Consider the following 57,671-nt stretch of genomic DNA (forward strand, 5'->3'; position numbering starts at 1 on the left):
GTACGGAACCGTACGCCCGGTGGTGTGAGAGGACGGGGGAGGCAACTCCCCCTCCTACTCGATGTTGAACTTCGATCGGGCTCAACTCAAGCCTCGCTTGCCTCCTGGCTTGCCCCTCCTCGCATGCCCTCTCGCTCGCCATGGCCGTTACACAATGGTCGGCCATAAAAAAAGGCACCCGAAGGTGCCTTTAAAGGGGGTAGAGGGTACTGACAGTTACATTTTGTAGGTAAAGCCCAGCGAGAAGGTGCGACCAGACCACTGCAGGTCATTGGTACGGCCTACGCCGGAAGTCTCAAGCTTCACCTCTTTGCCCAGGTTGCGGGCGTCGACGTAAAACTTAAGGCTGTCGTTGAGGGTATAGCTGATCTTCCCGTCAATATAACCACTGGACTCAACAAACACCGGCAAGCCATCAAATACACGTGAGTAGAACTCGTCACGGTAGTTGTACGCAATCTTGGCGCTCCAGTTGTTGTCTTCATAGAAGGCTTCCAGGTTATAGGAGTTCTCCGACTGCCCACGGAGCGGCATCTGCTCGCCAGTCAGGGGGTTGAAGTCATCCACATCCTCTGCAGTAATGTAGGTGTAGTTAGCCTTGGCACCGGTGTTGGCGAACAGACCGGGCAGGAAGTCAAAGAAGGTGGAGGCCTGGAGTTCGATCCCCTTTGTCATGATGCCTTCTTTATTCACCTGCTGGCGTACATCCCAGAGGGTGCCATCGTTGAAGAAATCGACGTCCTGCTGAGTTTCGGCCCCGAAAATATAGCTGGTGATGTCCTTGACAAAGTAGGCACCCGAGACAATGGAACCGTCATTCGGGTACCAGGTCAGCGCCACTTCACCCTGTGTTGCACGGTAGGGTTCAAGATCCGGGTTGCCGGCGGTACAGGTATTGGGAATCTGCAGACTCTCGGCCAGCGGGAAGTCGCGCAGCACACAGTCGGCATTGATGTTCAGATCATTGATCTGAGGACGAGCCATGACTTTTGCGGCACCGAAGTAGGCCTCAAGCCCCTCTGTGATCTCCAGGGTCAGGTTCAAGCTTGGCAGTACGTCAACAAAATCTTCTTCAACTGTACGACGGCCTTCGAAGGCGCGCGGATCATCGGGATCTTCAACACCGCCAAGGTCTTCGCCATTGGGCCCGTAGATTGGATTGCCGTCTTCGTCGGTCTGCTCCACGATGACGCGGATCCTGGAGAAGCCCTCTGAAGCGGTTTCGGTGCGTGCGACACGAACACCCACATTACCCTTCAGTCGCATATCACCCAGGTCGGTCGCAAAGTCGGCCTGGACGTAGGCGGATTGAGTCTGGACGTTGATATCGTAGCGGCTATCAATGGGCGTCAGATTACCCCGCGCCGCTTCGGCCGAACTGAATCCGCTGCGTTCAAGCAGCGCGGCCAGGTAGGGCTCGGTATCGATCGCCATATAGCTTTCAATGATGTCAACACCGGGGTCGTAATCGCGGAAGAACTGATCGGTTGCAAACCGGTTCTCGACCAGTACCGCTTCGTGGTCGTCCTGGGTCCAGATGCGCGTTTCGCCATCGACCGTATAGGGGTTGCCCACGGTCTGCATCAGGTTGTAGCCCCAGGCGTTGTTGGCAAAATTCTGATCCGTGGCAATAATGCCGGTCCGGTACTTGGTAATGAAGCCGTCGTCAGTGCTATAGGTAAAGTCAAACTTGGCGGTGTCTTCTGACGCTTCGTTCTGCGAGGGAGCGTACTTGAACCGGTCCAGAGAGGTGTACTGAGTGCCATCGTTGTAGTTGAAGGTGTTGAACGTGTCGTTCTCGTCCTGCTGGTTGATGACATACGCATTGCTGAAATCGATTTCGGGAAGGTCGTTGACCTGCTGGACAACAATTCCCCCTACGTTATTCTGGGCCGATTGTGTGTCGCGTGAGTCGATGTCCTCAAACGTGGTCGAGCGTGCAATAAAGCCATCCATCACCACGTTATCTTTGACGAAATCGAAGCCGGCACGCATGACTTCACGCTCTTGATCCCAGTCAAAATTCAGCGTTCGGTTACGAACCGTGGCGCCCACCGGTGTTCCCGCCGCGTTCACGCCATTGGTGACAAGCCGGGTCACATTCTTGTGTTCGTCGATAACGTAGCCTTCGTCGGTATTGAAGGCGCCACCGACCTCAACCTGAAAGTTTCGGTCAGTCGCCACTTTGCGACGGCTGCTGTCGATGTAGGAAGCGTCAAACGACAACTCGTCGGTGAAGGCGTACTGAACTTCAAGGTTGGCCGACAAGCGGTCCTCTTCACGCCCCCAGATACTGTAGCGCGGCGTACTGGGGCTGTATTCATACCACTGCTCCCGGCATGCCGTCTCTTCGGCCGGGTCTGAAAAATCAGCACAGTCGCTCTGATTGTTGACGTCGGCGTACAGCTGGTCGACTGAGGTCTTGTTGGGATCTCCGTCCACATCGTGATATTTCTGCCAGTTGGTGTTACGTAGACCATGGAGCATGGTGTGCACATCGGAACCGGTGATATTCACCAGGAAACCGAGCCTGTCTGTTGGCTTGTAGACGCCGGTCAGGTTGTACTTGGGCATGATCTCATCGATCATGGTGTTGTACTGGCCTTCGCCGTTGATCGAGAGAAAGTTTTCCTCGAATTCGTTGGGCTTGCGCGTGTTGATCTGGATGGTGCCGCCAACACCGCCTTCGGTGAGCCGCGCTTCGGAACCCTTATAGACGTCAACAGACTTGACCAGCTCTGAGGCCATGTCCCGGAAGTCGACGCTACGGTTGCCGCCCATACCCATGGCGCTCACACCATTGACTTCTACACTGACCAGGCCCGACTCGACGCCACGGATGCTGACGGTCGTGCCTTCGCCCATGTCACGCTCAAGTTGAACGCCCGAAATCCGCTGCAGTGCTTCCGCGATGTTTTTATCGGGGAACTCACCAATGTCTTCCGCAACCAGGGAGTCCATCATGGTTCCGGCGTCTCTCTTACGATCCAGGGCGCTGGTATAACTGCTGCGGATACCGGTAACCAGTACCTCTTCGTAGTTTACGTCCCCGGGGGAGGCATTATCGTCTTGAGCCTGGCTTTGTTGCTCTTGCTCTTGCTCCTGCTCTCCCTCTTGCGCGTAAGCATTGGACGCGGAAAATGTGCTGATCGCGGCACCAGCCAGAGCAATGGCTGCGATGCGACTAGCGAGTGAATTCTTTCTGAAGAATGGAACAGCTGAATCGGTGCAATCAATCTTCTTAGACTGAATGTAGTTATTCATTATTGAATCCCGCCTTTATTGTTAGTAAGTGGAAGTTTTATGTAATGGTTACTTTTCTAACAGTCACCATAGTATAACCATAAAAAATCAAATTCAACAAAATACAGGCACAAAAATTAGCTAATACGGTCAGCTACAGTCATTGATATGATTAAAGTGAATTACGGTTGCAACGATTGGCCATTAAAAAGAATAAAAACTCTGGTTTTTGTCAAATGAAGGTCGTTCGGGCACCTCGTACCGGATCATTTGACCCATGTTTGCGCAGCGCAGGGGGCGAAAGTGTACAGGCCCCAGCCCAGGTTCCACGGTGTTAGAGGCCAATTGCGGCGTATTCAAGCGCTGATCAGTTGCCCCGAAACCTCCGGAATTTGCGGCTTACACCTACATATAGTCATTAAAGACATATGGTGCACCCGCTGAGCCGTTGTGATGCCCTGCCTCCTGTAACCAGGCTAGTCGGGGAGGGCGCTAACAGATTATACCGGGAAAAATCTTGCCAAATGATGAGGTGAGGCACTAGAATCGTGATTGAACCTGATGTAATATGATTATTGATGGCTCAATTATGTCACATCCATAACGATAAATGATTAGTCTCAATGGTGGTTAACCCTATAAAGATAACCAATTTTTCGCCATGTGGTTTTAGCTGTTAACTCTAAATATCACTCTCTTAGAATCACTTTCGGAGATAGCATAATGAGAAAAGACGGAAGGTATTTCAAAAGCAAAAGTCACGCATTCATGGTGCCGCTTGTGCCCTTTGCCGTATCGGCCATGCTGGTCGCGTGCGGAGGTGACGATTATACACCGGCCGAGCCCTATGATGCCCCTCCTTTGACTGACGCCGAACGCGACACCAGTGGTGGCTCAAATGTGCAGTGGCTCGATCGCGGTCTGGCCGTGGTTCCCGCTGAAGACGGGGGCAATGCGATCAGCTGGCGCTGGTCGGGCCTGGACGAACAGCGAATCGTGTTCGAAGTCTACAAGAATGATGAGTTTTTCAGAACGGTTCGCCCGGGTGAGCCCACCTTCCTGGAAGACATCAATGGCCAGCCCGAAGATACCTATCAGGTCAAGGCGCTGGTTGACGATACCGAAAAAGATGTGTCTGACGTGGTTCAGGTGCAGGAAAGTTCCTATCTGAGTATCCCGCTGAATACCCCGGACAACGGGTTCGTGGATGGTGTTGAGTACAGCTATAACGCGAACGATGCCACAGCGGCGGATCTGACCGGCGATGGCCAGTATGAGCTTATTGTCAAATGGGAGCCGGATAACGCCAAGGATAACGCCCAGGGCGGTAAAACCGGCGATGTCCTGATTGATGCCTATACCCTTGAGGGTGAATTTCTGTGGCGCATCAACATGGGGCAGAACATCCGCGCGGGTGCCCACTATACCCAGTTCATTGCCTACGACTTTGACCAGGATGGACGTGCCGAAGTTGCCATGAAGACCGCTGACGGTACCGTGGATGGCCGCGGCAACGTCATTGGCGATGCGGAAGCCGTTTATCGTAACGATGGCGGCTACATCCTGGATGGTCCGGAATACCTGACGGTGTTTGACGGCATCTCGGGTGAAGAGGTGACCTCTGTGGATTATATTCCACCGCGCGGGGAAGACATCAACGCGATCTGGGGTGACGACTACGGCAACCGGGTCGATCGATTCCTCGCCGGTGTTGCCTACCTGGACGGGCAGACCCCGAGTCTGGTGATGTCCCGCGGGTACTACACCCGCACCGTGGTAGCGACCTTCAACTTCGATGGTCAGACTCTGAGCGAGAATTGGACTTACGATTCTGACACCGCCGAGCAGAGTATTGCCGGGCAGGGCGCCCACAGCCTGAGCGTTGCCGATGTGGACGAAGATGGCCGTGATGAAATCATTTTCGGCGCCGCCACCCTGGATGACGACGGTACCGTTCTGTACAACACAGGGCTGGGCCACGGCGATGCGCTCCATGTCGCAGACATCATTCCCGACAATGAAGGCCTGGAAGTCTTCATGGTCCATGAAAGTTCTGCCTCTTATATCACCGAGGACGGCAATTTTGGTGTTGAGGTTCACGACGCGCAAACCGGTGAAATCCTCATCTCCCAGCCGAGCAACGGCGAGGGCGACGATGTGGGCCGGGGCGTTACCGGTGATATCGACCCAGAGTTTGCCGGTATGGAAAGTTGGGGTTCACGGGGTGGTCTGATGGCCGCAGACGGAACCATCATCTCCGAGAACAAGCCGGCCATGAACTTTATGGTCTGGTGGGACGGCGACCTGAACCGTGAAATGCTCGATGGTACCGAGGTAACCAAGTGGGACGTGGAAGCGAAGCTGGTCGCGGATGAGCCACTGCTCAATGCTGGTACCTTCAGCAACGGCCTGGCTGTGTCCAACAATGGCACCAAAGCGACGCCTTCACTGTCGGCGGACATTCTGGGTGACTGGCGCGAAGAGATCGTTTTCTCCAACGAAGCCAATACGGCGCTCCTGGTGTACACCAGCAACATTCCGACGGATGTCCGTCTGCCCACACTGATGCACGATCGTCAGTACCGCACCGCGATCGCCTGGCAGAACGTTGCCTACAACCAGCCGCCGCACCCGAGCTTCTACCTGGGATCGGATTTCAAGCCCTACGATCATGTGATCAAAGAGCTGCCCCAGTTCAAGACCCAGGCGGTATCCAGTGAGCCGGTGACTACAGCGTTGGCCCAGGGCAATAACGATAACGTCCTGGTCAAAGTATTCCCGGGCGATTCCGAGCTGGCCTCGTTTGAAGTGTTCCGTAGCGAATCGGACTCCCGTGACGCGGCGACCAGCGTGGGTATGACCGGTGCCGGAGGTACATCGTTTGTCGATGAATCGGCCGTTCCCGATACCACCTATTACTACTGGGTTGAAGCGACCGATGTGGATGGCAATGCGATCAGCGGTATTGATGGTCCTTATCGCGCCCGGATGACCTCCACTCAGATTCCACGTGTGGAAGCGGCAAGCTCCAATAACTACATTGATCTGACCTGGGTGACCGATCTGAATCTGAGCGCTATTTACATCTACCGTGCTCCGACTGACGATCCTGAAAACGTTCCGGACAAGCCGTCTTCTTCCTACGCTCAGGTCAATCCCAATGCGAAGACCTGGACCGATGCCAAAACCGACGAAGGCCAGGGATACTACTACTGGCTCGAGTTGACCACAGAAGAGGGCAATGTTATCGATGCAGAGCCTGTATTCGGTGAGAACATTGTGGTTGCCGCGACCAACCTGAATGCCACTTACAGTGACGGTGTGATGACCGTGTGCTGGGATCTTGAAAACGTCGAGCCGGGCGCTACCTATAATGAGCTCTATCGCAATGATCAGAATCAGGCCAGTGGCCGTTCTCGGATCTACCCAATCGGTGACCCAGCGGTGATCTACGACGGCTGCTTTGACGACGCCGGGCCTGATGGTGGCTTTGTTGAGGGTCAGGGTTACTGGTATATGTTCAAACAGGTCGCGGGTACCGAAATCGTGGGTCCCTTTGGTTTCGGTCTTGAAGAGAACGTCACTAACCTGTCGGCCGCACTGGATCCGGAACTCGGTACCATTAACCTGACGTGGAAGCTATGGAGCTTCGGGCAGGAGATCGTCAACGTTGATCTGTACCGGAACAACAGCAACTCCTTGAGCGGAAAAACCCTGGTTCTCGACGATGTGAGAGCGACGGATGGCCGCCTGCGTGATACCGGTGGTGATGACGGCTTTACCCAGAACGAAACCTACTGGTACTCCTTTGAGGTGACGTTGGCCGACGGCTCTGTGGTCAATACCGATCCGGAAGGTGAGGTGCTGTTTGAGCTGCCAGAGCCCGAAACCAACCTGATCACTCGCCTGGAAGACGGTGGTATCCGGATCGACTGGAACCTTGAGAACTTCCCGGGTGAGATCAGCCAGATCGAAATGCTGCGCAACACCGAGGCTTCTGCCGAAGGTGCCATAGTCGTCGTTTCCGAAGGCCTGGAGCTTCGCGGTGTCTATGCCGAGTATGACAATCTTGTGGAAGGCCAGACCTACTGGTACATGATGCGCGTCACCATGGCTGATGGCGAAGTGATTACCGGTGAGCCCCTGGGCGAGATCGTGTATGAAGAGAATCCGTCCTCGACCAGCGTCACCATCAATGAGAACGAAGATGGCTATTGCGGGATCTCCAATGGCGCCATTGAAAGCAACTGGGCCGGGTTTGAAGGCGATGGCTTCTCAAATACCGCCAACGCCGAAGGTGAGTATATTGACTATAAAGTCAGTATTGAGGAGCCGGGCACGTATCGGATGCTGGTCCGCTATGCCAACGGCGCCGGTGACAACCGCTTCGCTCGGGTTGATATCAACAGCCAGATCGGTGTTGCGACGATTGACATGGAAGGCACCGGAGCCTGGGACACCTGGATGGAGTCACATGCCGATGTAGAGCTTGAGACCGGAGAAGTGGACATCCGGCTGCATGCCGGTTCCGCCGGTGGTCTGGGCAACGTCGACTATCTGTTCATCAATGCACTGACAACAGAGAGCGCGCCCCAGGCGATTGCTTGTACTCCATAACAGTTCGGGCCGGCGCTTTTGAGCCAAGGCCCGCAACGTAAATGGGAAAAAGGCCAGGTTTTTGACCTGGCCTTTTTTTGTGCGCGTCGGAAAGGAATTAACCGCGTCACCATATTTCATTTGCGTATTTTCTGGGTTACAATCGCACGCGAATGATTGAAAATGACGTAAAATGAAGCAAATGTGGTGCGGGTTCAGGCTTGCGCGCTCATTCGCTTTAGGGTCATTTACCCTAAAAAGGCAGGAGAATAATAATGACGACTTGTCCCAGGTTGTCCCATGCAGTGAAGGTGCTGTGCTTGGTCGTCGCCATTTCAGCTGCGGTCGGTGTTGTGGCCGTTTCCGGCGTGCTGTCCGGCACCACCCGTGGAACCACCCTATTCATAGCTTATGCCCAGAACAGTCAGCCCGTCATCGATGCGTTGCACCTGTTGGGCGAGCGGATTGAAGATAAAACCGATGGCGCCGTGAAGGTCCAGTTTTTTCCGGACAGTCAGTTGGGGGGTGAGCGTGAGCTGGTGGAGCTGCTGCAAGTGGGCGCCGTCGATATCGCCAAGGTGTCGGCCGGTCTCATGGAGAGCTTTTCCCCGATATACGGCGTTTTCTCCATGCCCTTTCTCTTCGACGATACCCAACATTTCTACCGCGTCATGGATAACCCCGAAATCATGGGTCCGATCTATGCGTCCACCCAGGAGAATGGGTTCGTTGGGATAGGCTACTATGACTCCGGGTCGCGTAACTTTTATGTTCAGGATGAACCCATTCTTTCAATGCAGGACCTGGAGGGGAAAAAGATCCGGGTGATGCAAAGTGAGGCGGCCATTGAAATGATGCGCCTGCTGGGCGCCACGCCGGTGGCCATGGGGCAGGCCGAGGTCTATACCGCCATGCAGCAGGGCATACTCGACGGGGCCGAGAACAACGAGTTCGCACTCACCATTGCCAGACACGCCGAAATCGCCAAGCACTACACCTATACCATGCACACCCGAATCCCCGACGTGGTGCTGTTGAGCAACATGGCATTGCGAAAGCTGACGGACGAGCAGAAAGCGGCGGTGCACGAAGCCATGGCCGAATCTATCCAGTTTCAAAAGCAGGCTTGGCGTGATGCGATTGAAGCGACCCGCCAGAAGGCGATCGACGAGTTCGATGTGAAGTTTTACGACATCAACCGTGAGCCCTTTCGGGACGCGGTCAGACCCATCTACGACGAGCTGAAAGACGAGCCCGGTCAATACGAGCTTTATCGTGAAATCAGAGCCAAGGCCGATCGAGCTGACGCGAATAACGAAAATTCACAGTGACAACAGCGTCCATCATTCCGGACAGGCGTCATTCCGACACGCCTGTCCGGTTCTGGATTGGAGTAAGGTATGACCCATTTTATTCGAAAAGTCCTGGACCGTGTGGTCGAGACGGTGTGTAGCGTCTGGCTGTTGATCATGGTTGCCATGACCTGCTGGCAGATCGTCAGCCGCTATCTTCTGGGGGCGCCCAGTACCTATACCGAAGAGTTTCTGCGCTTCTCTCTGGTATGGGTTTCGATGCTGGCCCTGGCCTATGTGGCCGGTTTGCGCAAGCATGTGAGGTTCAGCCTGTTTTCGGACATGGTTTCTATCCACTGGCAGCGGTACTGGGACCTTCTGATTGAGTTGGCGTTTCTGGCTTTCGCCATCTTCATTCTGATCCAGGGCGGTTATAACGCCAGCAGCATTACCATGAACCAGGTTTCCCCCTCACTGGGCTTGCCGATGGGGTATATCTACTCGGCTCTACCGCTGGCAGGGATCATTCTGGCCCTTTACAGCCTGCTGAACTGTATTCAGTTGCTGATCGAGGATGTCACTCCCCAAAAGGAGGAGCCTCAGGATGTTTGATGCAGCTTATTTATTGATGGGAACTTTTGCCCTGCTGCTCGTGCTGGGTATTCCCATCGGCATCTGTATTGCCGTTTCCTCGGTTATCACCATTGCCTCGGTCCTGCCCATGGACGTTGCGCTGTTTACCACGGCGCAAAAGATATTTTCCAGCCTCGACAGTTTTTCCCTGTTGGCGGTTCCCTTCTTCATTCTGTCGGGGGTCATCATGAACTCGGGGGGCATCGCCGTCCGGTTGGTCAACTTTGCCAAGTTGTTCAGCGGTCATATTCCGGGCTCCCTGTCGCACACCAATATTGCCGGGAACATGATGTTTGGCGCTATCTCCGGTTCGGCGATCGCGGCATCGACCTCCATCGGTGGGGTCATGGTGCCGATGAGCGTAAAGGAAGGGTATAGCAATGCGTTCGCCGCAGCGGTCAATATTGCCTCGGCGCCTACCGGCATGTTGATTCCCCCCACAACCGCTTTCATTCTTTACGCTCTGGCCAGTGGCGGCACCTCCATCGCCGCCCTGTTTGCCGGTGGTCTGATTGCCGGTGTGCTCTGGGGGGCAGGGTGCATGATCGTGACCTATTTTATCGCTCGCCGCCGGGGGTACCGATCTGTCAGCTTGCTGAAGGAAGGAGTGGCCTGGCGGGTGACTCTACAGGCACTCCCCAGCCTGCTGCTGATCATCGTGGTGGTGGTCGGTATCATCGGCGGGGTGTTTACCGCGATTGAGGCTTCGGCCGTGGCAGTGGTCTACACGGCCTTTCTGACGATGGTGGTCTATCGCTCGGTAACATTCAGTGATCTGAGGGATATCCTGATTCAGTCCCTGGTCATGACCGGGATCATCATGTTCCTTCTGGGCACATCCTCAGCCATGTCGTTTGCCATGGCCATTACCGGTCTGCCGGATGTTATCAGTAGCGTCATTCTCGGCATTTCCGACAATCCGGTCATGGTATTGCTGATCATCACTCTGTTCCTGTTGATCATCGGGACCTTCATGGATATTGGTCCGGCCATTCTGATTTTTACTCCGATCCTCCTGCCGATTGCGCTGAAAATCGGGGTGGATCCGGTGCATTTCGGCATCCTGATGGTCTACAACCTGAGTATTGGTACCATTACCCCACCCGTTGGCAGTGGGCTTTACGTGGGCGCCAGTGTCGCCAACGAGAAGGTGGAGAGAATACTGCCCTCGCTCATGCCGTTCTATGGGGTCATCGTCCTGGTGCTGATTGTGATCGCCTTGGTGCCGGAAATCACTTTGTTCTTGCCGAGGATGCTGGATCTGTAATTGAACTCAGCCGACTCAATCCGAAAGAGGTCAGACGCAAGTCTGGCCTTTTTTGTGAGCACACATAAAAAAGCCGCCGATCAGATCGGCGGCGAAGCGTAGGAGAGTGCCTGGTGGTGGGCCGGGCGGCCCACCGGATTAGTACTTGGCGCTGATGCCAAGCGTGAATGTTCGACCGATCTCCGTCTCAAACAGTGGGTCGCGCCGTTCGCTGTCGATGTACAGTGTATTGCGCTCGTTGGTGAGATTCTGTGCTTCAAACGTGAGCTTCAGCGAGTCGGTCATGTGATAAGAAGCTGAGGCGTCCATAAAGAACGTGGACTCATTCCCCAGCACATCGCTGTCGTTGGCTCCAGAAGGTACCGCGCGCAGATAGCCTGAGCGGTAACTACCGGTGGTGCGCACGCTGAAGACATCGTTCTCATAATAGAGCGTGGCGCTGGCGGCGTTTTCCGACAAGCCGATCAGGTCATTGGTGGTTGTCAGGGTGGGAACCCCTTCCTCGCTCTGAAGGACGTAGTCGATTTCGGAAGTGACGTGCGTGTAGTTGGCCAGCAGCCCGAAGTCCTGCCAGAAACCGGACAGGAAGGTCATGGGCATCTGCAGGTTCAGCTCGACCCCCTTGAGCGGTCCGCCTTCGGTGTTGCTGGAACGGTTCACGGTAAAGAGATCGTCGGGGTTGGCGGCCGTACCCTCGAGCAGGGTGTTGGGCAGGCCCAGCTCCGAGTAGGGCACGAGACTGGAGATTGACTGAATATAGGTGCTGATGTCCTTCTCGAAATAGGCAATGGAGGCGAGTGCGCCTTCATCAAAGTACCATTCCAGAGCCGCGTCGTAGGTGTTGGCCCGAATCGGCTCCAGGAAGGGATTACCGACCGAGGCGGTACGCGTCACGGCGTTCATGCCGCCGCTGGGAATCAGCAGGCCGAGCTCGGGGCGCGACATGACTTCCGCCACTGAGAAACGGCCTTGCAGTGAAGGAGTGAACTCTACGACGACGTTGGCAGAGGGCAGCAGGTCGTCGTACTGACGGCTGGCATCGGCCCGTTGCGCGACGGTGGCGTAGGGTGAGTCTTCCGGCGCCGCGGTGGGTACAAAGCCGACGCTGTGTTGATCGGTATCAACGTAGCGGACGCCGACATCGCCGCGTACCGGGTAGCGCAGCTGATCAAAGGTGAATTCGGCCATCGCGTAGAGGCTGTTGATCTGTTCGGACTGTGCGCCACACTCGGCGCCACACCAGGTGAAGTCGTCAAAGCCGACCGTGTCCTTCCACTGCTCATGGTCGACGCCCAGGTAGTCGCCCAGGGTGTCGGAACCGAGAATGTCCTGCACGCCCTGGACTGTGCGGGTAAAGTCCGCAACACTGGTCCCCTCGGGTAACTCGGCCGTGCCCCGGAACTCGTCGGCAATCCAGAGGGAGTGGGTTTTGTAGTCACTCTCGCGACTCTGCAGGCCGAACTGGAAGGTAAATTCATCCGAGTAGTGCCAGGTCAGGTCCACTTCCGCGGTGGTGTTTTCCGTCACACGGGTCTGGTTGCGGGTGTTGTAGTTACCCTGCATTACCCCATCGTCCCGGCGCGGTCCGTAGTTGAAGTTCTCGGGGTCATTGACATCGATACCGTAGCTCATGGCAGGGATGTTGCCGCGGTCCCGGAAGTCGATGACAAAATTGTCGGTATTGGGTGAGTCCAGGTTGACGGTCAGGCGTTCCGGGTTGGCGAACTCCGATTCGGAGCGCCCCAGCAGAGCCTTGATTTCCCAGTCCTCGTTGAACAGGTGAGAGACGCTCAGGTTGGTCTGCTCGAAGGTTGAGGTGAACCGGTCCACCAGGCTTTCCGAGCGCAGGTTGACGCCATCAAACACGCCGTACACCAGCGAGCCGTCGTCCTCCACCTCCAGCTCCCGGACCGAGACCATCGGCTGGCCATTGACGTTGGCGTTGCGGGCAAACGACAGGGCATCAATATAGTTGTCGCGCCGAACTACATCGTAACGGGAGTAGAGATTGTCCAGTGCGATGTTGGTGTTCGCGTTGGGCTGCCACTCGAACGTCAGGGTGCCACCGGTGCGCTCCGCATCCTGCTCGGAATTGAGGTAGCGCGGAATACGGGGCAGAAACACGCCGCCACCCGGGTTGCCGGAGACTCCGGTCCGGGACTGGATCATTTCATAGACTTCGGTGCTGCCGGTGCGCGGGTTGTTGGTGGCGCAGTTCAGGGCATTCGTGCCTTTCTGCGTATTGGTCTCCGGGTTCTGGGGTGAATATCCCAGCGGTGAACAGAAGCCGCCGTTGACGTAAGTCGGCAGGATGTTCACGGCGGAGTAGCCCACCTCCCGGATATTTCGCTCGGAGTGGGCAAAAGAAGCCAGCACACCAAAGGTTCCGTCAGCGAACTTCTGGGAGATCAGCCCCGACACGCGCGGGTCGACCGATTCGCTGACGTCGTTGTAGACACCGCGCACGGTGCCGGTCATGGTCAGGTCATCTTCAGCGGACAGGGGCCTCGGTGCGCGCAGGTCCACGGTGGCCCCCAGGGAGCCCTCCTCGACATTGGCACTCGGGGTTTTGCGAACGCTCAATTCGGAAAATATTTCGGTGGGGAAGACGTTGAAATCAAAGCTACGCCCGGCGTTGCCGGCACCGTAGATGTCAGAGGAGCCGGTCTGCGAGGTCCCTTCCATACCGTTGATACGCACACGGGTGAACTCCGCGCCCAGGCCGCGTACTGAAATGTTTTTGCCCTCGCCGCCGTCGCCGCGGGCCAGTGCCACACCGGGGATGCGCTGCATGGACTCGGCCAGGTTGGAGTCGGGGAACTTGCCGATATCCTCGGCAATGATGCTGTCCACGGCGGCTGTGCTTTCGCGTTTCTGGTTGAGTGCGGTGTTCAGGGAGGCCCGAAACCCGGTTACCTGAATTTCTTCGATGCTCGTGCCCCCGGTGTCCGGTGACTGGGCCTGAGCGATACCGGCAATCGCCATGGAGGCAATAAGAGCTGACAGGGGGCTCTTCTGGAATGCCTTTTTGTGCATTGTGTTGCTCCTTGTTAGAGTTTTTACGGCTGTTGGGATCGATGGAGGAAGTTCCATCTTGAGCAAACTCTAAGCAACGAAAAAGGTCGCGTCAATCATAATAATTCATATGACGTCTAAATCATTCATAAATAGTCATTAACAATCTTTGGGTTCTTTTGTCAGCGGCGTCGATACTCGATGTCCCGCGCCTCCCGCTCGGTCAGGCCGACATAGGTGCCGATCGCCTCGGCGCAGCGCATGACTTCAATCGCGCTCTGGTAGGCCTCGGCTGTGACGCGCGAGTCAGATTCGCAGCGCCCCACCGAAATCAATCCGATGCCGGGAATCAGGTAGACCCAGGGCGCGGTTGATCGCCGGCGTGACGGGTCATCCTGTCCAGGGTGCTGGCGCTGAGCCTCGTCGTGCGCCCGTCGCTCACGCCGGTAAGTCTGCAGGCCCTGTTCGAGCCTTCGCTGAAGCGTTTCGAGGGTGTCACTTTGTGGGTCCCAGTCCACATACAGAGGCTTCAGTCTGGCGAGCCGGAGGTGGTGCATACAGGCAACCCCCTCGTTGGCCAGGCGAGGGGCATCCGCTGAATTCACAAAGCGCATCGTTTCGGGCCCGGACTCCACCGTGGTTGCCACCAGTCCGTCCCTGGAAACCAGGTCCGTCAGATGCCGGAGAATGCTCGCCAGCAGGGATTGTCGAGTGACCTCGTCCAGGTTCGCATATCTCTGGCCCCCAAAGGTCTCTTCGCCCCGATCGCGAGCCGCAATATAGCGGGAGGCGGCCTCGATGATGTCCAACGTCTGTTGATAGCAGAGTCTGTTGTCATCGGACCAGGTGGCAATACCATTGCCGGCGAGCAGGGCGCCGGTGGCGTCCGGTTGTTGGCTCCACGCCTCCTGCAGCGGTATGCCCTGTTCAAAACCAGGGCGTGCGCGGGGTACCCAGAGCATGTTCTCGCCCCAGATAGCTGTCGTCAGCGACCGGGAGTTTTTGCAGGCGCCCACCGCAATGGCCGAGTTGGGATGGATGTGGCTGACGTGGGCATAGGGCATGAGCGCGTGCAGTGGAGTGTCCACTGACGGCGTCGACGGAGCGGAGGGCTCTGAGGCCACGCGGTTGAAGGCGGCCGCCCGGATGCGCTCGGCCAGGGTTTTCTCTGCCTTCGCGCGGGGTTGCGGTTGATAACAGTCGCGCAGCGCCACCAGTTTGTCTTGATAAAGAGGCGAGAAGTGACTCCGCCGGGAGGTGCGCAGATCCTGTCCGGCGCTTTTGATCCAGATGATCTCGACGGATTCTCCGCTGACCGGGTCCTTTTCCATGACCTTCAGTGAGGTGCTGCCACCACCGGTATTGGTGATGCGTCGGTCTTCACCGAGCCGGTTGGAGCGGTACACCAGCGCCTCGAGGGGAGACAGTCCCCTGGCGTGCGCTTCGTTCCAGGCATCGCGGATATGGGTGTACCGGTTTTCTTGGTATGACATAGTTCGAACCCTGAAAGTTGGCCTCTTCAGCGGACGAAAAGCCTACCGCAAGAGTCACAAAAAGTCATTATAAATCATTTATTGTCAAATGTTGTCGGCTATGCTAACGTTTCGGCTATCAGAAATCCGGCTGTACGCTGCCCATAAAATGATAAAGATGAACGCTGATCAACGTTAGAGTGCTCCTGAATGAATCGACGAGAGTTTCTTAAAAGAGGGGGCGTTGCGGCCTCTCTTCCCTTGACCCTCCAGGCCATGTCGAGTGGTTGCACGACCATGGCAGGCTCCGTGGCGGCTCCGCCACGCCAGGCCGGTCGTCTGAGCTGGCTCGAGGGAACGGAACCGGCGGCAAAAGGCGGTACCACCTGGGGCCATCCCTGGCCCGAGGGCGAGCTCTCCGCCGGGGAGTCGCTTCATCTGGTAGCCCAGGATGGCCAGAAGGTCCCCCTGCAGAGCTGGCCCACGGCCTACTGGCCGGATGGCAGTATCAAGTGGACCGCGCACGCGGCTCCGGCAGGCGTCACGCTGGGCGAGCAGTTTCAGATAGAAAGGGGCCAGGGGCCGCAGCCAGAGCGGCCTGTCCGCGTGGCCTCATCGGGCGAATTCATTGAAGTAAGCACCGGCCCGGTCACCTTCTCAGTACCGACCTCAGGTGATTACCTGATCCGCTCGATGTCCCGGGGCAATGCGGTGGTGGCACAGAACGCCCGCCTGGTCGGGCTGGTCCAGGATCAGGTGGACCCCGAGGCGCCGGTATCCAGGGTGTCGAGTTTCCAGTCCCGGACCCGTCGGGTCACGGTGGAGCAGGAGGGCCGCGTCCGGGCCGTGGTCAAGATTGAAGGCATTCATAAAGTCGAGTCGGGCAAAGAGTGGCTGCCCTTCACGGTCCGTCTCTATTTTTATAGCGGCGCCGAGTCATTGCGCGTGAGCCACAGCTTCGTTTACGACGGCGACGACCAGAAAAATTTTATCCGCGGGCTGGGCCTGCGCTTTGATGTGGTGCAGCGTGATGAGCTGTACGACCGTCACGTGCGCTTTGTGGGCGAGAACGATGGTCTCTGGGCCGAGTCGCCCAAGGGCATCACAGGGCTTCGCCAGGATCCGGGCAAAGCCGTGCGGGACGCCCAGCTTGCGGGCCGCAAGACGCCCCCCTTGAGTGAATGGAGTCCGAGGGTGAGCGGGCTTTTGCACTATGTGCCGGTCTGGAATGACTTTACCCTCTCGCAGCTGAATGCCAACGGTTTTACGGTCAAGAAGCGCACTAAACCCGGTCACGCCTGGATCGATGCCGACCAGGGCAAGCGGGCCGCTGGTGTGGCCTATGTGGGTGGCGTTTCCGGTGGCGTGCTCTTTGGCATGCGGGATTTCTGGCAACTCCATCCGGTGCAGGTCGATATTCGCAACGCAGGTCGGGAAACCTCCGAAGCCACGCTCTGGTTCTGGTCTCCCGAAGCGCCACCCATGGATGTGCGCTTTTACCACGATGGCATGGAGCAGGAGACGCACGAACAACAGCTGGATGCGTTGAAAATTACCTACGAGGATTACGAACCCGGTTTTGACACCGCCTACGGCGTTGCCCGCACCACCGACTTTGTTCTCTGTGTGCTGGGCGCCACCCCTTCGCGCGTCGAGACAGTGAACTGGGGCAATGAAATCAGCCAGCCCGCCCAGGTGGTCGCCGCGCCTGAAGATTATCTGGCATCCGGCGTTTTTGGCGCGCTCTGGAGCCTGCCGGACCGGTCCACCACCCGAAAAAAGCAGATTGAAGACCGCTTAGACTGGCAGGTGGAACACTACCGCCGGCAGGTTGACCAGCATCACTGGTACGGTTTCTGGGACTACGGCGATGTCATGCACACCTACGATGTCGACCGCCACGTGTGGCGCTACGATATTGGCGGCTACGCCTGGGACAACTCCGAGCTGTCACCCGATCTGTGGCTGTGGTACTCCTTCCTGCGCAGTGGCGATCCAGGCACCTTCCGCCTCGCCGAGGCGATGACCCGTCACACCCGGGACGTGGACATCTACCACCTGGGGCGCTTCCGGGGTCTGGGCACCCGGCACAATGTCCAGCACTGGGGCTGCAGCGCCAAGCAGTTGCGGGTCAGCACCGCCGCCTATCGGCGTTTTCATTACTTCCTCACAGGCGACGATCGCACGGGAGATGTGCTCGATGAGGTCGTTGATGCCGGTGAGGCGCTGACCCGCGTTGATCCCACTCGCAAGCTGCCCAACCGGGACCCGGTACCGGGACCGGAGCGAATGCAGGTGGGAACCGACTGGGGCTCGGTCGCCGCCAACTGGCTTACCGCCTGGGAGCGAACCGGTGATGATCAGTACCGGGAGAGGCTGGTAGGCGCCATGCGCACCATCGGTGCCCATCCGGACGGCTTCTTTGCCGGCACCTATGGCTTTGACCCCGACACCAAGGAGCTGATCGCTCCCCCGGACGGAGACATATCGGTGTCGCACCTGAGTGCCGTGTTCGGACTGGTGGAAATCAATGCCGAGCTGATTCAGCTGCTTGACGTGCCCGAATACAGAGCCGCCTGGTTGCGTTACTGCCGGCTGTACAATGCCAGCGATGAACAGAAGCGGGCCGAAGTGGGCCGAGCCTTCGGCACCCACCTGGAAGCACCGCATTCGCGCCTGACCGCCTACGCGGCCGCGCAGGAAGGTGACTCAACCCTGGCGAAACGCGCCTGGGAGGAGTTCCGTCTTCCGCAGGAGTTTGCCCGTCAGTGGACGGGCGATCATCAGGCGATTCTTGAGGTGAAGCCGCCTCAGGTGCTCAACCCCGTTGTGGAGGCCCCCTGGCTATCCACCAATGACGCGTCCCAGTGGGGACTGGCCGCCATTCAGAATCTGGCCCTGATTGCCGACGCGCTATAATACTGACACAGTTTATTTTGACGATTGATACTTTAGAGGTTTTAAAACGCATGCCAACGGTTGCACATGACATCGAATACACCACTGTCCGGAACAACATCGATAAGCTGATCGATAATCTGGTCAATATCAAAGACGAAACCGGTGAGTTCCTGCTCAAGCTGGACGATGGCCGGGTCATTGATACCAAAGGCTGGGCCGGCTGGGAGTGGACCCACGGCATCGGCCTGTACGGGCTGATGAAGTACTGGGATATTACCGGCGACGAGAAGCCCAAAAAAATCATCGAAGACTGGTTCAGTGATCGGCTCAAGGAGGGGACACCCACCAAGAACGTGAACACCATGTCCCCGTTCCTGACCATGGCCTATATGCACGAGCGTACCGGCGAGCGCAGCCACCTGCCATACCTCGACGTCTGGGCCGAGTGGATCATGCGCGACATGCCGCGCACTACAGAAAATGGCCTGCAGCATATTGTTTTCAACTCCGAGAACTATCAGCAGCTGTGGGACGACACCCTGATGATGAGCGTCATGCCCCTGGCGAAAATCGGCCTGCTGCTTGATCGCCCCCACTATGTGGAGGAAGCCAAGCGTCAGTTCATGCTGCACGTGAAATATCTGGCGGACCGAAAAACCGGCCTCTGGTTCCACGGCTGGACCTTTGACGGCAACCACAACTTTGCCGATGCCCTCTGGGCGCGAGGCAACAGCTGGGTCACCATCTCCATCCCCGAGTTTATCGAGTTGCTGGATCTGCCCAAGACCGATGGTCTGCGCATGTTCCTGGAAGAGACCCTGGAAGCCCAGGTCAAAGCGCTGCAGGAAACCCAGCATGAAGACGGCCTGTGGCACACGATCCTCGATGATCCCGACTCCTACCTGGAGGCCTCGGCTGCGGCGGGCTTCGCCTACGGCATTCTGAAAGGCATCCGCAAAGGCTATCTCGACAAAAAATACGAAGAAGTCGGCATCAAGGCGGTGAAAGCCGTGCTGAAAAACATCAGCGCCGATGGCGAGCTCCAGCAGGTCTCCTTCGGTACGCCGGTCTTTGACGACCTGCAGGGTTACCGGGATATTCCGCTGACCTCCATGCCCTACGGTCAGTCCATGGCCATCCTGTTGCTGGTCGAATACATGCACCACTACATCTGATCGACACTGATCCCGGCCGCACCTGAGGGTGGGGCTGGGCCAGGTGAAACCTTGACAGTGCCGACCCGGAGATTTTCAAACCATGGAAAAATTTGCCTTTGTCATGCAGCTCAAAGCGGGCTGTGAAGCCGAATACGAAAAGCGCCATGATGAAATCTGGCCGGAGCTGGTGGAACAACTCCGGGCCGCCGGCGTTTCGGACTACTCCATCTTTCTGCACCCAGAAACCCTGCAACTGTTCGGTGTGTTGAAACGCACCGATGATCACGGGATGGATGAGCTGCCGAAGACCGACATCATGCAGAAGTGGTGGCGCTACATGGCGGATATCATGGAGACCGAGGCCGATAACAGCCCGGTCTCCACGCCGCTGAAAACGGTATTCCACCAGGAGTAGCGGGGGCCCTATGAGCAAGATTTCGTCAATTCGGGTTGAGGGATCGAGCAGGCACTGGACTTCATTGGCAGCGCTGCTGTTGCTGTGTCTGGTGGCTGGCTGTTCAATGGTGTCACCAAGGTCTGAGGCTGACCGCGCGGTGGATGTATTGCCAGAGCGAGGCGAGTTGCTCTATCGGGCCGATTTCGACGGCCCTGAATCGGTGGCCGACTGGGTGATGGAAGGCCCGGGCGAAATCACCTTCGAGCAGGGCTGGATGGAGATGCATTCTCCCGACGAACAGGGCCATCACGTCTTCTGGTGTCCCGAGGACTTTCCGGACAGCTTTATCGCCCGCTGGGACGCCCAGAACCTCGATGACGAAGCAGGCCTGGTGATCGTCTTCTTTGCGGCACTCGGCGTTGATGGGCAGGATATATTCTCTCCCGATCTGCCCGAGCGGGATGGGACCTTTACTCAGTACACCGAAGGTGAGATCAAGAGCTACCACATCTCCTACTACGCCAACGCCGCTCACAATCCGGGTCGTGGTCACGCCAACTTGCGCAAGAACAATACCTTCAGCCTTTTACAGAAGGGCGAAATCGGGATTCCGGCGGACTCGATGCAGGAGCATGAGATCACCCTGGTGAAAGAGGGCGACCGGATCCGGCTGTACATAGATGACCGGAAGGTCATTGATTACACCGACGATACCCCAGTGGTCGATGGCGTCGATACGGGCAGCGCGCTGGGCGGTGGGAAAATCGGCTTCCGGCAAATGAAGTGGACCCACTTCCGCTATAAAAATCTCCGGGTTTACGCGCTCCCATAGGGAAGCCCGGCAACTGTCCCCACAGGCACTCCTTACCGGAGGTACCCATGCCCAGAGAATGGTCGTATGTCTCGCGTCAGCTGTTCATCAGAGGACTCGTTTTACTGTGTGTCCCGCTTTTTATTGGCATTGTCGAGGCCAAGGCGAGCGCGGGTGAAATAGAGTCAGAGCCGGAGCGTGAAGGTAACGTTATCAGGTTTTCTACAACGAGCCTGGAGCTTCAGATCGAGTTCTGTACCCCATCCATGGTGCGCATCCGCAGCAGCCGGGATCGTGAGTTTGACGAGGATGCGGGACTCGGGCTGATGGTTACCCGGCATGATTGGCCAGCGGTAGCCGTCAGCACGGCGGAAGAAACCGATTTCTATGAGCTGGAATCAGAACAATTGCTCGTTCGTGTCTATAAATCGCCGGTGCAATTGGAATTCTACTCTTCTGACGGAACTCTATTGTCCACCGAGCGGATCGAAGACGGGGGCATGGTACAGGACGAGGCGGGAGTCTCAGTCCATAAAAAGCTGCATGACGAAGAGCAGGTGTTCGGTTTTGGCCAGCGCATGGACTTTGTCAACCAACGGGGCAAGCAGCTGGAGCTGACCGTCGGGCGCGGCATGGGCCGGCCCCATATCATCGGGGCCTACAATATTCTGGAGGCCAACTACAGCCCGGTGCCATTCTTCATGAGTACGCGCGGCTACGGTACTTTCCTCCATACCCCCTACACCTCCAACTGGGACATGGGAAAGTCCGATCCGGGGGCCTACTCCTTTCAGGCCGAAGGCGGGGAGCTGGATTACTACTTCATGGCGGGCGCTGAGTTTCCGTCCCTTCTGGATCAGTACACCTCCGTCACCGGCAAGTCACCGCTTCTGCCCAAATTCGCTCACGGTCTCCATGTCGGGACTTATAGTGGTGGCACCTGGGGCTACGAGAAACACACCTCCACCGATTATGTGGTCAACCTGGGCCGCAAGTTCCGCGAGAAAAACATCCCGGTGGACCTGATCCATCTGGATTCCACCTGGCGGATGTTCGGCGAGCAGGGCGGCAGTGGCGCCACAACGTTTGAATGGCGCGAGACCTTTGATGACCCCGAAGCCATGTTCGACCAGCTCTACGAGATGGGTTACAGCATGGTGGGTGTTCATGTACGCCCCCGCTACGACAATGGCAAACAGTACAAACTTCTGGATCGCGCCCGTGAAGCGGGTATGGTCTATCCCGAGCCCGATAATGCCGGCGAGTTCGTCAACTTCTTCGATCAAGAGGCGGTGGACTGGTGGTGGGAGAATGGGGCCATGAAGGTGGTCTCCCAGGGTGCCATGTTTTTCAAGACCGACGAAGGCAGCGCTTTTGGTCGAAAGGCTAATGAAAGCGACAAGACCGGCCCCACCGGGCCGGAAGCCGAGCGCCTGCACAATCTCTTCCCGCTGGCCTATGCCAAAGCGCCTTTTGAGAAGTTCAGCGAACATAATGAAATGCGCGGCTTCAACCTGACGCGCGAGGGCTACGCCGGTATTCAGCGCTATCCCTATCTCTGGGCGGGCGACTGGCCCAGCGAATGGCAATACTTCAAACCGGTCATCCGCGCCGGGCTCAATATGGGGCTTTCCGGCGTGGGGTACTGGTCCCACAACATGGGCGGTTTCGAACACGACCCGGACCCTGAGCTCTATATTCGCTGGAGTCAGTTTGGACTTTTCAGCCCCATCGCGCATCTGTTCGGGATGGATCACCCCGGCTACAAGGAGCCCTGGAGTTATGGGGAAGAAGCTGAGCGGATTTTCAAGCAATACGACCGCATGCGCTACCGGTTCATTCCCTACATCTACAGCGAAGCCTATCAGATGCACCGGACCGGTATGCCCATGATGCGGGCGCTGGTGCTGGAGTATCAGGACGATGAGAACACCCATGATATCGACGACCAGTATCTTTTTGGCCGCAACCTGCTGATCGCACCGGTCACCACCAAAGGCGCACAAACACGGGTGGTCTATCTGCCGGAGGGCACCTGGTACGGTTACTGGAGTGGCGAACCTTATGAGGGCAAGCGCTACTACAATATTGTCACACCCCTGGAAAAGTTGCCCATCTTCGTCAAGGCTGGTGGCATTCTTCCCCAGCAGAAAGTCCTGAATCTGGGCCGTGAAACGGCCGATACCATCAACCTTGAGATCTTTCCCGGTGGCGAGTCCTCTTACGACATCTACGATGATGATGGCAAGAGCAAAGCGTATGAGTCCGGCGACTACGCCATTACCGAAGTCTCCGCGAAAGAAGAAGCGGAACAGACACTTGTCAGTATCAAGGCGCCGCGTGGGGACTACAAGCTGGCCGAGCGCTCCTACACACTGAAAATCCGCCGCGATAGCGCACCCGAATCCGTCACGGAAGAGTCCAGTCGGCTTCCTGCATTCTCCGCTTTGTCTGAGTATGAAAACAGCCAACCGCAGGCCGGCTGGTATTTTGATGAGGAGGCCGGCGCGCTCTATGTGAGGCTGGCGGGAAGCAGCCAGAACGATATTTCCGTGGTAGTCAAAAAGTAGTCTTCGTTAGCGAATACGCACGAAGCATGTGAGAGAACACAAATAACAGGATCCCTGAGACCATGAAACATCCCAGACTATTTTCTTTGTTGGCCATCACGCTCTTGTCCTCGGCCTGTTCCGCTCAGGCCGAACCCGAGGTGCAGGTGCAGTGGCTGAACGATAACGACGACCGCGACACGGTGGGCGCCACCTGGGGCACGCCCTGGCCACAGGGCGAAGTCGAGGCCACCGAGGAGTTCATTCTGGAATCCGGGTCCGGGCAGTCGCTGCCCGTCCAGAGCTGGCCGCTGGCCTACTGGCCCGATGGCTCCCTTAAGTGGACCGGGCATGCGATTGCACCGCTTGGGACGGATGCCGGCGCGCTCAGCCTTCGTCCCGGCGATGCCGTTCAGCCAGATAAAGCGCTGACGGTACAGGAAAGCGGAGATACTATCCGCGTGGACACGGGGCTGATTCAGGCCGTCGTTTCCAGATCTGGCAATCGGCTGATCCAGTCAATCACCCGCGAAGGCCGAAAGACGCTGAACGACGGTCGCCTCGTGATTCTGTCCCAGAACCAGGCCGAGCCCGAAGTCGGGCAGCCGCTGACGATAGAGTCGTTCACCGGGCAACTCGACAAAGTGACCCTGGAGCAGGACGGGCCGCTGCGGGCGGTCGTCAAGCTGGAAGGTAGGCATGTTGGTGAGAACGGACGGGCCTGGATTCCCTTTGTGGTGCGACTCTACTTTTACGCCGGCGACGATTCGGTGCGCATGGTGCACACCATGATTTATGACGGTGACCAGGAGACCGACTTCATTCGCGGTGTGGGCGTCCGGTTTGATGCACCCATGGAAGGACCACTGCACGATCGGCATGTGCGTTTTTCCGGCGAGGACGACGGCATTTTTGGCGAGGCGGTGCGCGGGATTACCGGCCTGCGGCGCAACCCCGGTCAAGCCGTGCGCGAAGCGCAAATCGAGGGCCGGGCGACACCGCCTCTGGAGGAATGGGCCCCCAGTGTTTCCGAGCGCCTGGATGTGATTCCCGCCTTTGGCGATTTCACGCTTTCCCAACTGACCGCCGACTCCTTTGAAATACGCAAACGCACCCAGCCCGGTCTGGCCTGGCTGGATTCCGCCGAAGGCACTCGCTCCAGTGGCCTGGGTTACATCGGTAGCCCCGAGGGTGGTGTGGCTTTCGGTATCCGCGACTTCTGGCAGAGCCACTCGTCCCAGCTCGACATCCGCGATGCGAGAACGGATGCGGCGGAAGTCACGATGTGGCTCTGGGCTCCGGAGGGCCGCGCCATGGACATGCGTTTCTATCACGACGGCATGGGCCTGGATACCCACGAGAAACAGCTCGATGCCATGGGCGTGACCTACGAGGATTACGAGCCCGGCTTTGACAGTGCCACCGGCGTGGCCCGCACCAGCGAGTTGCGGATCTGGGCGCTCTCGGGCACACCGGATCGCGGCACTACGGTCCAGATGGCACGGACCCTGGCCGAGCCACCGCAGATGGTTGCCCGCCCTCAGGACTATGAAACAGCCGGCGTGTTCGGCGCGGCCATCTGGGATCTGCCGGATCGTTCCACCCCCGCGAAAGCCGCGATTGAAGATCAGGTCGACTTTTATCTGGACTTCTATCTGACCCAGGTAGAGGAGCACAACTGGTACGGCTTCTGGGACTATGGCGATGTGATGCACACCTATGACCACGACCGCCATACCTGGCGTTACGACGTGGGCGGTTTTGCCTGGGCCAACTCCGAATTGTCGCCCGACATCTGGCTCTGGTACTCCTTTCTGCGCACCGGCCGGGACGACGTCTTCCAGATGGCCGAGGCGATGACCCGCCACACCGGTGAAGTCGACGTCTATCATCTGGGGCGCTTTGAAGGTCTCGGCTCACGTCACAACGTCAAGCACTGGGGCGATAGCGCCAAGCAACTGCGCATCAGTACGCCCGCCAACCGTCGCTTCTATTACTTCCTGACCGCGGACGAACGCACAGGCGATCTGATGCGCGCGACTCTCGGCGCCGAGCGTCGTCTACTGGACGTGCCGCCGCTGCGCAAACTCAATCGCCCCGAGCCGGACTTCATGGGCAAGCCTTACTCCATGATGCTGGGGCTGGGCACCGACTGGAATTCCGTGGCCGCTGCCTGGCTGACCGAATGGGAACGCACGGGTGAACCGGAATATCGGGACAGGCTGTTGACCGCCATGCGCAGCATCGGAGACCTGGATCTGGGGTTGCTCTCCCAGGGTACCGCCTACGACCCTGATAGCGGTCGATTCTACCGGGTGGGCGAGGGCGTATCCGCCTCCCACCTGGCCATGGTCTTTGGCGGTGTCGAGATCAATGCCGAACTGATTCAGCTGCTTGATGTGCCCGAGTACGAGGCCGCCTTTGTTCAATACGGCCGCTTTTTCAACGCACCCCGGGAAGAGAAGGCCGAGATCATCGGGCAACCCTATAACCGTAATCTGAACCTGGGGCAGGCGCATTCGCGCATGACCGCCTACTCCGCCTGGAAGCTGGACGATGAGGTCCTGGCGGAGCGCGCCTGGGAGGAATTCTTCGGTGCCAGGGCCGGTATCCCGGTCTTCGGATCACCCTATCCGACCAAAACGGTCACGCCGCCCGAGGTGCTGTCGCCGGTGACCGAAGCGCGCGGTGTATCCACCAATGCGGTGTCGCAATTTGGTCTGACTGCGATTCAGATCATGGCCCTGATTGGCGAGGAGGCGCCGGAAGAAATTCCGGAGCGCGACTGATATGGATTATCGGTCTTTCGCAGAGTCTTCAAAATTGGCGGGCGCAGTAATACGGCGCTTTTTATTCCTCTCGCTATTGTTCCCGCTGGTCGCGCAGGCGACCGAGATTCGGCCGCTTCCGGCCGAGACGTCCGAAACGCAGCAATCGACCGCGTTTCCTCTGGTGGTGAATGAGCGTGCCGCGCCCCTGGTGCTGGCCGATGATGCGCCCGAAGTGATCCGGATTGCGGTCAAGGATTTCGCGGATGACGTTGAGCGTGTGACCGGAAGTCGCCCGGACATTCGCCACCGGCCGCCCGGAAACAATGCCCCCTATGTCCAGGTGGGGGTTCACCCGGAGTTGGACGGTCGCTGGGAAGCCTTCCGGCTTTCGTCAAATGCCCAGGTGCTGGCCGTGGAAGGGGCCGACCCGCGCGGGGTGGCCTATGGCATCTACGAGCTCTCGCGTCGTATCGGTGTCTCTCCCTGGTACTGGTGGGCGGATGTGCCCGTTGAACCCAGGGACAAGCTTTATCTGACCGCGGCCCGGGAACCCATCGACGAGCCCGCCGTGCGTTACCGGGGGATCTTTATCAACGATGAATGCTGGGGTCTGGGCGCCTGGGCCCGCAAGACCTTTGATCCGGACACCGGCACTCTCGGCCCGAAGATTTATGAGCGGGTGTTTGAATTGTTGCTGCGCCTGCGTGCCAACGCCCTCTGGCCCGGCATGCACCCCTGTACCACGCCTTTCCATCAGGTGGAGGGCAACAGCGAGCTGGCCGATGACTACGCCATCGTGGTCGGCTCGAGCCACGCCGAACCCATGTTGCGCAACAACGTCGGGGAGTGGGAGGAGCCCAAGGACCACTACAACTTCCTGACGCACCGCGACAAGGTCATGAATTATTGGGAAGAACGGGTAAAAGAACGCCGCTCCGGCGAGAGCCTCTGGACCCTGGGCATGCGCGGCATTCACGACAGCGGTATTGTGGGCCCGGAATCCCAGGAAGAGCGCCTCGATGTGCTGGAGGAGTTGTTCGAAGCGCAGCGCGGCCTCCTGGCCAAACATTTGGGCGATGGTGATCCCACAGAGGCGGCGCAGATTTTTGTGCCCTACAAAGAAGTGCTCAAGGATTACAACGCGGGATTGAAGGTGCCGGAGGATGTGATCATCGTCTGGCCGGATGACAACTTCGGTTATGTGCGCCGTTACGCCACGCCGGAAGAGCGGGAGCGCCCCGGAGGTCTGGGCGTCTACTACCATCAGTCATATCTCGGTTCACCGCTGTCCTGGCTCTGGCTCGATTCCCAGTCGGTGTCCCTCGTCTGGTCCGAAATGACCCGGGCCTACGAACAGGGCGCGAATGCTTTCTGGGTCGGGAACGTCGGTGATATCAAGGCCCACGAGTTGAGCACGGAGTATTTTCTCGACCTCGCCTGGAACGCGGATCGGGCGGGCCCGGAGACACCTATGCAGTTCTTGCACGACATGGCCGCCCGGGATTTTGGCACCGAACTTGCCGATGCCATTGCCAACCTCTGGAAGCGTCATCAGCACCTGGCCTTTGCGCGCAAACCGGAACATCTGCAGTGGCATCTGTCCCTGGAGCCTTACCAGCCGACCGAGCTGAACGACGCAGAGATTCATCGGCGCCTGGACGCTTATGAGGACCTGGTGGTGGATATGGCGCAGGTGGCGAGCGACGTGCCGGAAGCGGCACAGGATGCCTTCTACCAGCTGGTGGAGTATCCGATCCGGGCGGCAGCGGCGGCCAACGAGCGCTACTTTCTGGTAGAGCTGGCTCGCCGGCAGAATGTGCGCGGTGCGGACGTCGCTGAAACGACCTTTGCCAAAGCCGAAGACGCTGCGCAACGGATCGAGACTCTGACGGAGCGCTACAATAAAGAAATGGCCGATGGTAAGTGGCGGCATATTCTCACCGCTGGTGGGGTGGCCCCCGACGATTGGCTTCGCTTCCAGCCCGAGCCCATTCCGCCTCTGGGCTCGCAAGAGGATGTGGTGCGAGAGTCACTGTCTGAATCGGAGGACAACCGGTTCGATGCCAATCCAGCGCCGTCCGATGCGCAAGCGGGAGATTTCTTTGAGTCGGAAGGTGTGGTGTCCATCAACGCCGGACACTTTACCGACCGCGAAGACAATGCCGAGGGCGGCTGGCGAGCGGTGGAAGGCCTGGGCCGTACCGGTTCGGCGGTCACGGTACTGCCGTCCACTCTGGAGTTCGACGCCGATGCCGTGCCCCGGCTGAGCTATCGTTTCCACGTCGCAACGGGCGGTAAAGCGCAAGTCCATGTCCGGCTGCTGCCAACCCATCCGATTGTTCCCGGCAATGATCTGCGCCTGGCGCTCGCCGTGGACGATGGCGAGCCGATTCCGCTCGCGGTGACCGAGGGCTTTGATACCTACAGTGACGAATGGAAAGAACGGGTCCTTTCCAATGCCACCGAAGTCAGCCTGGAGCTGCCGGAGAAGCTGGCACCCGGCTGGCATACGCTGCATCTGGTCGCGGTGGATGCCGGGGTTGTCGTGGACAAAATCGTGATCGATTTCGGGGGCCTCCAACCCTCCTATGACGGTCCGCCGGAAACCCGTGTCATGAAATCGAAGGCCGCAAACGCCGAAAGCCAATCCTGGTGGTTTGATTTTGGTGCCGGCCCGGTGGCCGATGGTTACCGGGGCGTTGATGCGGATACCCGGTATTCGCCCGAGCGCGGCTATGGCTTTGTCGGTGCCAATACTCCCGAGTGCATCCGGGGCGGGGAGGATGCGCTGAGCGGCGATGCCTGCGAGTCTGCGGAGCCGTTTACCCTGGCCGTGGATGTGCCCGAAGGGAACTACGAGGTGTCCGTTCTTTTTGGCTTGCCGGAATCGTCAGCGGACACCACGGTCAAGGCCGAGGCACGCCGGCTGATGCTGCGCTCTGTCCCGACCCGGGCCGGTGAGCGGGCGAGGGCAACCTTCACCGTGAACCGGCGGAGCCCGGAGGTCGAAGGGGCGGGGAGTGTTTCCCTGAACGCGCGTGAAACCGGCCCACCCATGATTGCCCATTGGGACGAGCACCTGACCCTCGAATTTCTCGGTAACCCCGCTGCTGTCGCGGCGCTGCAGATTGAACCCGCGCCGGAAGCGACCACTGTATTTATTGCTGGGGATTCAACAGTCACGGACCAACGCAACGAGCCCTGGGCCGGCTGGGGGCAGATGTTGCCCGCCTTTTTCAAACCGGGCGTCGCCATTGCTAACCACGCCGAATCGGGCCGGGCCCTGTTCAGCTTTGAGGCCGAAAACCGGCTGGAGAAAATCCTCAATACCCTGAAGCGCGGGGATTATTTATTCATCCAGTTCGGGCACAACGATCAGAAAGACAAGAGCGAAGGCGCCGGCCCTTTCACCACCTACGCCGAAGACTTGCGCGAATACATCGAAGCGGTGCGTGGCAAAGGCGGTATTCCCGTGCTGGTTACGCCCATGGAGCGTCGCCGCTGGAATGACGGCAATCCGGGTGAAACGCTTGCCGATTTCGCTTCGGCCGTGCGCCAGGTCGGAGAAGAGCAGGGCGTGCCGGTCATCGACCTTCACGGCATGAGCCTGGAGCTCTACGCGGCCTTGGGAGAATCAGGTTCCAAACAGGCGTTTGTGCATTATCCGGCGAACAGCTTTCCGGGCCAGGATCAGGCGCTGAAGGACGATACCCACCACAATCCCTACGGTGCATACCAACTGGCGCGCGCGGTGGTGGAGGGTATTCGGGAGGAAGTCCCCGTGCTGGCCGATCACCTGCGTGACCCTGTGCTTGCGTATTATCCCACCGAGCCGGACTCCCCGGATGCAGTCGTCATCCCGGCAAGCCCGGTTTTCCAGCTTGAGAAGCCCGAAGGTAACTGAGTTATTCCTTGAGCTGCAATGAGCTATCGTTTATTTCGAACTCATTATTCTTGAGCATCAGGATGACTTCGGCACCGGCCAACATCACGGGTCCGTAGCCATGTGCGGCGTATAGATGGACCGGCCGGTAGTAGTAAAAGGCCGGATCAAAGCCCATGCCGGTGCCAACACAAACACCTTCCACCTGACCGGTCTCATTCACCTGTGTTGCAACGGCGTTCCAGGCCAGAAGCACCGCCGGGGAGTAGGCTTCTTTGTCGATGTAGCCCCGGTTGATGGCTCGCGCCATGGAATAGGCGAAGATCGCCGTCGCCGACGTCTCCAGGTAGGTATCATTACGGTCGAGTAGCTGGTGCCATAGGCCGGTGCCGTCCTGATACTTGACCAGTCCCCTGATATGCGCCTTCAGTTGATCCAGAACCCCGGCATAACCGGGGTGATCTTCGGGCAGCACTTCAAGCAATTCGACCATGGCCATCACCGCCCAGCCGTTGGCCCGTCCCCAGTAGAACTCCGGGTGATATTTCATCCCCTGCACCCAGCCGTGCATGTAGAGGCCTTTGTCTTCATTGAACATTCTCTCCGAAAACTGCTCAATTTGCTTGACCGCATCATCAAAGTATCGGCGTTCTCCGGTGTAGTGTCCCATTTGGGCCAGCGCCGGAACGCTCATGAAAAGATCATCCAGCCAGAGCGTATTGTCCTGGGGGCGATTGCGGGCCAGGGTGCCGTCGTCAAGGCGAAACTGCCCCTCACTGATGTACTCAAGAAAGCGGCTGATCAGCGGCTCGACCGGGGCATCCAGCCCGTTCGTTTTTGCCTTGATCATCGCGGCGGCCAGGGAACCGGAGTCATCAAGCGAGTCGGGGTTCAGCACACTGCGAATCGGGGAGCGCCCCAGGTTGTCGGCGTCATGGTTCGCGGCAATATCGGCGATGAGCTTGATGCGGCTCTGGGTGTAATCCGCATAGTCGGGGTCTCCCGTCGCCTCGGATGCCAACAGCATGCCCGCATAGGTGACGCCCCACTCATAACCGGTGATGTGGAAGGCGCCGTCGCCGAGGGCAATGTCTCCTGTCATTGCTTCCGGGTCCGCAATCGTTTTTCCCGTCTCTTTATCCACCACAACAGAGGCCGAGTTCTCATCCAGGAAGGCATGGACCCGATCAAGAACCGCCTTGACGCTCTCCACCTCCGGCGCGCCGTAGGGTGTCGGGTACTCGGCGGGAAGCAGGTGAAGTGGACCCGCTGCGTCATCGGTCTGAGCCATGGTCGCCGAGCCCCAACAACACAATAGGCTCAACGTGAGATGTTTGAGAGAGAGATGTTTGAGAGAGAGATGTTTGAGAGAGAGATGTTTGAGAGAGAGGTGGGTGGTGATTTCAGTGGTTATTCTTTTAATGGACTGGTACATGGTGGAAACCTCTGTAGCAGGATTGTGCAGAATCCTGGTGGAATGAAATCCGGATGACCCATTCATTGGAAGCGTCGAGAGTTGGGCGCCAGCCGCCCAACCCTGTGGGCTACCCGGCGCACTGGCGCAGATGCTTGAGAATACCCTCCACGTTTTCAGGGTTGGTGCTTTCCAGAAGGGTATGCACTCCCGGTTTGAGCGTCTGGATCAGTGACATCAGGTAGCGGTGATCCATGTCGCCGGTACCGGAGGGCAGGTCACCTTCTTTTTTCCCGTCTTTGACCACAAAGTCCTTGCTGTGAATCGCCACGATGCGATCGCCAAAGAGTCGGAAGGCCTCGTCCATCAGTTCCTGCTGTCGGTGGCACTCATCCAGCGGGAAAAAATTGACCGGGTCGTAGATCACCTGAACATTGGGCGAATCCACCAGCTCCAGCATTCGTACCATTTTCTCGTAGCTGTGTACCGTATGGTGGTGAGCCACGCCCTCAATGCCCACGATGGTGCCGTATTTCTCGGCGGTGTCGGCCAGGCGCCGGACGGAGTCGACCAGTTCCAGAAAAGACTCCTCTTTCTGACTGTCGGGGTGATAACTGCAGTCGCCGTTTTTCGAGCCGGTCTCGGTGCCGACAATGGCGCAGCCAAAATCCCGCGCAAAGCGCAGGTGCTCTTCAAAACGCTGCAGCGCCTGCTCTTTGGCTTCCGGGTCCGGGTGAATCGGGTTGATATAACAGCCCAGCACGGCGATGTTGATGCTTTGCGCGGCAAATTCGTCGCGAACGTGGTTGGCGAATCCCGGAGTCAGTTGCCCGGGCTGTTCTTTCAGAATCGGAAACGACTTGGCGGGTGCGAGCTGGACGCAGGATACGTCGTATTGGCCCAGCAGGGCCGCAATGTCGGTGGGTGTGCCCTGACCATAGTCGTGTGCTCTCAAGCCCAGATTCAGCATAAAACGTCTTCCTGTTGGTGATCAGTTCTTGGTGGTGTCGTTACAGGATCCCATCGAGCGCATGGCTGACGATCCTGGCATTCAGCTCGGCGCCTTCGCGCGAGGTGTGGGTGTGCTTGTCCGCGAAAAAGTCCTCGACCTTTTCCGGCCCCAGCTCGTCGTAGCGCTCGGCGACCCGTTCGTGCAGGTCAATCAGCGCGACGCCACTCTCGGCCGCGACCTGGCGCGCCCACTGGGGGTAACTGTCCTCCGGGCGCGCAATCCGCTCGCCGCTGTCATCCCAGATCTTCCGGGGCACCGGTGTGGCGAGAATGGGCGTCACGCCCCGGGCATAGGCTTCGCCGATCATCTTGCGCAGGTACCAGCCGTAGGTATGAACCGTTTCCGCCTTGCCGGTCAGGAGGTTGTCGATCTCCCGCTCGGCGGCGCCGATGCCATCAATGGTGCCGCGTGCCCGCTCTTCATCATTGAGCGCCCCGGAATCGTTGTGACCAAACTGGATCAGCACGTAATCGCCGGGGCGCGCCATGTTCAGGGCCCGCTCCCAGTGGCCACCGGTCACAAAAGTCCGACTGCTGAAGCCACCGATGGCCCGATTGACAAAGTTGTAGTCCTCGGCGTCCAGGGTGTTGCTGAGAAAGTCACCCCAACCCCACTGACCGCCGGCGCCATCGCCCCAGCCGTTGCGCACGGTGGAGTCACCCACCATGAAAATGCTGGTTTTCTCCGGGTAGGCGATTACTGGCAGGCGCAGAAAGGTCCATCCATAGGCCGTGACCTCGCGGCCCTTGTCGGAATACAGGTCCTCGGCCAGCGCGGGGCGCAGTCCCTTCAGAGCCGACACGATGGTCTCGGCATGAATTTCGGCCCCGGCGGCATTGAAGTGGGTATGGTCCTTTGGATAAAGCTCCGCCACTTTTTCGGGGCCCAGTCGGTCGAGCTTGTCGGCCACCGGGTTGGTCACGTCGATAAACGGTGTGTCCAGCTCCCAGGCCAACTGGTGCATCCAGTAACCATACCGGCCGTGACGGCGCTCGATCCGGTCCCGCTCCCACTTGTTGCGTACGGTCATCGACAGCAGTATTGGCTTGGCATTCTTCGCTTTTACGTCCGCTACCATTTGCCGAATGTAGTGGCCAAAGGTATAGACCGTCTCGTCCTTTCCGGTCACCTGGTTGGCTATCTCGGTCTTCTCCTCCCCGAGGCCGGGCAGGGTGCCGCGAGCGCGACGGTCGTCATTGATTTCACCCGCGTCGTTGTGGCCGAACTGGATCAGCACCAGATCGCCGGGCTCAACGTCCTCGATCAGGGCCTGCCACAGTCCCTCGGTAATGAAGGTCCGGCTGCTCCGGCCGCCACGGGCCCGGTTGTCGACCACGACCTGGTCCTCGTCCAGATAGCTCTGCAGCAGAGCGGCCCAGCCCTGGTGGTCTTCGCGCTGATAGGAGGCGGCGGTCGAGTCGCCCGCGACGAAGATGTGCCGGGGGCGTAAATCCTCGGCCAGGCAAAGGGGGGCGAGCAGGAGGGTGAGCACAAAGGTGATGAAACAGGTTGCCCGTCGTGTTGGCATGAAGCGTTCCTCTTGAGTCTGACGGTGGTTGATTCCGCGATTCTTATAGGCTGCTAGGCTGCGCGGCTAACGGGTGTCGAGGCACTGGATGGTTTGAATCGTCGGCCGAGCGGAAATTCAGAGGGGTACTATAATTCTGTTGTGACCTGATGTGCAATTAATTTATCGATTCTGACCTTTTTTGATTTTATGGGTTGAGGTGTGCAGGAGCCCCTGTTGCGCCGGACGGGCCGCGACAGGGGCTCCTGGTAGGGGCTCTTGGTAGAGGGAGGGGGGATCAGAACTGGTAACGCACCCGCCCGACCACGTTGCGCGCTTCGCCGGGGAAGCAGTCGCCCCGCGAGAGGCAAGTGGCCTGAAACTCCTTGTCCGCCACATTGCGGGCATTCAGGGTGAAGTCCCACCGGCCGGCCTCGTAGCCGATCATCAGGTCTCCCAGCGTGTAGGAGGGCGTGCGGATCTCGTCCCTTCCGCCCCAGCTCTCACCCATGTAGCGAAGGCCACCACCGAGCTTGAAGCCCTGGAAGCCGACAGGGCGCCAGGTGATCCAGGTGGAGGCCTGGTCCTGGGGCACACTGGCCAGGTGAAAGCCCTCGGCGGACTCGGTGTTCAGGCGGCTGGCGTTGAGCTCGACAGAGACGTCGCCCAGTGTGGCCACCGCTTCCAGTTCCACGCCATCCACCGTCGCTTCGCCCCGCTGCTGCTGGAACTCGCCCGCGAGCGAAGAAGGGTCGCTCAGGTTGCTCTGGGTGATATCAAAGTAGGCCAGGGTGACCATCGCCGGTAGCGAGCGGGGCTGGTACTTCACGCCCACTTCCACCTGCTCGCCTTCCTGGGGATCAAGCGTATTGCCACGCCCGTCGTCGCCAATGACCGGCTCAAAGGATTCGGCGTAGCTCGCGTAGGGCGACAGGCCGTTGTCGAATTGATAGAGCACACCGAGGGCGCCGCTGAGGGCGTCGTCCTGTTGACTCGCGGTGCCGGTGTCGGTCTCGGTATCGTCGACCCGAAGACCGGCGGTCACCCGCCAGTTGCCGATGCTGATCTGGTCATTGATGTAGAACCCCAGGTCCCGGGTGCGGGTCTCCGGGTTGACGCTGTAAAGGCCATTCAGGTAGTCAGTCGGTGGTACGTTGCCGTACACCGGGTCAAAGACATTGAGCCAGTAGGCATCCCCGAAGTCGTCATCCGGCCCCTGGCTGGCGGCATCATAGCCCAGGGCAAAGGCGTAGTAGCCCGCTCCACCCAGCGTCACATCCTGGTACTGGGCACCGATCAACACTTCATGGTAGAGCGCGCCGGTCGAAAACTGCGCCCGCAGGCGCGTGTCGATGGCCGCCTGCTCGGAGGTGGCGTCATTGCGGTAGAAGGTTCTCGGCACCAGGCCATCCTCATAGAGGCTGCCATCGTCATTGTAGACATATCGATCGCCCCCGATAAATGAGGTCCAGGCCTGCTGGTAGTCGGCTTCGGCATCGCTGTAACGGGAGGTGACTTCCAGGCTCCAGACGTTGTTGATCTGGTGGTCGGCCAGGAAGGTGACGGAGGTGGTTTCGGTGTTGTAGCGGTTGTATTCCGGCTCGCCGGTATAGGTGCTGTTTTCAATAAACTCCCCGTTGGGCGCGGGATTGAGCGTGCCCTGCAGCGGCAGAAACTGGGCGCCGGTGTCGCTCTCGGTTTCGGTGTGATTGACCAAAAGTGTCAGATTGGTGTCGGCATTGGGGCGCCAGGTGACCGAAGGCGCGATCACGGTGGTATTGTCCTCCACGAAGTCCACCTGAGTGTCCGAGTCCCGGTGCACGCCCACCACGCGATAGAGCCATTCGTCGTTGCCGCCGATCTGACCGGTGCTGTCGAACGCCAGCTGCTTGCGCTCGAAGTTACCCACTTCCGCCACGATCTCGTGCGCCGCCTCAGCCTTGGGCAGCTTGGAGACAATGTTGACGATGCCGCCGGGCGAGCCCTGGCCATAGAGGACCGAGGCCGGGCCTTTGAGAATCTCCACCTGCTCCAGTGTGTAAACATCCGGCCGGGTGTTGTTGTAGTTGCCAAAGAGCGACTGCAGGCTGTCCTGATACAGCGGGACGTCCAGCCCCCGGACTTTGAGCCAGTCCCCTCGGGTGGCGTAGCCGAAGGTCTTGCCGGTCACGCCCGAGGAGTAGGTGAAGGTATCATCCAGCGCCAGTGCTCCCTTCTCGATGATATCGAACTCGGTTTCAATGGAGACGGAGCGGGCGGTTTCCATGATCGGCGTGTCCGACTTGAGCGCCGAATAGCGCGAGACCTGACCGGAGACGTGCATTTCTTCAATGGCCGGCGCCTGGGCAAGGGCCCCGGAGGCGGCGGAGAGGGTACTGATGGTTAGAGCGAGTAGAGTTGGGCGGGTTTGCAACACGGAATGACTCCTGAAGGCTAATGTAACGACAAGCACGAATGATAGTCATTATCATTAACGGCGTCAACCGCTTTACTCTCAATCGATGGGGCGAGTACTTAAAGAGGGCTCAGGAGGTCTCTTCCTCCACCACAATACAGTTTCGACCTTCACTTTTGGCCCGATACAACGCCGCGTCAGCGCGCTTGAACGCATCCTCGAAGCGCTGGCCAGGCTCTACCTGGCAGACACCAATGCTGATGGTGACCGATTGCCCGCCCGCTTCGGGGTGCATTGCGGTCATTACAGATTGGCGCAAGCGCTCGGCCAGAGCGAGTGCCGATTTGCCGGACGTGTAGGGCAGTACGACAACAAACTCCTCGCCGCCCCAGCGCGCGGCGATGTCGGTCTCCCGGGTGTGGGTGAGAATCCGGTGAGCAACCCGCTGGAGTATGAGGTCGCCCACACTGTGCCCGTAGGTATCATTCACCGGTTTGAAGTGATCGATATCAATAACCATCACCGTCACCGGCCAACAGCTCTCGTCGTTGTCAATGCGACGGTGATAATCGTTCATCAACCCCGGCCGGTTCATCAGCCCGGTCAGAGCGTCGTGGCTGGAGAGCTCCTGGTACTTCGCTTTCTCTTGTTGTTCCTTCTGAAGTGTTTGACGCAGGTAAATGATGCGCCCCAGGCCAACCGCAATCAGTGCGATCACCCAGATGACCAGAATGCCCAGATACCATTGCTCGGCAGACACCCAGTCGCCGACAAAAGTCACCCGGTTTATCTTCAGGTCGTGCTCGCCCAATGCCGACGGATAAGCAATGTCGATGCCAAAGGTCAGCACGTTGTTCCGGCTCGCGGTAGAAAACTCGCGTGGCACGTTATTGTTGTTGACCCACCAGTCGGCCACCAGGAACTCTCCCATCTGGACAACAAACTGTTCGTCGGTCTCGGCTGAGGGAACATAGGCACTCAGGTATTTCGCGGTACCGCTCATCACCGGTTCATCCGGATTGGTGAACCCCGGGACGAACTCGGTGAGATAGATGCGCAGCTTTTCGTTGTCCCCGTTGTAGTCCACATCAATATAGGCGCGGCGATAGCGGCTCAGATCAACGGTTGGCTCAGATGGGGTATCGAAGTGGACGTGAATGCCGCAAAAAGGTGGGGAGGGAAGTTCTGATTCGCGCAAGACACAACGAAAATGATGCGCGCTTTCATTGACCCAGTGCGCGGTGCTGGCACCCCCGTGCATGTCGTCTGCATAGACATGGGCCACCCGATCCGGGTCAGGCAGCCAGTCAAAATGTTTCTCGGGTAAAATCGAGTGTCCAGCCACGGCGAGCACAGTCGCCAGCGCCAGCGCAAACAGCGTTCGACTAAAAAATCGGGAATCCAGCATGGGCCACTAATACGTTAATATAATATGCCCTAGCGTAGCCCAAAGTTGACAGAATTGCTAAGGACTCTTTGGTCAAATGGTCAATGGTCTTGATGAAACGCAAAAGTTCATCAGTGCCATAGGTGCTGAGACCCGGCTGGGAATCGCACCGGGCCAGAGGGGCTGTGCCATTCGTTTAATGTGCGCACAGACTGCCAATAGTGACCAATCAAGTGGGAAGCTGCAAATATTCTCGCTTATTTTTCAGTAAGTCATTGAAATAGTTGAATTATTGGTGACAACGTTACCGTCAGCTCAGGCGCTGGAGCATCTCGATGGCGCCGCAGGGTGGCTGGCGGAGTCGCCGACGGTGGAGCGGCTTCCGGGAAAAGGCGCTTGACTATCACGTAACGTCAGAGTTCAAGATGCTCAACGTCGATGATTACAACCTATATGAGAGTAGCCGTATGGACCCTGAAAGGACCTACAGTGTCAGTGAGTTGAGCCGGTTGGCGGGCGTATCGGTGCGGACATTGCATCATTACGACCAGGTGGGGCTTCTGAAGCCCTGGCGGAAAGAGAATGGTTATAGGGAGTATGACCAGAAGCACGCTGTTCGCCTTCAACAGATCATCATCTACCGGGACCTGGCCTTCTCCATCGAGGAAATAGCAAAACTGTTGGATTCGAGTTCCGATGATCAGGTAATGCTCCTCGACTCTCAGCGAGACGTGTTGTGGCAACGACAAAAGCAAATCCAAACCATGATTGACAGCGTTGAGGTCACTATGAAAAGTATTCAGTCAAAGCAGAATTTTGAAATAATGTTTGAAGGCTTGCCGAAGGAGAATCTGACGAATTATGAAAAATCGATCAACGACAGGTTCGACATTAGTTTTGAGGGCACCACCGAAGAGTTTCTCGGAGGGCTAAGTGCCGAAGAAACAAAAGCGTTGAAAGAGGAGGGGGACCGGTGGGCTGAGGACTTTGTCAATGTCATCCATCTTCCTGTGGAGTCGGAGCAGGTTCAGTGCTTGATTGAGGTTTATCATGAAATGATGAATAGGATGACTGGTCTCTTGGAAGAGCAGTTCCAGTTGGACTACGACAGAGTCCTTAAAACTTCTGCTTTTCTGGCGACCGACGAAGCCACGCAGGCGTTCTATAGCTTTTATCACGAGGACTATGCAATAAGGCTAGGAGAAGCTTGGAGGTACTTCGCTGAAAATCGATTGAAGCATCAATAAGGGGTGTTTCCTGGAGATATTATGCTTACCCCCGGAATTGCAGGTTCGCCAGGCGCTGATAGAGGCTGTTCTCGCGCATCAGCTCCTCGTGGGTGCCGACGGCGAGCAGGCGCCCCTGGTCCAGCACGGCCGTACGATCGGCGTTTCTCACCGTCGCCAGCCGATGGGCGATGACCAGCGTGGTGCGCCCGGCGGTCACGGCCGGCATCGCCTGCTGGATCAGGCTTTCACTCTCGGCGTCCAGGGCGCTGGTGGCCTCATCGAGCAATAGAATCGGTGCATCCGCCAGCAGGGCCCGGGCGATGGAGATGCGCTGCTTCTGTCCGCCCGACAGCCCGAGCCCCGCATCCCCGAGCCCTGTGTCATAGCCTTGGGGCAAGCGCTGGATAAACTCATGGGCCTGGGCGATCCGGGCGGCGCGCTCGACATCCTCCTGGCTTGCATCGGGCCGTGCGTAGCGAATATTGTCCGCCACGGTGCCATGAAAGAGTGCCGGGTCTTGCGGCACCAGGGCAAAGCAGCGGCGCAACGCCTCCAGAGAAAGCTCCGCCGTATCGACCCCGTCAATCAGAATTCGGCCGTTCCCGGGCGGGTAAAAGTGCAGCAACAGATCGAACAGGGTCGACTTGCCCGCGCCGGACGGCCCCACCAGCGCGAGTGTCTCTCCGGCCTTCACCTCCAGAGTCAGATCAGACAGGGCCGGGAGCTCCGCACGCCCAGGGTAACTGAAGCTCAGCTGCTCGATCCGGATCTCACCCTGAACCGGGTGCGGCAGGGTTTGAGAGGTATCCCCTCGATCGTCTCGACGAGGTAACTCCGGCTCGGTATGCAGCAGCTCAAACAGCCGCGCGGCCGACCCGGCCGCGCGTTGCAGCTCGCCAATGACCTCGCTGATTGCCCCGGCGGCCAATCCCACCAGCATGCTGTAAAACACAAACGCTGCCAGTTCGCCCGGGGTGATCGCGCCACGGATCACATCCAGTCCGCCCACCCAGATCACGATGCCCACCGCGCCCATCACCAGGGAGATGGCCAGTGTGGTCAGCCAGGCCCGCTGGCGAATGCGCGCTTTGGCAATGCGAAAGGCGTTTTCCGAAACCTCTGCGAAAAAGCGCTGGTCGTGGGGCTGGTGGTTGAAGGCCTGAACCGTCTTGATCTGGGTCAGGTTTTCACCGACATAGCTGCCGACATCGGCCACTCTATCCTGACTGAGCCGGGATAAATGCCGCACCCGACGACCAAAAAACAGAATCGGTGCGATGACCAGGGGAAAGCCCAGCAGGATGATGCTCGCCAGTTTGGCGTTGGTGATGAAAAGCAGAATCAGCCCGCCGATCAACATCAGCGTGTTGCGCAGGGCAATCGAAACGGTGGAGCCAATGACTGACTGAAGAATCGTGGTGTCGGCGGTAAACCGGGACTGAATCTCCAGCGCCCGGTTCTGTTCAAAAAAGCCGGGGTGAAGATCGATCAAATGGTTGAAGACCTTCACGCGGATGTCCGCTACAACCCGCTCCCCGATCCAGGACACCAGATAGAATCGCGCAAAGGATCCAAAGGCGAGCCCCAGTACCAGCACAAAGAACAGACCCATGGCCCGGGCCAGACTCTCCGGGGATTATGTGGCCAGCCCCTGATCCACCAGAATCCGCAGCCCCTGGCCTAACCCCAGGGTGACGCCGGCGGTGGTGACCAGAGCGACCAGGGCCCAGATCACCGCCCCGCGATAGGGGCGGATCAGGTCGATGACCAGTGTCAGGGCCTTGCGGTGTTGGCTCTTGATGAGGTGTCTCCCGGGTGATGTGCCAGTAGTCTGACCACCGTCAACTGTGATCAGGGATGGCCAAACAGCTTTTTCCGCCGGATCCGGTCGGCAACCACCGCCGGCACCTTGTGTTCCCAGCCGGATTGACCCGAGCCGATCTGTTTCAACACTTCCGGAGAGAAGATGTCCAGATAGTCTTCATTGAACTGGTCGAGCTGGGCAAGATACCCATTATCCAGCAGATAGTGATACAGATGGTGTAGCCGCTCGGCCACCTCCAGGTTGTCCGCCTTGAGCAGTTTTCCGGTGGCTGTGTCGCGGAAGGGGTAGATATGAAGCTTTACCTTGTTTTTGAACAGTCGTCCGAAACCTTCCAGTAGGCCCCCGGGCAGCTTCTGATAGTAGCTCTCATCGAACAGGTCGAGCAGGCTTTGGGCGCCCATGGCGAAGCCGATGTGGCCCTGGGTATTGCGGTTCAGGTAGCTGGCCAAGCGGTGGTACTCCGGATAATCGGTAATGAGCACGGTATGGCCCGCCGCTTCCAGCACCTCGGCACGACTGACAAAGTCGTCCAGGTCCACTTCGCCCCCGGCATTGAGGTTGTGCAGTGTCATTTCCATGATGGCCACGATCTCGCCGGGCTCGGTACCCAATTCGGTTTCCATGTTCTTTAATGCGGATTCGAGCATGTCGATATTGACGTGGGTGACCGGACGAAAGCGCCCGCGCTCCACCAGCACCGACTTCTTGCGCAAATGTTCCGAGGGCTGAAGCACCTGGCCGCCGGCGGAAAACATGGCAGCGCCGCTCAGTCCCAGCTGCACCAGGCGCAGGCTCATGATGCGATTGTCCACCTGCTCAAAAGCCGCGCCGGAGAAATCCACCATATCCACTTCCAGGCGATCCACGCTCAGACCATCGAGCAGTGACTGCACCAGTCGGTCGGGATCATCGCTCAGATAACAGGCGCCGTACACCAGATTGACGCCCACCAGACCCAGCGCGTCCTGCTGCATCGCGTTCTCGTTATCGAGCATGCGCACGTGAATGATGATCTCACTGGCCTCGGCGCCCGGCTCCGCCTGGAAGCGCACACCGAGCCAGCCATGACACTCGTTGGTACCCTGATAATTGCGGGCCGAGACGGTATTGGCAAAGGAGAAAAACGCGGTGCTCTCGCCCCGGCTTACCGCCAGACGCTCCAGCGTGAGGTCATACTCGTAGCCGAGCATGGACTCCAGCCGTTCGCGACAGACGTAACGGGCGCACTTGCCATAAATGGCATCGCTCACTGCCATGTCGTAAGCGGAGATGCTTTTGGCGATGGTGCCGGCCGCGCCGCCGGCCTGGAAAAACCAGCGCACGACCTCCTGCCCCGCGCCAATTTCAGCAAAGGAGCCGTAGCGGCTGTTGTCCAGATTGACGGTGAGTGCCTTTTCGCGGGGGTGTTGCGGGTGCTGGCTCATGGTGTTGAGTCACTCCTCGGCCTGGGTGTCAGAGGGATCAGTGCGCTGGAAGGCTTCACTGGCCAGAGAATAGTCCGCAGCTGATGGGGACACACTAGATGGGAAGCAGGGCAGGTCCCTCAGATAACTACCTATAAGTCATTGAAAATACTCAAATATCAAAAATTATCTTAGCAGCAATTCATATGGCGGGCAATCCCACGCGCCATGAGTTCTGCCGTCCCAAGTCGACGGCCGGGATGCCAGTCAAAGGAAGGTGGCCAATGACGCTATGGTCCTTAAGTTCGTTAACGCACCGAGGCCTGCGCAATAATCTGTGACAGTGTTGTTTTGGATGCCTTGATGGGAAACACCGAAAAGCGGTGATGTATGACTGTGGACTCACTGATGTCTTTTCGAAGGAGTTCGGGCCCTCGCCACGAACCTTCCCGGCCCTAGTTCCGATGCTTCGGCTGGATCGTATTTATGTGCGCGGGGTTCGCGGGTTCAGTCCAATAACGCTGCCTGTTCGGCCCTGGGCTCATCTGTCAGATCATGCCCCTTTGGCTTCGGAGGTTGACCTGTGAACAAACGTTGGCGCGAAGGTAACAGAGTTTTATTACTGGAAAATGGCGATGAGCTGTTTCCCAGAATGCTTCATCATATCGATCAGGCGACGCATGAGATTCTTCTGGAAACGTTCATTTGGTTTGACGATCCGGCCGGACGAAAATTTAAGCGGGCATTGGTTGACGCAGCGCAGAGGGGAGTCTGGATATCGGTACTGGTCGATGGATACGGATCCCATTATCTCCCCGAAGCTTTTATTGCGGAGCTTTGCGAGGCGGGGGTGCGCTTCCATGTGCATGACCCCAAGCCCACCTGGTTCAGGGTAAGGCTGAATATATTAAAGCGTATGCATTGTAAGATAATGGTCGTCGATGGGAAGGTGGCGTTCATCGGTGGCATAAATATTTCTCAGAGCCAGGTCTCGGACTTCGGGGCCGGTTTCAAGCAGGATTACGCTGTAGAGATCCGGGGTCCAGTGGTCGATGACATACGAAATCTGGTTCAACAAGCGGCGCAGGTATACGCTCCCGAACAGCTTGATTTCGTCGATCTTCCTGAAATCCCCGAACCGGAAAGTGATACCGGTGGGTTGGTGGTTCGACTTGTCACCCGTGATAACGAACGACACAGAAGCGATATAGAACAGCAGTTTCTGATTCGGATGCGAAAAGCAGAGTCTCATATAACCATTGCCAATCCCTACTTTTTTCCGGGCTATCGTATGCTAAGAGAGCTTCGGCGTGCGGCTCGTCGGGGGGTAAAGGTGCGACTCCTGGTTCAGGGGCAATTGGGGTCGCCTCTGGCCATGAGGGCGGCTAAAACCCTTTACGACTTTCTGGTGGAGTCGGGGGTTGAGGTCTACGAGTACAGGGAACGTCAATTGCACGGTAAAATTGCCGCCATTGACGACGATTGGTCCACCGTCGGATCCAGTAACCTGGATCCGCTCAGCTTGTCTTTGAACCTGGAGGCCAATGTATTTGTGATTGATCGGGAGTTCAACGAGTTATTGACCAAGCGTATTTTGTCCCTAATGCACGGGGCCAAAGCGCGTCAGGTCAATGAATCCTGGATTTACAGAAGAACAATGATCAAGTGGCTTGGTAGCTTTGTCATATATCACCTTTCGCGCCATTTCCCGGGTTTCGCCGGCTGGCTCCCTCCCATAGGCCCGGATGGAAAAAGTTTTGCGGATTCCGCAGCGCTATCTCAGGAAGAAAATCAAAGAGACGTGTGATCATGGTTGACGCCCCAGAAAATGAAGAAGCTTCCCGGTCCTCCAGACCACCTGCCAGGTCGAAGTCAGGTCTCTGGCGTTGGGGAAAGAATCTACTCACCATCGTATTTCTGGCTCTCGTCGGATGGCTGTTGATCAGCCACGCACGGGAAGTTGATTGGAGCGAAGTCAAGCAAGCGCTTGACAGCTACACCTGGGTGCACATTGCCGCTGGCGTATTGTTGGCGCTATCAACCTACATCGCCTATTCAGGGTACGATGTGCTGGCGCGTTACATGATTGGCCATCGGATTCCTGTACCAACGACGATGACCATTGCGTACATTTGTTGTGCCTTTACGTTAAACCTTGGTGCGTTGATTGGCAGTTTGGGCTTCCGCTACCGTCTCTATTCTCAATACGGTGTCAGTAAGGGCAATATTGCACGCATAGTCGGCATTTTGATCACCACTAATTGGTTGGGTTACATTGCCTTGGCTGGGGTTGTTTTTGTGAGTGGCGCGGTAGTGGTGCCCAACAGCTGGGAGATAGGCGCTCTTGGCCTACGCATTCTGGGCGGGGTGTTCCTGGCACTGGTGGTTTCCTATCTTCTATTGTCGCTTTTTTCCCCTAAGCGGACGCTTGAGATCCGGGGGCAGACAATCACTCTTCCCTCCATAAAAATCGCCGGTTTTCAATTGGTGCTTTCCTGTAGCCACTGGGCGTTGATGGCGGCAGTCATTTACAGCTTTCTGTATACGGAAATCGGATACTTCCCACTGTTGGGGGTCCTTCTGATCAGTGCCATTGCGGGGATCATTGCCCATGTACCAGGTGCCCTGGGCGTACTGGAGGCGGTGTTTATCGCCCTGTTGGGAAGTGAAATAAACCCCGCTGTTCTGGTGGCGGCGCTGATTGCCTATCGCGTGGTCTTTTACTTATTGCCCCTGGTCATCGCCGGCGCGGCGTATCTGGTAATTGAAATGGTGCCCAGGAAATCTGAGCCTGCCGAAGCGTAGACTTGTTCGCTATGTGTATCCATTCCCACAGAGCCCTCATCTTTATAGTTATAACCCTGTTAGTGACGACATGTTTTAAATGGGCACAATGACAGGCGTATTGGAGGTTGTCTGGGGAAAGTCGGTGCCGGCTGTGCCGATTTAAAAAAAGAGGCGTTGAGCGCCTCTTTAATTGCTTTTGAGAAGTCCCATCAGAAAACGGTTCAGTCCTATGGCTAATGAGAGCCTTGCCTGGGTTAGTTGACTATTTTCTCCAGAACCATGAGATACCCAAACTTGAAATCACGGGTTTTAAGCCCGGCATCCACATCTTCCTGGGATGCAGTGTCGGTAGGTTGGAACTCAGCTGACATGGCTTGCTCCCAGCCTTCGTACATATTAGCGGTGACATGACTGGCATAGGCATCGTTGCCAATGGGGCTTATGCTTCGCAGCAGTACCCAGCTTCCCAGGTTTCCACTAGCTACCCTCTGTTGCTGATAGGGCTGGAATACGCCCATTTCCGCAGTTTCATATGCAGCGTACGATTCAAGGTCCGCTTTCATCATTTCCATAGAAGCGACCATTCCTGGTTTCATCTCAAAGTCGTCTTCTGTTCTGGCGATCAGCTCCATATACATTCTTGTGCCCAGATCGCGAGAATCTGCTGTTTGCTCAAACTTCTCATTACGCTCCTTTTCGCTCATTTCGGGGTAAGCGTTTTGCAGGGCAGCCAATATGTCGTCACCCTCCATCATCTTGACCGGATCGTCGTAGAGGGTGGCGGTCATATATTGGTATCCCTGGTGTTCGCCGCCTGGGCGCAAGGACCAAAAATGCCATCCGACTATAGCCCCCGTTTTTACCCGTTCCTGGTGGATTTTCTCCCAGAAATTCTCCGTTTCAGCATAAGCGTTCTCCTGACTGTTATCCACCTTCATCAGCTCCAGAACCACAAAAAGCTGACCCTCAGACTCTTGATCTTGTGCTGCACTAAAACCGGAATAAAATAATATTCCAGACAGGAATATTGCAAAGATATGTTTTCTGTTCATGATGTTGTCCTTCAATCAATTGATGGGAATGGGATTTGTTTCATACATCCATGTTCACGTAAGCATTACCAGTCGGTAAATAGAAAACGCTATTTTAAGTGAATAGCCAAGTCGGTATCGGTATCTTTAGGATCTGCTATTTCTGAAAGAGGGAAACGCTTCTATGAGCGAAGACTTTGGAGGAGGGCTGAGAGTCGAAAAAGCATTCGAAATCTGGGCTTTTCTTCGGGTCTTCACAAGATGGGATCAGAAACAAATATCCCTTCCCTAATATTTTTCCATTTCTGAGAGTAGGCTCAGATGACTGAACCGTCAAACGCCCGTTTAGCTCTTGTTGTTATAACGAGAAAATTTTTAATGTTGGTTTCAAGTACATCTCTTTCAAAATTGGGGTTATCCAGATCCTTTCGTCGCTGACTTCTTTGCCATACATATCGTTCCGAGCTGGGCACTCCATCAACGGAATGAACAAGAAGAATCAGGCTGTCCAGACACCACTTGCATAATCGGAAAGTTTGTACTAAATGTTTAAAGCTTAGGCAAAAGTTTCTGCCGAGGCAGTTTTTTGAACAACTTCTTAAAACATTTCTTTTAAGTGCTTTTTTAGATAAAGAAATGCATGTCACACCTTCGTTTCGACCCTTGGTGTCACATTGAGGGAAGATTATTTACATCACCAAAGATTCTGGAGGTCAGTATGCAACACGCTTTCTTTTCCTCTGCCGTTTCCTGCCTTCTACTGGTATTGAGCGCGGCAACGTCCAGCCTGGCTCACGCCGACAAGGAAAGCAAAATTCGCAGCGCCATGAGTGCCGCGCCCCCTTCCATCGCCGAAAGCGCCACAATCAGAGATTGGCCTTCTGAAGAGGGAGGAGATATGACGCTATTGCGAGAAGGCTCCAATGAGTGGACCTGTCTGCCCGACATGCCCCATACGCCGGGGAACGATCCCATGTGTCTTGACGAACCCTGGCTGGCCTGGGCCGACGCCTGGATGAATAAAAGCGAGCCGAAAATTGACAGGATGGGCTTTGGCTACATGCTGCAAGGCGGCACACCGGAGAGCAACACGGATCCCTATGCCGAGGGACCCACGCCCGATAACGAGTGGATCGAGGAGCCTGTACCTCATCTGATGATTCTGGTTCCGGATGATTCGACGCTGGAAGGATTGCCTACCGAAGCAGACGATGGCGGCCCCTGGGTCATGTGGCGTGATACGCCCTATGTCCACATCATGGCCCCCATGCCAAAGTACGAGCCCGAAGGCATGTAATAATCGCGGCGCGCAGCGGAGATTCTGCCCCCTGCATGGAGGCCAGCGGTGTGCATAGCCATCGGTCAGAGAGAGGCTGGTGGATATTGCATGCCTTTACGGCCAGAGGCATAAGCCTCCGGCCAAGAGCAAAGGCGTCAGGAGGCTAACCGCCACATTACCTGCCATCGCCTTACCCAGTCGCTCCGGTTGAGCGGCGTAACGGGACACCTGGTGAGCACACCAAAACGCCACAGGGGCGGTGAACATGCCACTTAGCGCAATAGGAGGCAGGAAGGTGAGCAGGACACCGGCCAGCAGCAGGCCGTAAGCAGCCAGCATTTGCCAAAGAAACACGCGGGCGCCAACTCCGTAGCCGTAGCGGATTAACAAGTGCCTCCGCCCGGCGGCCCGGTCTGCGTCCACATCAGGGAATTGGTTAAGCAACAAAAGGTTATTCACCAAAAAGAAAACCACCAGGGTCAACAACACGGCTTCGAGGGGGTAGTTACCCCCGATCACCCGATGACTGCCCAAAACCAACAAGCCAAAGCCGGCCCCGGGCGCTATGAGGCAAAAAATCACGCTTCGGGTGAGCCAGCGGGTATAACCCAGCACCAGGATGAGGCCGACCAGAACCAGTGGGGCCACCGCCATTTGGGTGCGCCATAAAAACCAACCCATAAGCACCAGCATCAATGCCACAGTGGCTAATCCAAGGACCAGAACCGCCGGAGCCGACTTCGGGTGGGCCGGCAGGTAACCGCTGCCGCCGCTAAAAGGCGTACGCTCCGTCGTGCTGTCCAGTCCGGACTGAAAGTCCTGGTATTCGTTGATGATGTTGACCGCCGCGTGGGCGGCGAGCGCCCCCAGCATGGCCAGCCAGGCGTCAATCCAGCTCCAGGTCAGACCAAAACGGGCCGCGGTGGCCCAGCCCAATAAAATACAAGTGGGAGCCAGTAGCAGAAAAGGAGGGCGAGCTGTTTGCAACAGCTGAACGGGGCTGGAGCCCAGAACGGTTTGGTACCGATTGTAAAATGCCATAGGATAATCAGTTGATAGTGACAATTTAAGTTGGAAACTACGACGTCAATAAAATCAACGACTTACGGGATCGCGGAACACAATTTAAGTTGGAAACTTTTCCCTGCTTTCAAGGATTAGTCTATTAAATCTCTTGGCAATTAAGTAGGAAACTGACCTGAATGCCAAGGTGAAGGTTGTAACACATTGATATTATTATGTTTTCCTGTTCTTCCTCGGAGGTAGCACCGAAGAAGAAGTTCCGAAAGCGGGATAGCAGCTCGGGTTGATTACGGCCCAATAAACCAGCTGTCTCGAAGCATTAGGCCATGGACTTTTGAATTACTGAGGTCCTATAAGCGAGCGGCTTAGGCAAAATACCTGTCACTGCTGGAATGTCTGGGCGAAAAAGCCAATGACTAAGCGTTAAATTTTGTTTGACAACGTTGTCTTAACTTGGTTATCCTTCTTCATAACGAGGTATGTTTGGCGCTCTCCTATTTGCGGGGCTTTTGCGGAAGCGGGCCCCGCCTTTTTTCGAGAGTCTGAAACCTCTCGCGCGTCAGGAACTCTGGCTGCGTTTAGCCAAATGTTTGTAAAGCGGCCAATTATGCCCTTTCCTTCTGATTAAAAAGAGGTTGTTTATGGTCAGTGCGCCAGGCGAAGAGCACTATTATTTGGGAATTGACGGGGGTGGTACCAAGTGCAAAGCTTGTATCGCCACCGCAGACGGACGAGTTTTGGGGACTGCTCTGGCTGGTCCAGCGAACCCACTCCATGGTTTTGAGCAGACTTTAGACTCCATTGAGTGTGCAGCGCGGCGCGCGTTGAAAGATGCGCAGCTTCCCCCTGAGACCCTTCAACATCTAATTGCCGGTGTGGGGCTGGCAGGTGTGAATGTTCCCGACCTATACCGGTCAATCAGCGAGTGGCGGCATCCTTTCGATCATCTGTATCTCGCCACAGATTTGGGTATTGCTAACATGGGAGCGCACCACAGTGAAGATGGGGCAGTGATTGTGGTAGGCACGGGCTCATCAGGTTATGCCCGTGTAAACGGGGTGGAGCGACTCCTTGGAGGGCATGGCTTTCCCTATGGTGATCAGGGCAGCGGCGCCTGGATGGGGCTGGAAGCGATCAAAGCGGTGCTACTGGCATCCGATCAATTGGGGCCACCTACCAATCTTACAGAGGGAGTGGCGAGGCTACTCGGCGCGAAAGGGATTGCGATCGTTGAGGTGATGTCCGGACGCCCCTCGAGCGAATATGCCAAGCTGGCGCCTCTTGTCTTTTCTGCAGCTGAAGAGGGAGACGACGTGGCTCAAAAAATCGTGGAGGAGGGTGCCAGTTATATTAGCTCTATGGCATATAAGCTTCTTGATTGCCAACCCGGGCGGCTGTCATTAATCGGTGGTTTGGCAGCTAGAATTGAAGGTTGGTTGGCACCGGGGATCTTGAAAGATCTCTCCATACCACTGGGGCCTCCGGAAGAGGGCGCAATTCTGTTTGCACGTCAAAGACACCTCAAAGCTAATATTGCATGAATTTCTAAAAGACAGCCCATAAAAATTTAAGACAATCGCGAGGCAACTATGAGCACTCAGGCCGGTATGCAGCAACGCACATCCAGCACCTTGGTTCCCATGACTATAATTGGGGTTTTGTTCTTTGTGTTCGGTTTTGTCACCTGGCTGAACGGAGCCCTGATCCCTTTCCTGCAAATTGTCTGCGAACTCAATGAATTTCAGTCGCTATTTGTCACCTTTGCTTTCTATATTGCCTACACGGTGATGGCCTTGCCTGCCGCATTTATATTACAGCGTACAGGGTATAAAGCTGGGATGGTAATAGGACTAGGCGTAATGGTGGCAGGATCATTAACGTTTATTCCTGCCGCACAGACCAGTAACTATGGCGTATTTTTGGTGGCGTTATTCATGCTTGGTACTGGGTTGACCTTGCTGCAAACTGCTGCTAACCCTTACATCGTCTGTGTTGGTCCTCGTGAGAGCGCCGCAATGCGTATGAGCATAATGGGGCTCCTCAATAAAGGTGCCGGGGTAGTAGCGCCTGTAGTTTTTACGCTTTGGGTGTTAACGGGAATGGATCAGTTTGATGAAAAGGTACTGATGTCGCTCAGCTCAGGTGAGCGTGAGGCACGGCTGGCAGAGCTATCCAATCGTCTAGTAGTGCCCTACTTATATATGGCGGGCGCACTTTTAGCCCTGATGCTATTTGTTCACTTCTCATCACTCCCGGAGCTAGATGTGGATGCGGAGGATGATGAAGCAGCGGCAGACAAGTGGGGCATTCTTCGTCATCCCCAGGCTATTCTCGGTTCTATCGCGCTTTTTATGTACGTTGGTGTGGAAGTGATTGCGGGCGACACTATCGGGCTTTATGGAAGAAGAATGGATGTCCCTAATTTTGGGTCCCTAACCGCCTACACTATGACATTTATGGTTGTCGGGTATCTAATTGGCGTGGTGTGTATTCCCCGTTACTTGAGTCAGGCAAAAGCGCTCGTTGGCTCTGCCGTGTGTGGTGGCGTATTTACTTTGGGAGTATTGTTCGGTTCTGTGGAAAGCCATGCAATATCAACAGTTCTTTTTGGCTGGTCGGGAATTCAGACTGTCCCTGACACGGTCACGTTTCTAGCGCTGCTTGGCTTGGCAAATGCACTATGTTGGCCGGCCATTTGGCCGCTGTCCCTTACGGACTTGGGGAAACATACCAGTGTGGGGTCGGCATTACTAATTATGGGTATCGCTGGAGGTGCTGTAATACCGCTAATATATGGCCATTTTGCCGAAACCACGAGTAATCAGTCAGCCTACTGGGTAATGATACCTTGTTACCTTTATATACTTTTTTACGCAGTAAAAGGGCATAAACTTCGAAAATGGTAGCGACAGATCCATAAGTTTCTTCCTCCGCTTGGTCGGCACTGCCGGCCTTTTTTATAGCTTTCTTCTGTCAGCAGATAACTCGGTGCTTGCACCATTGTATTTCTGCCACACCTCGTTGAAGGCGAAGCCTTTAATGTAAATCATGTGACCCTATTCTCGATTATGCTTTGATTGCTAGTGCATTGCCCTTTATCGAGACGAAGTGTGAAAAATCATTTAGTACATTTTTAAATACTGTATCAGCAAATATTTCTGACAACTTTCCTAATAATCTCTAGGTTTCTATCAAAAATAAAAATGTATTGGAATTATATAACAGTCTATTTTAAAAAAGTTTTTGATCGATCTAGCGAGTGATATCCAGATCAATTCCACAGACCCACTTCTCCCGTATGGGACTAAGAACTTGAAGAGTGATCTTATTATTCATCCAAATACGTATTTTCCATCAATGATTGTAGAGATCAAGTGAAGAAACGGAAGCTCATGTTGAATGAAATGAGCAGTAAGTCTCTGAAAAAACAGAGTAATTTAAACCGTCGACTTGAACCACAAAATCGTTATAACTAAAGATTATTAAAAATACAAACCGAAAAAGCAACTCGATATTTCCACTTATTGACAACGTTGTCCCAATCGGAGTATAAAATCATCTGCAAGTACGCTTTTTTACATGAAGCATGTGCGTGAGGAAGAAAGAAAGACTAGGAACGATACTAAGAAGTTATCAATAGAACCTGTTGATAACAAACCTAGAAAATTGAAAAAACATGAAACCACTATGCACTTTAAAGTTATTCTAAGGGGACACTATGAACACTGGATTGAATTTCATCCATCACAAAAAGTCCACGTTGGCGTTAGCGATGGCGTTATCGCTCTCAGCTGCCAATTCAGCGACTGCGCAACAGTCCGAAAGCTCTGACTCAACAGCTGCGCCTCAGCTCGAAAGTATCGTCGTGACAGGCATACGCGGGAGCCTGAATCGTGCATTGGAACAGAAGCGCAGTTCAATTGGCGTCACAGATGCAATATCGGCAGAAGATTTGGGCAAGTTTCCCGATTTGAATATCTCAGAGTCGTTGCAGCGCATCCCTGGTGTTACGCTTAATCGAAATGTTAATGGTGAAGGCCAGACAATCAACCTTCGAGGTTTAGGCCCGCAGTTCACGAGGGTAGAAATCAACGGTATGTCTGGTACCGGTAACGGTTCTGGAGGCCGATTTGGCACCAGTTCGGGAGAGCGTGGCTTCGACTTCGAGTTACTCGCAGCAGAGCTTTTCAGTAACGTCAAAATCAGCAAGTCACCAAGCGCGAGTCAGGTTGAAGGCGGGATGGCAGGCGTCGTATCTCTGGAAACACCTAAACCGTTGAGCTATAAGGGCACTGAAGCGACGGCATCGGTACAGGGAAACTACAGCGATGTCACCGGAGAAACTGATCCACGTGCATCATTTTTAGTATCAAAGAATATTGACGATGTTTTTGGTGTCTCCTTTTCGCTGGCGTACGCCGATAAGAATTCTAGGTCTGACACCGCCGAGGCCGGCGTTTGGCGTCCCGCGTCAGTCGTGGGTCGAGGAACCAGTGATGCTTACATCCCCAATGGCACTCGTTACTACAACTTTCTGGAAGAAAAAGAAACATTAGGTAGTACCTTAACCCTACAATACCAACCTTCATCCGAGCTAGAAGTCACTGTCGACGCCATATACGCTAACCTTAGTAGCGAGCGAGTTGCTAACCGGAACGACATGCCAATCGAAAATCCAGGGCCAGTAGAAGACATTACGGTTGAAAACAGGATTGCAACATCTGGTAGTTTCACAGGCGTCCAACAACGCGTCGGAACCAACTACCTGGAGACTGAGGAAGATTTTGGACAGTTCAGTGCAAAAGCTGACTGGGAGCCAAACGAAGATTGGAAGATTAGCCCGTTTATCGGATATTCGAATCGGAAGGCTGATCGGAAATTCGACCTTTACTCGTTTCGACTTGCTGATGAAGATGGCTTTGATCCGGGTGTGGTATCCTACGATTTGAGGGGCGATTTCGTAGATTTTTCTTCGACGACTACTGACTTCATGAGTTCTCCTGAGGACTTCCTGTTCAATGTATTTATCCTTAGGCCGTCCGTGGACGAGGACTCTGAAGTATCGACAAAGCTAGACTTTGAGCGATTTTATAACTCACGTGGACTCACATCTGTTCAGTTCGGTTTTCGCTATGCTGATCGTGAGAAAACTCGCATTCAAACGCAGGAGCGTCTTCAGCGGAATGTTGACGACCTTAGAACCGTTCCAGATCTATCGTCAGTTGCGACCTTACTGCCATTTGAAGTCGACGGCGCGAATGCACCCAGTCAACAGTTGAGCGCAGATCCGGATCTAATCCGAGAAGTCTACTACCCCAATGGAAATGCAGTAAACGGCACTTTTATTCGGCCATTGCCAGGGTTTGGTGCATCCCAGTCCTGGTCTGTTGATGAAAAGACATTTAATGCCTATGTTCAAGCCAATTTCGAGTTTGATCGCGCGCAGTTCAATGTAGGTTTGAGGCTGGCTGATACTGAACAAACATCCAGCGGTAACCGAGTAGCCAACATCTTTCAACCAACTGAGCAGATTATCCCCATAAGCGTTAGCAACAGCTACAGGGAATACCTGCCAAGTGCCAATTTCAAATACGACCTTACTGATGAGGTCGTCATTCGATCAGCGTACTCTAAAACTTTGACCCGGCCAAATCTCTCAAGCTTGGCGCCGTCCGAAACGGTAGCAGGTATTGACGAGGGTGGTGGCACTGGGCAGAAAGGTAACCCCAACCTGGAGCCGTTTACCGCTGACAACTTTGATTTTGGCGTGGAATGGTATTTTGCTGATGAAGCTCTTCTTTCGGGTTTACTTTTCTATAAAGACATTGGCGGGTTGATCGACACTGCGAGTTTTACTGAGGTTCGCTCGTTCCCTCGTCAAGCAGACGGGGTTATTGTTGAGGGTCCGATTGTCTTCAATACCTTTGAAAACGGTGCGTCTGCAGAAATTAAAGGTTTGGAGCTTGCCTACCAGCAGCCACTAGGAGTTCTGGGTGATTGGGCCGAAAATTTCGGCTTCCTGTTCAACTACACCTATGCTGACAGTTCTGCTGATTTCAATGCCGAAGACGATGTCCGAAGCACAGGTCTTCCTGGGTTGTCTAAGTCCAGTTACAACACGTCAGTTTACTATGACGACGGTACCTTTGACGTTCGAGTCTCTTATGCGTGGCGAGAGCGCTTTCTGGCTCAATTTAGCGATGACTTCGGTGTGTCGAGATTTATTGACGACTATGGTCAGCTTGATGTCTCTGCAAACTACCGAGTAACGGACAACTTCCAGCTTCAGTTCCAGGCACTCAACTTGGCTAATGAGCAGTTGATAAACCAGGCAACCTCCTTGTTTCTTCCATATGGCGTTAATGATCTAGATCGTCGTGTTCTCTTTGGGGCGCGATATAGCTTCTAAGCCAACTTTGTATCGGAGTCAATACTTTTGACTCCGATACGTTGGATATATTATGTACCTACGTCTATTTTAAAGTTCGGAACTGACCAATCGGCCTTTTGTGATCCATACTTTGTGCAATATCTCCCTCTTCATTTCTTAAGATGGTAGTCGATCAGTAACCAAATTAGAAAATGGTGAATAACCTAGAGTAAGCGTTATGGGTAATTTTAAGAAAGTATTAGCGAACTCTACGGGGAGTAAGAGCGAAAAGGGTATATTGGAATAAGGAATAATTGTGGTAGAACGTAATAGTTGGTTCACCAACGTTCAGAGAATGGGTTAGCATTAGCGGATGACCTACTGAAGTGCTTTAAAACCGAGTTCTTTTGAAAACATACCTCATCGCCATTTTTCATTGAGTACCTGTTACAGCCTGATAGATTACCACCTTAAATAGTGCCCGGAATTATTGGTCCGTTTAATAATCTATGTATATTCAGCCAAGTTTATCTAATAGATCCTGCTGTTAATGCCTATAGTGTCTTCCCTCAATCCAGCTATGCTGAGCATTTAGCCTCTGGTCGATAGCGACTACATTGGCACGAAACCCCGGAGCCAGCTGTCCAACTTGGCTTTCTAGGTTGAGCATCTGGGATGGGTAGAGGCTCGCCATTCTTAGTGCTTCCTCAAGCGGCAATGATAACTTTTCTACACAATTTCTTACGGCACTCAGCATGTCTAGGTCTGACCCCGCCAACGTACCGTCGGACGTAGCGCAGCGTCCCTGGACCGCCCTGATCACTTCACCTCTAAGGAAAAATTGCTTGTTGCTTGACCCTACAGTCGGCATGGCATCGGTTACCAATAACACTTTCCCCTTTGCTTTCGCAGCAATGGCCACCTTCGCCGTCGCTGCATGTACATGATGTCCATCGACGATGAGACCACACCAACTATTGATGTCCTCGAGCGCGGCTCCTACAACACCTGGCTCCCGACCGCTCATGGGTGTCATGGCGTTGAAAAGGTGGGTGAAACTTCTCACCCCCGACTTTAGTGCGAGGCGTGTTTGTTCGTAGCTAGCGGCTGTATGCCCAGCCGAAACGAGCACACCCCGGGAGCATAGTTCACGGATCATTTCTGGAGTAGTCCTCTCTGGGGCGAGCGTCACGAGAGTAAACCCGTTTTTTAGAGAGCTGATCAAGTCTACCGCTTCGACAGTGAGGCGCTGGAATTTCGCCTGATCATGGACCCCCTTTCGTTCTGGGTTTAAAAAGGGTCCCTCAAGGTGAATTCCCAAGACTCCAGGCACCCGTTGTTCAATGGCCTGATGGACCGCCGCAATGGCTTTTTCAACAACGGATAGGTCATCACTGATCAAGGTGGGTAAGAACCCCGTTGTGCCGTATCGCCTATGGGCTTCCCCAATCGTTCGTAGACTTTCCACTGTCGGGGAATCGTTGAACAGTACACCGCCGCCACCATTGACTTGTGTATCAATTAGTCCCGGTATTAATCGGCTACCGCTTAAATCGATGGGTTCGAATCCTCCGGGAGTTTCTTTGGTTTGCACTATATCTATTATGCGGCCTTCATCAATGAGCAAAGTTTTATGCTCTAACCATTTATCACCGGTGAAAATGGGAGCATTAAAGAGCGCTTGTTTCATACGTAGTCTCAAAGTTAGACAGTTTCAGTGACTTTATTCAGGTGCGGCGGTTGATCTGGGTGATATCCACGAGCAATCGCCAATGCATTCGCCATTCGATAAAATGATTGTATGGCTAGTATGGGTGCGATCACTGGGTGGCTATGGTGGACGACGAGAAGCTGGTCTGTATCGACAGTTTCATCGGCAACCAAGACACGAGCGCCGCGTTCACGAAATGCGCGCACTAACTCTTCAGTGCCCTCCCGAGTCTCATCTCGCTGCGAAATAACCAATACCGGGAAATCTCGACCGACGATTGCCATAGGGCCATGTTTTACCTCAGCTGCGCTAAAAGCCTCCGCGTGCAAACCGCAGGTCTCTTTCAGTTTTAGCGCCGCTTCCTGGGCTATACCGAGGCCCAAACCACGCCCGATGACAAACAGGTTTTTTGCTAGCCGTAAAGCCGTTACCGCACTAGACCAGTCGAGCTCCCAGGATTTGGCGAGGTTTTCGGGTAGGGTGTCTAGAATAGCCTTTAGGTTTAGATCGTCGGACCAGTGTGAGACGATGTGGAGTATTGCTGACAGACTCGCAATATAGGATTTCGTGGCGGCAATGCTCAACTCCTCTCCAGCCTGCAGGGGTACGACCAGGTCGGCCAGGTTTGCAAGAGGTGAGTCGGCGACATTAACAATAGCGAGAGTTAGAGCGCCACCCTCCTTAGCACGTTGAACATTGGCCAGTAAATCCGGACTTTTTCCTGACTGAGAAATCGCAATGTAAAGCGCCCCGTCGTATTTTTGGGGGCGCTGGTAAACTGACCCTATAGAGGGAGCGGCGGAGCAGGTAAAAAGGCCCAACTGTGTTTCAATCAGGTATTTGGCGTAAGTGGCGGCGTGATCGGAGCTGCCGCGAGCGCAGGTGATTACAAATTGGGGGGCGAAGGCTCGTATCCGCTCCGCAGCGTCTCGTACTATCTCAGAATTAGATCTAAGTTGGTATTTAACCACATTGGCCGCCTCGGAGGCCTCAATATACATCCTAGTTTGTTCCGGCTGAGGTAAAAACGGGGTGTTCATAAGGTTTCCTCTTCATGGCCGCCAAGCCCCATGGAAAGGTATATGGGGATTCGCCGACCGCTAAACGAAAGACAACGTTGTCATTCGAGCCATTTTGCACGTAATAGTTGGATATGTAAAGCCAGTTTTTAGGGGGCTGCCGGAGGGCAAGTGGAGTCGCGTACTATCAGTTGGGGGTAGTAACCTTCGCTCTCTGAAGCTTTCTCACCCTTTTTTCTCCGAATCTGTTCGGTCAGTAAGCGAGTGGCAGTGCATGCAATTTCTGTGTTGG

General features: G+C 56.0%; 33 protein-coding genes (1 of these 33 running past the window's edge). 18 read left to right on the top strand and 15 right to left on the bottom strand.

Annotated elements, in window-relative coordinates:
• Positions 1 to 216: 216 nt before the first annotated feature.
• Positions 217 to 3,264, bottom strand: coding sequence for a TonB-dependent receptor (locus AAE484_RS16140; RefSeq protein ID WP_341939461.1), 3,048 nt, complete (start codon positions 3,262 to 3,264; stop codon positions 217 to 219).
• A gap of 702 nt (positions 3,265 to 3,966) precedes the next feature.
• On the opposite strand from AAE484_RS16140, the gene AAE484_RS16145 reads away from it, so the two are divergent.
• The 4 genes from AAE484_RS16145 to AAE484_RS16160 all read left to right on the top strand — a co-directional run bounded on the left by AAE484_RS16145 (position 3,967) and on the right by AAE484_RS16160 (position 11,031).
• Positions 3,967 to 7,860: a rhamnogalacturonan lyase family protein gene (locus AAE484_RS16145; protein ID WP_341939462.1), complete on the top strand. Its 3,894-nt coding sequence runs from the start codon at positions 3,967 to 3,969 to the stop codon at positions 7,858 to 7,860.
• A 254-nt stretch (positions 7,861 to 8,114) separates the two neighbouring features.
• A complete protein-coding gene (locus AAE484_RS16150) occupies positions 8,115 to 9,170 on the top strand; it encodes a TRAP transporter substrate-binding protein (RefSeq protein WP_341939463.1) in 1,056 nt (351 codons plus the stop codon).
• A gap of 69 nt (positions 9,171 to 9,239) precedes the next feature.
• Entirely contained in the window at positions 9,240 to 9,743 is a 504-nt protein-coding gene (locus AAE484_RS16155; protein WP_341939464.1) for a TRAP transporter small permease, read from the top strand.
• Complete coding sequence (locus tag AAE484_RS16160; protein WP_341939465.1) at positions 9,736 to 11,031, top strand: TRAP transporter large permease; 1,296 nt, start codon at positions 9,736 to 9,738, stop codon at positions 11,029 to 11,031. The genes AAE484_RS16155 and AAE484_RS16160 overlap by 8 nt, the downstream gene beginning before the upstream one ends.
• A gap of 138 nt (positions 11,032 to 11,169) precedes the next feature.
• On the opposite strand, the gene AAE484_RS16165 is transcribed toward AAE484_RS16160, so the two are convergent.
• Positions 11,170 to 14,067, bottom strand: coding sequence for a TonB-dependent receptor (locus tag AAE484_RS16165; RefSeq protein ID WP_341939466.1), 2,898 nt, complete (start codon positions 14,065 to 14,067; stop codon positions 11,170 to 11,172).
• Between the two features lie 161 nt (positions 14,068 to 14,228).
• Positions 14,229 to 15,539, bottom strand: a complete 1,311-nt coding sequence (locus AAE484_RS16170; protein WP_341939467.1) for a class II aldolase/adducin family protein — start codon at positions 15,537 to 15,539, stop codon at positions 14,229 to 14,231.
• Positions 15,540 to 15,728: 189 nt separating this feature from the next.
• Between AAE484_RS16170 and AAE484_RS16175 the strand changes: the two genes are divergently transcribed.
• From AAE484_RS16175 to AAE484_RS16205, 7 genes are all read left to right on the top strand, one after another.
• Entirely contained in the window at positions 15,729 to 18,437 is a 2,709-nt protein-coding gene (locus tag AAE484_RS16175) for an exo-rhamnogalacturonan lyase family protein (protein ID WP_341939468.1), read from the top strand.
• A gap of 50 nt (positions 18,438 to 18,487) precedes the next feature.
• Positions 18,488 to 19,594: a beta-galactosidase BglB gene (gene bglB / locus AAE484_RS16180; protein ID WP_341939469.1), complete on the top strand. Its 1,107-nt coding sequence runs from the start codon at positions 18,488 to 18,490 to the stop codon at positions 19,592 to 19,594.
• An 82-nt stretch (positions 19,595 to 19,676) separates the two neighbouring features.
• Positions 19,677 to 19,991: an L-rhamnose mutarotase gene (gene rhaM, locus AAE484_RS16185; RefSeq protein ID WP_341939470.1), complete on the top strand. Its 315-nt coding sequence runs from the start codon at positions 19,677 to 19,679 to the stop codon at positions 19,989 to 19,991.
• Positions 19,992 to 20,001: 10 nt separating this feature from the next.
• Complete coding sequence (locus tag AAE484_RS16190) at positions 20,002 to 20,805, top strand: DUF1961 family protein (protein WP_341939471.1); 804 nt, start codon at positions 20,002 to 20,004, stop codon at positions 20,803 to 20,805.
• A gap of 47 nt (positions 20,806 to 20,852) precedes the next feature.
• On the top strand, positions 20,853 to 23,354 hold the full coding sequence (locus tag AAE484_RS16195; protein WP_341939472.1) for a glycoside hydrolase family 31 protein: 2,502 nt from the start codon (positions 20,853 to 20,855) through the stop codon (positions 23,352 to 23,354).
• A gap of 62 nt (positions 23,355 to 23,416) precedes the next feature.
• Positions 23,417 to 26,122: an exo-rhamnogalacturonan lyase family protein gene (locus AAE484_RS16200; RefSeq protein ID WP_341939473.1), complete on the top strand. Its 2,706-nt coding sequence runs from the start codon at positions 23,417 to 23,419 to the stop codon at positions 26,120 to 26,122.
• 1 nt (position 26,123) lies between these two features.
• Complete coding sequence (locus tag AAE484_RS16205; protein WP_341939474.1) at positions 26,124 to 30,008, top strand: glycosyl hydrolase 115 family protein; 3,885 nt, start codon at positions 26,124 to 26,126, stop codon at positions 30,006 to 30,008.
• A gap of 1 nt (position 30,009) precedes the next feature.
• Here the strand turns inward: AAE484_RS16205 and AAE484_RS16210 are convergent, their stop codons facing one another.
• The 5 genes from AAE484_RS16210 to AAE484_RS16230 form a co-directional block, all read right to left on the bottom strand.
• Positions 30,010 to 31,278 (bottom strand): glycoside hydrolase family 88/105 protein, encoded by a 1,269-nt coding sequence (locus AAE484_RS16210; RefSeq protein ID WP_341939475.1) that lies wholly within the window; start codon positions 31,276 to 31,278, stop codon positions 30,010 to 30,012.
• 253 nt (positions 31,279 to 31,531) lie between these two features.
• Positions 31,532 to 32,371 (bottom strand): sugar phosphate isomerase/epimerase family protein, encoded by an 840-nt coding sequence (locus AAE484_RS16215; RefSeq protein WP_341939476.1) that lies wholly within the window; start codon positions 32,369 to 32,371, stop codon positions 31,532 to 31,534.
• A 40-nt stretch (positions 32,372 to 32,411) separates the two neighbouring features.
• Entirely contained in the window at positions 32,412 to 33,941 is a 1,530-nt protein-coding gene (locus AAE484_RS16220; protein ID WP_341939477.1) for a rhamnogalacturonan acetylesterase, read from the bottom strand.
• Positions 33,942 to 34,218: 277 nt separating this feature from the next.
• Positions 34,219 to 36,336, bottom strand: coding sequence for a TonB-dependent siderophore receptor (locus AAE484_RS16225; protein ID WP_341939478.1), 2,118 nt, complete (start codon positions 36,334 to 36,336; stop codon positions 34,219 to 34,221).
• A 109-nt stretch (positions 36,337 to 36,445) separates the two neighbouring features.
• A complete protein-coding gene (locus tag AAE484_RS16230; RefSeq protein ID WP_341939479.1) occupies positions 36,446 to 37,723 on the bottom strand; it encodes a GGDEF domain-containing protein in 1,278 nt (425 codons plus the stop codon).
• A 314-nt stretch (positions 37,724 to 38,037) separates the two neighbouring features.
• On the opposite strand from AAE484_RS16230, the gene AAE484_RS16235 reads away from it, so the two are divergent.
• Positions 38,038 to 38,949, top strand: a complete 912-nt coding sequence (locus AAE484_RS16235) for a MerR family transcriptional regulator (RefSeq protein ID WP_341939480.1) — start codon at positions 38,038 to 38,040, stop codon at positions 38,947 to 38,949.
• A 25-nt stretch (positions 38,950 to 38,974) separates the two neighbouring features.
• Here AAE484_RS16235 and AAE484_RS16240 read toward each other — a convergent pair whose 3' ends face one another.
• Together AAE484_RS16240 and AAE484_RS16245 are read right to left on the bottom strand one after the other, a co-directional pair.
• Positions 38,975 to 40,543, bottom strand: coding sequence for an ABC transporter transmembrane domain-containing protein (locus tag AAE484_RS16240; RefSeq protein ID WP_341939481.1), 1,569 nt, complete (start codon positions 40,541 to 40,543; stop codon positions 38,975 to 38,977).
• A 239-nt stretch (positions 40,544 to 40,782) separates the two neighbouring features.
• The gene (locus AAE484_RS16245) at positions 40,783 to 42,180 is read right to left on the bottom strand and encodes a hypothetical protein (protein ID WP_341939482.1); all 1,398 of its coding nucleotides are present in this window, start codon (positions 42,178 to 42,180) and stop codon (positions 40,783 to 40,785) included.
• Positions 42,181 to 42,742: 562 nt separating this feature from the next.
• On the opposite strand from AAE484_RS16245, the gene clsB reads away from it, so the two are divergent.
• On the top strand, positions 42,743 to 43,966 hold the full coding sequence (gene clsB / locus AAE484_RS16250; protein WP_341939483.1) for a cardiolipin synthase ClsB: 1,224 nt from the start codon (positions 42,743 to 42,745) through the stop codon (positions 43,964 to 43,966).
• A gap of 2 nt (positions 43,967 to 43,968) precedes the next feature.
• Positions 43,969 to 44,964, top strand: a complete 996-nt coding sequence (locus AAE484_RS16255) for a lysylphosphatidylglycerol synthase transmembrane domain-containing protein (RefSeq protein ID WP_341939484.1) — start codon at positions 43,969 to 43,971, stop codon at positions 44,962 to 44,964.
• 236 nt (positions 44,965 to 45,200) lie between these two features.
• Here AAE484_RS16255 and AAE484_RS16260 read toward each other — a convergent pair whose 3' ends face one another.
• Positions 45,201 to 45,998: a hypothetical protein gene (locus tag AAE484_RS16260; protein WP_341939485.1), complete on the bottom strand. Its 798-nt coding sequence runs from the start codon at positions 45,996 to 45,998 to the stop codon at positions 45,201 to 45,203.
• A 697-nt stretch (positions 45,999 to 46,695) separates the two neighbouring features.
• Here AAE484_RS16260 and AAE484_RS16265 point away from each other — a divergent pair.
• Entirely contained in the window at positions 46,696 to 47,274 is a 579-nt protein-coding gene (locus tag AAE484_RS16265) for a hypothetical protein (RefSeq protein ID WP_341939486.1), read from the top strand.
• Between the two features lie 96 nt (positions 47,275 to 47,370).
• Here AAE484_RS16265 and AAE484_RS16270 read toward each other — a convergent pair whose 3' ends face one another.
• Positions 47,371 to 48,297, bottom strand: a complete 927-nt coding sequence (locus tag AAE484_RS16270) for a prenyltransferase (RefSeq protein ID WP_341939487.1) — start codon at positions 48,295 to 48,297, stop codon at positions 47,371 to 47,373.
• A 623-nt stretch (positions 48,298 to 48,920) separates the two neighbouring features.
• Between AAE484_RS16270 and nagK the strand changes: the two genes are divergently transcribed.
• The 3 genes from nagK to AAE484_RS16285 all read left to right on the top strand — a co-directional run bounded on the left by nagK (position 48,921) and on the right by AAE484_RS16285 (position 54,688).
• Positions 48,921 to 49,820: an N-acetylglucosamine kinase gene (gene nagK / locus AAE484_RS16275; RefSeq protein WP_341939488.1), complete on the top strand. Its 900-nt coding sequence runs from the start codon at positions 48,921 to 48,923 to the stop codon at positions 49,818 to 49,820.
• A gap of 66 nt (positions 49,821 to 49,886) precedes the next feature.
• The gene (locus AAE484_RS16280; RefSeq protein WP_341939489.1) at positions 49,887 to 51,185 is read left to right on the top strand and encodes a sugar MFS transporter; all 1,299 of its coding nucleotides are present in this window, start codon (positions 49,887 to 49,889) and stop codon (positions 51,183 to 51,185) included.
• Positions 51,186 to 51,997: 812 nt separating this feature from the next.
• On the top strand, positions 51,998 to 54,688 hold the full coding sequence (locus tag AAE484_RS16285; protein ID WP_341939490.1) for a TonB-dependent receptor: 2,691 nt from the start codon (positions 51,998 to 52,000) through the stop codon (positions 54,686 to 54,688).
• A 508-nt stretch (positions 54,689 to 55,196) separates the two neighbouring features.
• Here AAE484_RS16285 and nagA read toward each other — a convergent pair.
• The 3 genes from nagA to AAE484_RS16300 all read right to left on the bottom strand — a co-directional run.
• On the bottom strand, positions 55,197 to 56,339 hold the full coding sequence (gene nagA / locus AAE484_RS16290; RefSeq protein ID WP_341939491.1) for an N-acetylglucosamine-6-phosphate deacetylase: 1,143 nt from the start codon (positions 56,337 to 56,339) through the stop codon (positions 55,197 to 55,199).
• A gap of 14 nt (positions 56,340 to 56,353) precedes the next feature.
• Complete coding sequence (locus AAE484_RS16295; protein WP_341939492.1) at positions 56,354 to 57,400, bottom strand: SIS domain-containing protein; 1,047 nt, start codon at positions 57,398 to 57,400, stop codon at positions 56,354 to 56,356.
• A gap of 128 nt (positions 57,401 to 57,528) precedes the next feature.
• A protein-coding gene (locus tag AAE484_RS16300; protein ID WP_341939493.1) for a LacI family DNA-binding transcriptional regulator crosses the window boundary here: on the bottom strand, positions 57,529 to 57,671 show its final stretch. Its footprint extends 883 nt past the window's final position; only the last 143 of its 1,026 coding nucleotides appear in the window; the start codon falls outside the window, past its right edge; the stop codon is at positions 57,529 to 57,531.

The sequence above is a fragment of the Marinimicrobium sp. C2-29 genome (assembly GCF_038419845.1).
GTDB lineage: Bacteria > Pseudomonadota > Gammaproteobacteria > Pseudomonadales > Cellvibrionaceae > Marinimicrobium.

Coding starts and splice junctions, on each gene's coding strand:
- AAE484_RS16195 (WP_341939472.1), top strand. CDS start 20,853: ATGCCCAGAGAATGGTCGTATGTCTCGCGTCAGCTGTTCATCAGAGGA.
- nagA (WP_341939491.1), bottom strand. CDS start 56,339: ATGAAACAAGCGCTCTTTAATGCTCCCATTTTCACCGGTGATAAATGG.
- AAE484_RS16240 (WP_341939481.1), bottom strand. CDS start 40,543: ATGGGTCTGTTCTTTGTGCTGGTACTGGGGCTCGCCTTTGGATCCTTT.
- AAE484_RS16220 (WP_341939477.1), bottom strand. CDS start 33,941: ATGCCAACACGACGGGCAACCTGTTTCATCACCTTTGTGCTCACCCTC.
- AAE484_RS16245 (WP_341939482.1), bottom strand. CDS start 42,180: ATGAGCCAGCACCCGCAACACCCCCGCGAAAAGGCACTCACCGTCAAT.
- AAE484_RS16140 (WP_341939461.1), bottom strand. CDS start 3,264: ATGAATAACTACATTCAGTCTAAGAAGATTGATTGCACCGATTCAGCT.
- AAE484_RS16280 (WP_341939489.1), top strand. CDS start 49,887: ATGCAGCAACGCACATCCAGCACCTTGGTTCCCATGACTATAATTGGG.
- AAE484_RS16155 (WP_341939464.1), top strand. CDS start 9,240: ATGACCCATTTTATTCGAAAAGTCCTGGACCGTGTGGTCGAGACGGTG.
- AAE484_RS16270 (WP_341939487.1), bottom strand. CDS start 48,297: ATGGCATTTTACAATCGGTACCAAACCGTTCTGGGCTCCAGCCCCGTT.
- AAE484_RS16210 (WP_341939475.1), bottom strand. CDS start 31,278: ATGGCTCAGACCGATGACGCAGCGGGTCCACTTCACCTGCTTCCCGCC.
- AAE484_RS16200 (WP_341939473.1), top strand. CDS start 23,417: ATGAAACATCCCAGACTATTTTCTTTGTTGGCCATCACGCTCTTGTCC.
- AAE484_RS16230 (WP_341939479.1), bottom strand. CDS start 37,723: ATGCTGGATTCCCGATTTTTTAGTCGAACGCTGTTTGCGCTGGCGCTG.
- AAE484_RS16170 (WP_341939467.1), bottom strand. CDS start 15,539: ATGTCATACCAAGAAAACCGGTACACCCATATCCGCGATGCCTGGAAC.
- AAE484_RS16190 (WP_341939471.1), top strand. CDS start 20,002: ATGAGCAAGATTTCGTCAATTCGGGTTGAGGGATCGAGCAGGCACTGG.
- bglB (WP_341939469.1), top strand. CDS start 18,488: ATGCCAACGGTTGCACATGACATCGAATACACCACTGTCCGGAACAAC.
- AAE484_RS16160 (WP_341939465.1), top strand. CDS start 9,736: ATGTTTGATGCAGCTTATTTATTGATGGGAACTTTTGCCCTGCTGCTC.
- AAE484_RS16265 (WP_341939486.1), top strand. CDS start 46,696: ATGCAACACGCTTTCTTTTCCTCTGCCGTTTCCTGCCTTCTACTGGTA.
- AAE484_RS16285 (WP_341939490.1), top strand. CDS start 51,998: ATGAACACTGGATTGAATTTCATCCATCACAAAAAGTCCACGTTGGCG.
- AAE484_RS16145 (WP_341939462.1), top strand. CDS start 3,967: ATGAGAAAAGACGGAAGGTATTTCAAAAGCAAAAGTCACGCATTCATG.
- AAE484_RS16175 (WP_341939468.1), top strand. CDS start 15,729: ATGAATCGACGAGAGTTTCTTAAAAGAGGGGGCGTTGCGGCCTCTCTT.
- nagK (WP_341939488.1), top strand. CDS start 48,921: ATGGTCAGTGCGCCAGGCGAAGAGCACTATTATTTGGGAATTGACGGG.
- AAE484_RS16295 (WP_341939492.1), bottom strand. CDS start 57,400: ATGAACACCCCGTTTTTACCTCAGCCGGAACAAACTAGGATGTATATT.
- rhaM (WP_341939470.1), top strand. CDS start 19,677: ATGGAAAAATTTGCCTTTGTCATGCAGCTCAAAGCGGGCTGTGAAGCC.
- AAE484_RS16205 (WP_341939474.1), top strand. CDS start 26,124: ATGGATTATCGGTCTTTCGCAGAGTCTTCAAAATTGGCGGGCGCAGTA.
- AAE484_RS16235 (WP_341939480.1), top strand. CDS start 38,038: ATGGCGCCGCAGGGTGGCTGGCGGAGTCGCCGACGGTGGAGCGGCTTC.
- AAE484_RS16150 (WP_341939463.1), top strand. CDS start 8,115: ATGACGACTTGTCCCAGGTTGTCCCATGCAGTGAAGGTGCTGTGCTTG.
- AAE484_RS16215 (WP_341939476.1), bottom strand. CDS start 32,371: ATGCTGAATCTGGGCTTGAGAGCACACGACTATGGTCAGGGCACACCC.
- AAE484_RS16260 (WP_341939485.1), bottom strand. CDS start 45,998: ATGAACAGAAAACATATCTTTGCAATATTCCTGTCTGGAATATTATTT.
- AAE484_RS16255 (WP_341939484.1), top strand. CDS start 43,969: ATGGTTGACGCCCCAGAAAATGAAGAAGCTTCCCGGTCCTCCAGACCA.
- AAE484_RS16165 (WP_341939466.1), bottom strand. CDS start 14,067: ATGCACAAAAAGGCATTCCAGAAGAGCCCCCTGTCAGCTCTTATTGCC.